Raw genomic sequence first — 56911 nt, forward strand, 5'->3', positions numbered from 1 at the left:
GTCTCGATGATGTCGCCGATCGTCTGGGTCTTCTCCGACAGGCTGACGATGTTGCCGGCCACCGCCTCGGCCTGCTCGCGGATCGCGTCCATGGCCTTGGCGGTGTCGGAGACCGCACGCAGGCCCTGGCGGGAGGTCTGGGCGGTGGCCTGGGCGGTGGCGATGACCTCGGTGGCGCGCTTGCCGATCTGGGCGCCGGAATGGGTGATCTCGTCCACCGTGGCGGCGGTCTCCTGGACGGCGGCGAATTGCTCCTCGACGGAAGCCGCCTGCTGCTGGGCGGAGGCGCGGATCTCGGCGGCGGCGGCGTTGAGGTCGGCCGTGGCCGCCCGGTTGGTCCGGGCGAGGTCGGAGAGATTGTCGACCATGGCGTTGAGCGTCCGCCCGAGCCGGGCGATCTCGTCGCCGCCCTGCATGTCGAGTTTCCCCGAAAGGTCGCCGTCGCCGACCCGCTCGACGAAACCCATCACGGTCTCCAGCGGGCGCACCACCGCGCGGCGGATCATCCAGGTGACCAGCATCGCCAGCAGCACCGCGGCGGCGAGCGTCAGGTAGATCGACAGGCGCGAGCGCTCGTAGACCTCGTGGGCGGCGCGCTGCCCCAGGGCCATACTGCCGTCGAGCAGGGTGCGCAGATTGGTGATGCCGCCCAGGAACGGCGCCTGCAGGCGGCTGATCTCGTCGTTGCGTGCCTCGACGGCGGGAAGATCCTGCTTGGCGATGGCGGCAAACTGCGCCTCGCTCACGCTCCGGACCTCACGGAAGGAGCGCTGCACCTCGGCGGTCGCAGCAGCGATCCGGTCCCAGGCGGCGTTGCGCTCGGGGGTGATCGACTGCGTCCGGTATTGGCCGGCGAGCTGAGCCGTGGCGGCGAGGCCGCTCTCGACCTCGGCGGCGGTCCGGCGCCAGGCCGCGATATTGTCGTCGCTCCGCGCCGGCCGGCCTTGGGCCTGCGACAGCATCGCGATCACGGCGTTGCGGCGCAGGAGCCCGAGGTCGCGGGCTTGGTTCCCGAGGTCGTCGAGCTGGCGCAGCACCGCCATGTCGCGCCGGACGATGGCGTCGGTGGTGTCGCGCACCGATCCGATCTGCTCCAGCGCGTAGAAGCCCAGCGCCACGATCACCACCGTGATGGCGCCGAAGCCGAGGAGGATGCGTCTGCCGATCGAGAACGTCACGGTCGGGGCTGGCTCCGGTGGGGGGGCGCGTCGGAGGAGAGAGTTAGGGCAGGACGCGGCGCAGGAGGCGGGGAAGGTCGACGACGACGAAATCCGGCCGGCCGTCGCGGGCCGAAGCGGGGGCATAACCCGAAGCCGCGGCGTTGCCCAACCCGGCGGGGTCGGCCTCCGCATTCGTCCCTGCGGCGGAGGGTCCCGGGGCGGCGGCGATCCCCAGCACCCGGTCGACGGCGAGCGCCACCGGCTGCGGCTGGGCGGCGCGCAGCACGACGAGGTGGCCGGCGCCCGTCTCGGAGTCCGACGCCTCCGGCCGGCCCAGCGCCCGGGCCAGCCCGAGGATCCCGACGATCCGGCCCGAGAGGGCGATCAGGCCGAGCAGGGCCGGCACCGCTCCGGGCATCGGCGTGAACGGGCGCATCGGCAGCACCTGCGCCACCGCGGCGAGCGGGATCCCGTAGCGCTCGCTCCCGCAGGCGCAGACGAGATGGTCGACGCCCTCCGCCGTCTCCACGGCGGCCTGACGCCGGGCGAGGGCCGCGGCGCGCTCGGCCTTGAGATCCCGCGCGGACTTGAGATCCCGCGCAATCTTGGGGCGCGCGTCCATCTAGAAACTCCCGCTGCCTGGGCCGCGATACGGGCCGAGCCCGGCCCGGGCCGCCTCCGCCCCGGCGGCGACCTCGCCGGCCACCGCGCCGTCGCCCTCGCGCAGAGACGTCTCCGGCGGGAGGGCCCGGCTCAGCGCGACGGCGTTGTCGAGGGCGCGGGCCGCCTCCTCGCCCCGGCCCAGCGCCATCAGCAGCAGGCCGAGATGGTAATGGGCCATGACGAAGCCCCGGTCGAGATAGAGCGCCGCCCGGAAGGCCCGCTCGGCCTCGACGTCCCGACCGAGGGTGCGGGCGAGCAGCCCCTCGTAGAAGCGCAGCGCCGGATCGGTCGGGTCCCGCTCCAGGGCGCCGAGGAGCAGCCGCCAGGCGGCGCCGGTCTCGCCGGCATCGGCCAGGGCGCGGATCTGCGCGAGGTCGGCATGCGCCTCGTCCTCCTTCCAGTCGCGGCCTGCCGCGACGGGCGGCACGGGCGGGGGGAGGGTCGCGACGGCGGAGTCATCGGCAGCCCGCAACTCCTCCGGCTGCGGGACGTGCGGCGCCGGACAAGGCGGTTCGACCGCCAGGGGCACCGGCCACGGCAGGGGCGGCAGGACCACGTCGGCGAGCCGCCGGTAGGCCACGGTGCCGGGCAGGCTGACCGGATCGAGGAAGCCGGAAAAGGTCGGGTTCGGCTCGGCATGGCCGAGCAGCAGCCATCCGTCCGGCCGGAGGCGGCGGCCGAGGCCGCGCACCACCGCGGCCACCGTCTCGGCCTCGAAATAGATCAGCACGTTGCGGCATAGGATCAGGTCGAACCCCTCGCCGGGAGGCAGCTTCGGCTCGATCAGGCTCAGGAGGTTGCCACGCTCGAACCGCACCAGGGTGCGGAATTCCGGCCGCAGGGCGTAGCCGCCCTCCCGGCGGATGCCGGGGGCGGGGGGCAGGCGCGTGAAGTAGCGCCGCCGCTCCTCCGGCGGCATGGTCCTGAGCGCCCAGCGGCCGTACTCGGCGGCCCGGGCGGTGGCCAGGGCGTCCCCGCTGATATCGGTGCCGAGGATCGCGACCCGCCAGTCGGGCAGGGCATCGCCCAGGGCCTCGCGGACCAGGATCGCCAGGGAATAGGGCTCGGCCCCGGTGGAGCAGCCGGCACTCCAGATCCGCAGGGTCCGGTCGAGGCTGCGCGCCGCGATCAGCGCCGGCAGGATCGTCGTGCGCAGGGCCTGGAACTGCTCCGCGTAGCGAAAGAAGAAGGTCTCGCCGACGGTGATCTCGGCCTCGAGCTGGGCCCATTCCGCCTCGCCCTTGGACCGATCGGCCAGGAGGGCGGCGTAGGCGGCGCAATCGGCGACCGCATTGGCCCGGAAGCGCCGGCGCAGGCGCTCGATCAGCAACTCGTCCTTGTCGCTGTAATAGTGGTGACCGGTGCGCGCGATGATCCGCGCCTTCAGCGCGGCATAGGCCGGGTCGTCACCCGGATCGGGGCGGGACGGGACGAAGCGCGGCATCGCCGGATCACGCGGAGGCGGGCAGGGCGGCCAGGCGCTCGGCCGCGGCTTGAGTCAGCGCCGCGACCCGGGCCCGCTCCTGGGCGGTCAGCAGGCTCTCGGGGGCGAGCGCATGGACGAGCCGGTCGCCGATCACGAGCTCGGCGGCGACGCAGCCGTTGAGCGTGCCGTCCTGCTCGGCCGGCCGGATCGCGGAATCGGGCACTGTGACGAGGTCGGCGGCGCGATCGACCAGATAGGCGACCGCATCGTCCCGGGTGAGCACCAGATGCGCGTAGACGCCCGGTGCGGTGGCGGCCGGGCGCAGGCCGAGCAGCGGCGCCAGATCGATCACCGGGATCGGCGCGCCGCCGAGATTGAGGAAGCCGGCGAGCCAGCCGCCGGTGGCCGGGGGCGTGTGCAGGTCCGGCAGCGGCAGGATCTCGGAGATGGAGGCGCGGGGCAGGGCGCAGGGCGTGCCGGCGATGTCGAGGAGCAGATAGGCCGATCCGCTGCTGGCCAAAGCCGCCCCCTCCTGTACGCATCGCGGTCCAGCCGGGACAGGCCGCGCAATAGGCTGTCGGACCCCGGCACGCAATCATCCACCTCCGGATCGCGGGATCGGGGAACCAAGTCTCCTCTCAGCCGCTTATTTTCCGACGCAGCGGCCCTGCCCTAGACGACGGGCGACGCCTCGCCTGCGCCTGTCTTACGCCAGGAATCGATCATGAAGAAACTCCTGTTGGCCGCCGCGTCGCTGACGTTGCTCGCGGGCTCCGCCCTTGCCCAGGGCAACGCGCCCTACAACAATTCCGGCGCCCAGGCCGGCGGCCCCCGCGGCGGCATGGAGCGCGCCGGCGAAGCCGCCGCCATGGAGCGCGGCGCCGCAGCCCCGACCGAGCGTCCGATGATGCGCAAGCGCATGAAGCACAAGCGGATGATGAAGCACCACCGCCGGATGCGCCACCACCAGATGTGATCGGCCCGGGATCGCCGCACGCGGCCTCACCCGGACGATCAGGCCTGTCGCACCCGCGGCAGGCCTTTTTTATGGGGTTTTTCGGTCTCGGTTCGGATCCGGTCGCGGCGGCCCATGATGGTTGCACAACGCATTGTTCAGGGCGCGACGCGCTCTCCTCCCCCTTGCGGGGAGGAGTTGGAGGTGGGGGTGGTGCAGAAGGCACCGTGACCTTCGATCCTGCACCACCCCCACCCCTGCCCCCTCCCCGCAAGGGGAAGGGGAAAAGCGCGGTGCTTCAAACGCTTGCTACCGGAACGATGTGTGAATCCGCTAGCCCGCACGGGAGAGGGGACCTGCGCCACGTCGGCATTCTGTGAGTTGGGCAGCCAGCGCGGGTAAAGCCGCCTACCACCTCTCGCACGTCTAAGAATCCTGTCCTCAGCGCGAACCATCCGGTTGCCCGACCGCCCCGGCCGGTTCACTCTCTCGCGAAAGCCGCCACACCCGCAGGATGTTCGCAAACGAACATCCTCGTCCGTAAGGTGGCCCGAAAAAATGCCAGGAGGCTCGATGTCACGCCCGCTCGATCGGAGATCCGAGGACAGGGTCGAGGCCACCGGGGTCGAGGGGCGGCGCAGCGCCATCGTGGCGGCGGTGCGCCAGCGGGGCTTCGTCACCATCGAGGCCATGGCCGCGCAGTTCGGCGTCACCGTGCAGACGATCCGGCGGGACCTCAACGAGCTGAGCGCCGAGGGAAAGCTGGAGCGCTACCGGGGCGGCGGCGGTTTGCCGTCGAGCGTCGAGAACATCGATTATGCCGACCGCCGGGTGACCCTGCTGCCCGAAAAGACCCGGATCGCCCGGTTGGCGGCCAGCCGGATCCCGTCGCATTGCTCGGTCTTCGTCAATATCGGCACGACCCCCGAGGCGGTGGCCCGGGAATTGACCCGGCACGACGACCTCAGCGTCATCACCAACAACCTCAACGTGGCTTTGTCCCTCGCCGAGGCCACGGAATTCCACATCGTCGTGGCCGGCGGCACCGTGCGCAACCGCGACGGCGCGGTGCTCGGCCAGCTCACCTGCGACACGCTCAGCCAGTTCCGGGTGGACGTGGCGGTGATCGGCATCAGCGGCATCGATGCCGACGGCGCGCTGCTCGACTACGATTACGAGGAGGTGCGAGCGACGCAGACTATCCTGGCCCATGCCCGCAAGACCTTTCTGGTGGCCGACCACACCAAGTTCACCCGCCGCCCGATGGTGCAGGTCGGACGCCTGGACCAGATCGACACGTTTTTCACCGACCGGATGCCGCCGCCGGACTTCGTCGCCCTGATCGAGCGCCAGGGCGTCACCCTGGCGGTGGCCGACGACGAACCGTAACGAACATGCGTTTTTTCGCTTGCGAAAATCAGCGGGCGGCTCAATATGTCCTGAACCTGCCATCGAGGGTGGGAGAGGAGGAACAATGCCGGCTGCAACGCGCCAGCGCGAGCCGTCCGACGCCTACGATCTTCTGGTCATCGGCGGCGGCATCAACGGCACCGGAATCGCGCGCGACGCATCGGGCCGCGGCCTGTCGGTCCTGCTGGCCGAGCGCGGGGACCTGGCCGGCTTCACCTCCTCGTCCTCGACGAAGCTGATCCACGGCGGTCTGCGCTACCTCGAATATTACGAGTTCCGCCTGGTCCGGGAGGCCCTGGCCGAGCGCGAGCGGCTGCTGCGCCAGGCGCCCCACGTGATCTGGCCCCTGCGCTTCGTGCTGCCCCACGACGAGGGCCTGCGCCCGGCCTGGATGCTACGGCTCGGCCTGTTCCTGTACGACCACCTCGCCCGGCTGCGGACCCTGCCAGGCTCGAAGTCCGTGGATCTGCGCACCTCGCCCTACGGCACGCCCCTGCAGAAGCGGCTGACCAAGGGCTTCGTCTATTCGGACTGCTGGGTCGAGGACAGCCGCCTGGTGGTGCTCAACGCCATGGATGCCCGCGAGCGCGGCGCCACGGTGCTGACCCGCACCGGCGTGGTCTCGGCGCGGCGTGAAGGCGACGGCTGGGTCGCGACCCTGCGCGACGAGCGCACCGGGACCGAGCGGACGGTCCGGGCCAAGGCCGTGGTCAACGCTGCCGGCCCCTGGGTGAGCGCGACGCTGGGCGGCACGCTCGGCATCAACAGCCGCGCGGCGGTGCGCCTGATCAAGGGCAGCCACATCGTAGTCAAGCGCCTGTTCCCGGGGGACCAGGCCTACATCCTGCAGCAGCCCGACAAGCGGATCATCTTCGCGATCCCCTACGAGCGCGACTTCACGCTGATCGGCACCACCGACGTGCCCTATGACGGCGAGCCCGGGCCGGTCTCGATCTCCCCCGAGGAAACCGATTACCTCTGCGGCTGCATCAACCGCTCCTTCGACACCCGCATCACCCCGGCCGACGTGGTCTGGAGCTACTCCGGCGTGCGCCCGCTCTACGACGACGCGGCCGAGAACGCCTCCGCGGTGACCCGCGACTACGTCCTCGACGTGGAGGACCAGGGCGGCAAGGCGGCGGTGCTGTCGGTGTTCGGCGGCAAGATCACCACCTACCGGCGCTTAGCCGAGCACGCGATCGAGAAGCTCAAGCCGTTCTTCCCCGGCCTCAAGCCGGCCTGGACCGGCGAGGCGGTGCTGCCCGGCGGCGCCATGAAGGACGCCGATTTCGACTCTTTCCTCGCCAAGCTCCAGGCCGAGAAACCGTTTTTACCCGCCGAGACCGCCCGGCGCCTCGCCCGTGCCTATGGGACCAAGGCCCGCGAGATCGTCGGGACCGCGCGCTCCATGGCCGATCTCGGCGACATGTTCGACGGCGGCCTGACCGCGGCCGAGGTCGATTACCTGCGGGTCGAAGAATGGGCGGTCACCGCCGAGGACATCCTCTGGCGCCGCTCCAAGCTCGGCCTGCGCACCAGCCCCGAGAGCGCTTCGCGGCTTACCGCCTACCTCGACCGCAAGGCCGAGGCCGCATGATCCTGTCGAACCCGAGCCGGCGCGAGACCGGTCGGGTCTAACCAAGGGAGGGAACGATGAGCCGTTACGTCGGGGCCATCGACCAGGGCACCACGAGCAGCCGCTTCATGGTGTTCGATCGCGAGGGCAGCGTCATCGCGCTGGCCCAGGCCGAGCATGCGCAGATCTATCCGGCCCCCGGCCATGTCGAGCACGACGCCGCCGAGATCTGGACCAAGACGCAAAACGTGATGCGCGAGGCCCTCGACAAGGCGGGCCTCCAGCCCTCCGACCTTGCGGCCATCGGCATCACCAACCAGCGCGAGACCACGCTGATCTGGGACCGGCGCACCGGCAAGCCGCTGCACAACGCCCTGGTCTGGCAGGATACCCGCAACGACCGGCTGGTGTCCGAATTCGCCCGGGACGGCGGCCGCGACCGGTTCCGCGACCTCACCGGCCTGCCCCTAGCGAGCTACTTTTCCGGACTTAAGCTGCGCTGGCTGCTCGACCATGTCGAGGGCGCCCGCGAGCGGGTCGAGGCCGGCGACGTCCTATTCGGCAACATCGACACCTGGCTGGTCTGGAACCTCACCGGCGGCACCGAGGGCGGTCTCCACGTCACCGACGTGACCAATGCCAGCCGCACGCAGCTGATGTCGCTCAAGTCCCTCGAATGGGACGACGGCATGCTCACGACCTTCGGCATCCCGAAGGCGATGCTGCCGAAGATCGTCTCGTCGAGCGAGGTCTACGGCGAGACCAAGGCGCCGTTCGCCGGCGTGCCGATCGCCGGCATCCTGGGCGACCAGCAGGCGGCCTTGTTCGGGCAGACCTGCTTCAGTCCGGGCGAGGCCAAGAACACCTACGGCACCGGCTGCTTCGCGCTGATGAACACCGGCACCGAGCCGGTCCCGTCCAAGGCCGGCCTGGTCACGACCCTGGCCTACCGGCTCGACGGCGAGAAGCCGGCCTACGCCCTGGAGGGCTCCATCGCCATCACCGGCGCCCTGGTGCAGTGGCTGCGCGACAACCTCCACATGATCAAGGATTCGGCCGAGGTCGAGACGCTGGCCACCACCGTCGAGGACAATGGCGGCGTCTACTTCGTGCCGGCCTTCTCGGGCCTCTACGCGCCGCACTGGAACGAGGGCGCCCGCGGGCTGATCATCGGGCTCACCCGCTACGTCAACCGCGGCCACATCGCCCGCTCGGTGCTGGAGGCGACCGCCTTCCAGACCCACGAGGTGCTGGACGCGATGGCCAAGGATTCCGGGATTCCCGTCAAGGAGCTGCGCGCCGACGGCGGCATGGTCGCCAACAACACGCTGATGCAGTTCCAGGCCGACATGCTCGACGTGCCGGTGGTGCGCCCAAAAGTCTCCGAGACCACGGCGCTCGGAGCCGCCTACGCGGCCGGCCTCGCGGTGGGCTACTGGAAGGGCCTCGACGACCTCAAGCGCAACTGGGGCGTCGACAAGCGCTGGACCCCGAAGATGGATGCCGGCCAGCGCGAAAAGATCGCCGCCGCCTGGGGCCGCGCGGTGCAGCGCTCCTTCGACTGGAAGCTCGACGAGGATTGAGCAACCCGGTCGCGGGTTTCCAAAGGGCTCCAGCCCTTTGGCAGGGGTTCGGGGCAAGATTTCAAGGCTTGGCCCCTGAAAAGAGCAGGGCTCTGCCCTGCACCCGCAAAAGGTCCCGGACCTTTTGAAACCAAGATGTTCCGACCCTCGACCGGACCCTGAGGTCGAGGACGGCAAAACCTCAAAAAAGAACACGTTCGTAACAAACGAGACTTGGGGGAGCTACACCATGACATCGCCATTCCTGGGCGAATTCCTCGGCACGATGACGTTGATCGTGCTGGGAGACGGCGTCGTCGCCGGCGCCCTGCTCAAGCAATCCAAGGGCGAGAACGCCGGCTGGATCGCCATCACCGCCGGCTGGGCCTTCGCGGTGCTCGCCGGGATCTTCGTCGCCACCGCCACCGGCAGCCCGGACGCGCATCTCAACCCGGCCGTGACCGTGGCGGGCGCCGTCAGCGCCGGGGATTTTTCCAAGCTCGTGGTCTACATCCCGGCGCAGATGCTCGGCGCCTTCGTGGGCGCGGCGATCGTCTGGTTGCACTACCTGCCGCACTGGGCGGCCACCCCCGAGCAGGACCTGAAGCTCGCCTGCTTCTGCACCGGTCCGGCAATCCGCGACGCCAAGGCCAACTGGACCTCGGAGATCATCGCGACCTTCTTCCTGATCCTGACCATCTCGGCGCTGGTGACCAACACGCTCGGCGCCTCCGGGGCGATCCCGCGCGGGGTCGCGCCCTACATGGTCGGCATGCTGGTCTGGGGCATCGGCCTCTCGCTCGGCGGCACCACCGGTTACGCCATCAACCCCGCCCGCGACCTCGGGCCACGCCTCGCCCACGCCGTCCTGCCGATCGCCGGCAAGGGCTCCTCCGACTGGGGCTACGCGCTGATCCCGGTGGCCGGGCCCGTGATCGGGGCCGTGCTGGCGGGGCTGCTGGTGCGGGCGCTCGGGATCTGACGGAAACGCCGCATCCTCAACCGCCGCATGGCGTCCCGGCGTCGCGGCGGTTTGCGGCGCGACGCCGGGCGCCTTAAGTCAGTGCTGACTGACCGACCGCGCCCCTAGGCGCTTCCCCGCGGTGTGGCATGGCCATCGTCCTCGACATCCTGAAGAACGATCCGCGCTCCGCGCGCCTGCGCCACCCCGAGAAGGCGCACCGGCCGGACCAGCCGGTCCAGGCCAAGAAGCCGGACTGGATCCGGGTCAAGGCGCCGGGCTCCAAGGCCTGGACCGAGACCCAGAAGATCGTCCGCGAGCACGGCCTCGTCACGGTCTGCGAAGAGGCCGGCTGCCCCAATATCGGCGAGTGCTGGGAGAAGCGGCACGCCACCTTCATGATCATGGGCGACACCTGCACGCGGGCCTGCGCCTTCTGCAACGTCCGCACCGGCCTGCCGGACGCCCTGGATCAGCACGAGCCCGAGAAGATCGGCGACTCGGTGGCCAAGCTCGGCCTGCACCACGTCGTGATCACCTCGGTGGACCGGGACGACCTGAAGGATGGCGGCGCCCAGCATTTCGCCCGGACCATCGCGGCGATCCGCAAGGCGAGCCCCGGCACCACGGTGGAGATCCTCACCCCCGACTTCCTGCGCAAGGACGGCGCCCTGGAGGTCGTGGTCGCGGCCAAGCCCGACGTGTTCAACCACAATCTGGAGACGGTGCCGGCGAAGTACCTGACGGTGCGGCCCGGCGCCCGCTACTTCCATTCGGTGCGCCTGCTCCAGCGGGTGAAGGAGCTCGACCCGACGATCTTCACCAAATCCGGCATCATGGTCGGGCTCGGCGAGGAGCGGAACGAAGTGCTCCAGCTCATGGACGACCTGCGCTCCGCCGAGGTCGACTTCCTGACCATCGGCCAGTACCTGCAGCCGTCGAAGAAGCACCACGAGGTCGTGCGCTTCGTGCCCCCCGACGAGTTCAAGACCTACGAGACCACCGCCTACGCCAAGGGGTTCCTGCTGGTCTCGGCCACGCCGCTCACCCGCTCGTCGCACCATGCCGGCGAGGATTTTGCCAAGCTTCAGGCGGCCCGGCTCGCCAAGCACGCTGTCTCGCACGCCCCCGCCCTCTCGGCCTGAGTCCGTCGGAAAAGAAATGCCGTCCTTCCGGGTTACCCGCACGGTGCGGCATTCGCCGCAGCAGATGTACGATCTCGTGGCCGACGTGGAGCGCTATCCCGAGTTTCTGCCGCTCTGCGAATCCCTGCGGGTGATCCGTCGGCAGGAGATGCCGGAGGGCGGGCAGGTGCTGATCGCCGAGATGGGCGTCGGCTACAAGGCGATCCGCGAGCGCTTCACCACCCGGGTCAGCCTGGATCCGGCCAACCATAAGATCGTGGCCGAGTATATCGACGGCCCGTTCCGCCACCTCGAGAACCGGTGGTCGTTCAAGGAGGCACCGAACGGCGGCTGCAGCGTCGACTTCTTCATCACCTACGAGTTCAAGAGCCGGACGCTGGGCCTCCTGATGGGCACGATGTTCGACCGCGCCTTCCGCAAGTTCACCGACGCCTTCGAGGGCCGGGCGGACCGGATGTACGGCACCGCCTGAGCGGATCAGGACCTAGCCGGCGCAGCGACATGCTCCGGCCGCACACCCATCCCGATCATCCGGGCGGGCAGGGCCTGGAGCGACGGCAGCCGGTCGAGGAGCCGTAGGGCCAGCGGCGCCCGGAACGGCGCGTCGGCCTTGAGGGACGGGGCGATCACCCGGGCCTGGATCACCCGCTGCAGAATCTGGATCGCTCGGACCGGGAAGAGCCGCCGGGCCTGGACGCGGGCGAGATCGGCCTCGGTCACGCGCCCCGCCCGCAGGGGCTCGGCCAGGATGTTGGCCGCCGCCACCGCGTCCTGGATCGCCAGGTTGATGCCGACCCCGCCCACCGGCGACATGGCGTGGGCGGCATCGCCGATGCAGAGCAGGCCGGGGCGGTGCCAGCGCGCCAGCCGGTCCACGGTCACGGTCAGGAGCTTGACCGAATCCCAGTCGGCGATGGCCTCAGTGCGGTCGGCCAGGAAGGGCGCGATCTCGGCGACCGCCGCCCGGAAGGCCGGCAGCCCCTTGGCGCGCAGGGCCGCGTCGCCGCCCTTCGGGACCACGTAGGCGCATTGCCAGGTGTCGCCCCGGTCCAGGGTGATCAGGATGCGCCCGGGCCCGAACCGGCCGGCCGCCGCCTCCGGGTCGCCGTCGCGGCGCGGCAGGCGGAACCACAGCACGTCGATCGGCGCCCCGAAGGCCCGCGGCGCGAAGCCGGCACGCGCGCGCATCAGCGAATGGCGCCCGTCCGCGCAGAGCACGAGGTCGGCCCGGATCTCCACCGGCCCGTCCGGCCCCTCGGCCCGCACGCCCGTGACCCGGCCTTCGGCCTCGATGAGATCGCGGGCCTCGGTGCGGCGGATCAGCCGGAACCCCGGATAGCGCACGGCCTCACCGGCCAAAAAGTCCAGAAAATCCCATTGCGGCATGAAGGACAGGAAGCGGTTGCGGGTCGGCAGCCGGCTGAAATCGGCGACCCGGTAGCTCCGGCCGTTCACGACCCCCGAAAAGGTCTCGACGCGCCGCTGGGGCAGGGCGCGGAAGCGCTCGGCGAGGCCGAGCTCATCCATCAGGTCGAGGGTGGAGGGGTGGATCGTGTCACCGCGGAAGTCCCGCAGGAAATCCGCGTGCTTCTCCAGCACCGTGACGGCGATCCCGGCCCGGGCGAAGAGCAGGCCGGCCATCATCCCGGCGGGGCCGCCGCCGACGATGCAGAGCTGGGTCTTCAGAGCGTCCATCGAGCCCTCCCTAGCTGATCAGTCGGCGAGCGCCCCTTCGAGCAGGCCGAGCGCGTCCGCCACGGCGGCACGGCGGATCGCGCCGCGGCCGAGATCGCCATAGCGCCGCTCCAGGTGGCGGCGTCCGCCCTCGCGCTGGGCCAGCCCGAAATGCACCAGCCCGACCGGCTTGTCGGCGCTGCCGCCGCCGGGGCCGGCGATGCCGGTGATCGCCACCGCGACCGCGGCGCGCGAGGCCGCCAGCGCCCCGGAGGCCATGGCCCGGGCCACGTCCTCGCTGACGGCGCCGTGCCGGCGGATCAGGTCCATCGGCACCCCGATCGCCTCCACCTTGGCCTCGTTCGAGTAGGTGACGTAACCGCGCTCGACCACCGCTGAAGAGCCCGGCACGGCGGTGAGCAGCCCCGCCACCAGGCCGCCGGTACAGGATTCGGCCGTGACGAGCGTGCGCCCGGCCTTGGCATAGGCCGCGACCAGCGCCTCGGCGCGTTCGAGAAGCTCCGTGTCGTCGATCATCGCGCGAGGCTCGCCCTGGGCCGGAGCGCCCTATCTCGTGTTGTGACCCAAGCCCGGCCCCGGCTCAAGGACCGGCCGCCCCTATAGGAGACCCCGACCCGATGATCTTCCCCGCGACCACGGCCTTCTTCGCCGCGCTGCTCGCCCTCGTATATCTCGGCCTGTCCGGCTGGGTGATGGGATCCCGCGTCTCCAGCAACGTCCTGTTCGGCGACGGCGGGGACAAATCCATGCTCAAGCGGGTCCGCTCGCACGCCAACTTTTCGGAATACGTGCCGCTGGCGTTGATCCTGATCGGCCTGCTGGAAGCCGGCGGCGGCAGCCACGGCCTCGTCCAGGGGCTTCTGATCGCCCTGCTGGTCGGCCGCATCCTCCACCCGATCGGCATGTTCGCCGCGCCCAACTCCCCCCGCCAATTCGCCTGCCGGGGCGGCGGCATCCTGCTGACGCTGGCCGTGCTCGCCATCGCGGCGATCGCGCTGCTGCTGCGGACGGCGTGATTCTTTTTGGTATTCGCCGTCACCCGTAATTGACGGATAAGCGCAGAGGCCGGCCCCAAACGCCTCTCCCTCCCCCCTCTGCGGGGGAGGGTGGCCCCTGCGTCAGCAGGGGTCAGGAGAGGGGAACCCGGCTTCAGGAAAAGGCGGGCCCTGTGTGAAGGCCATTCCCTCATTCTGCACCGTCGCTCCCCTCTCCCGACCCCCTTCGGGGGCCACCCTCCCCCGCAGAGGGGGGAGGGAGAGCCGCGGCGTCTCCCGCGTATTCTGCCGACCCCGATGTGTGACTCGGCAAGCCTATGCGGGGAAGAAGGCGTCGGCGCTCCTCACCCCTGCCGCATCGCGGCCTCGGCGTCGAGCACGGGGCCGTCCTCTTCGGGGAGGCGGATCGTGGCGGCGGCCTGGGCGGCGAGGCCTTCGGCGCGGCCGACGAAGCCGAGCTTCTCCGTGGTGGTCGCCTTGATCGAGACGGCGGTCAGCGGCACGCCGGCGATGGCGGCGATGCGGGCGCGGATCGCCTCCCGGTGCTGGCCGATCCGCGGCGCCTCGGCGAGCACGGTGATGTCGAGATGGTCGATCCGGCCGCCCCGGGCGCGGACCAGCTCGCAGGCATGGGCCAGGAACTGGTCGGAGGAGGCGCCGCGCCAGCGCTCGTCGGAGGGCGGGAAGTGGGTGCCGATATCGCCGTCCGCGATGGCGCCGAGCAGGGCGTCGGTGAGCGCGTGCAGCGCCACGTCGCCGTCGGAATGCGCGAGCACGCCGCGATCGGCCGGGATTTTTACGCCGCCGAGCCAGACATGGTCGCCGGTGGTGAAGGCGTGGACGTCGAAGCCGGTGCCGAGGCGGGTGACGTAGGCGGTCATGGCGCGGGCTCCGGGCGCGGGTAATTCGGATGGGTCGGAGGCGAAGGCCCGGTCCGCCTCGATGAGGTCGGCGGGCTGGGTGATCTTGCGGTTGGCGATGTCGCCGACGAACACCACCACCGGCAAGCCCGCCCATTCGGCGAGCGCCCCGTCATCGGTGAAGCCGTCGAGGCCTTGCGCGGCAGCGTCGCGATGGGCGCCGAGCAGCGGCGCGAAGGCGAAGGCCTGGGGGGTCTGGACCGCGCGGAGATGCTCCCGGGGCGGGGTCTCGTGCACGCGGCCGATACCGGGGGCGATCTCGGCGACGCGCTTGACCGTGTCGGTCACCGGCACGCCCGGCACCGCGGCACCGTGGTCGCGGCCGGCCGCGATCGCCCGGGCGATCAGGGCGGCGTCGACATAGGGGCGGGCGGCGTCGTGCACCAGCACGATCTCCGGCGCCGCGCCGGCCGCCAGGGCCTCGAGCCCGGCCCGCACCGAGAGCTGGCGGGTGGTCCCGCCTTCGACCGGCGCGCCGATTTTTTCGCGGAGCTCAGGCGCGAGCTCGTCCAGGCAGCTGAGAAAAAACGCGGCCGCGTCGGCGGCGATCACCGGCTGGATCCGGGCGATGGCGTCCTGGGCGGCCAGCGCCGCGAGCGTCCGGGTCAGGACCGCTTGGCCGCCGACCCGGCGATACTGCTTGGGGGTGCCGCCGCCGATGCGGATGCCGCGGCCGGCCGCGACCACCACGGCGGCGACGCCGGACCCCATCTCCACGGGTCCGGTGGCAGGCGTGCCGGTGGCGGGCATGGGCGGGGAACTCGTGGAATCGGGGAAATGGCGGCAGTGGGCGCGCGGGCCAGCCGTGCTGCCGGACCTCTGCCGGTGAGGATGCCTGTCGTTTAAGCGGGGGAGGGCGTGAAATCAACGCGCGGCCCCCGCTTGCCAGCGGACCGCCCTTGCCTCATTGTTGTGCAGAATGGCGACTGATCATTATTTAAGCGCGCTGCGCGACGGACGACCGGCCGGTGGGGGCGATTCGCCCGCGCCGCTGTGCTTGCTCGCGCCCCTGTCCGGGGTCACTGACCTGCACATGCGCCGGATCGCCCGGCGCTGCGGCGCCGACGCGGTGGTGTCCGAGATGGTGGCGGCGCGCGAATTCGCCCGCGGCGCCGACGAGGCGACCCTGCGGGCGGCGGGCTCCGGGGTCGATCTGCACGTGGTCCAGCTCGCGGGCTGCGAGACCGAGCCCATGGCCGAGGCCGCGCGACTCGCCGAGGCGGGCGGCGCCGACGTGATCGACGTGAACATGGGCTGCCCGGCTAAGATCGTCACCGGGATCGCCTCGGGCTCGGCCCTGATGCGCGACCTTGACCATGCCGAGCGCCTGCTCGCCGCCGTGCGCGGGGCGGTGTCGGTGCCGGTGACCGTCAAGATGCGGCTCGGCTGGGACGACGCCACCCGCAACGCCGTCGATCTCGCCACCCGGGCCGAGCGGCTCGGGCTCAACGCCGTCACGGTCCACGGGCGAACCCGGCAGCAATTCTACACGGGGGTGGCCGATTGGGCCGCGATCCGCCCCGTGGTCGAGGCGGTGTCGATCCCGGTGATCGCCAACGGCGACGTGGGCGATCTCGCCAGCGCCCGGGCGTGCCTAGCCGCCTCCGGCGCCGCCGGGGTGATGATCGGGCGCGCCGCCACCGGCCGGCCCTGGCTGGTCGGGCAGGTGGCCGCGGCGCTCGCCGGACGGCCGGCGAAGGGGCCGTCGCGGGCCGAGCAGGCCGACATGGCGGCCGCGCATTATGCCGGGCTGCTGTCGCTCTACGGCCGCCGCATGGGCGTGCGCCACGCCCGCAAGCATCTGGCCGCCTATGCCGCGACCGGCGGGGCACTGGAGCCGGCCGAGCGGGCCGCGCTCCTCACCACCATCGATCCGGAGGTGGCGCTGACCCTGCTGGCCCGCGCCTTCGGGGCGGCCGAACCGGTCCGGGAGGCCGCGTGAGCGAGGACGCCTTCCAGCCCGAATCCCCGCCCGGCGGCCGGCGCGACCCGGCCGGGGAGGCCGTGCTCAACGCCCTGCCGCTGCCGGTCCTGACGATCGGCGGCGACGAGCGTATCCTCCACTGCAACCACGCCGCGGAGGCGTTCTTCGACTATTCCGCGCGGCTGATGCAGCGGCGGCGCCTGCGCGACATCATCCCGTTCGCCTCGCCGATCATCGCGCTCGTGGCCGAGGTCCGGCGCCGCCGGGCCAGCGTCAGCGAGTACCGGGTCGAGCTGACCCAGCCCCGCCTCGGGCTGGAGCGCAGCGTCGACGTGTTCGCGACGCCGCTGGGCGACGACGACGACGCCGTGGTGATGATGCTCCAGGAGCGCACCATCGCGGACAAGATGAACCGCCAGCTCACCCATCGCGGCGCCGCGCGCTCGATGGTGGCGCTCGGCGCGATGCTGGCCCACGAGATCAAGAACCCGCTCGCCGGCATCCGCGGCGCCGCGCAGCTCCTGGAGAGCACCGGCGCCGAGGAGGACCGGGTGCTGACCCGGCTGATCTGCGACGAATCCGACCGGATCGTGCGGATCGTCGAGCGGATGGAGCTGTTCGGCGACGAGCGGCCGGCCGATCGCGGCGCCGTCAACGTCCACGGTGTGCTCGACCAGGTGAAGCGCTCGGCGCAGTCGGGGTTCGCGCGCCATATCCGCTTCGTCGAGACCTACGATCCGTCGCTGCCGCCGGTGCTCGGCAGCCGCGACCAGTTGATCCAGGTGATCCTGAACCTCGTGAAGAACGCCGCCGAGGCGATCGGCCCCGACGCGGTCGAGGGCGAGATCACCCTGTCCACCGCGTTCCGCACCGGCCTGCGCCTGCAGGTGCCGGGCTCGCGCGAGCGGGTGAGCCTGCCGATCGAGGTCGCCATCCGCGACAACGGGCCCGGCATCTCGGCCGAGCTGCTGCCCGACCTGTTCGACCCGTTCGTGACCACCAAGGCGCAGGGCTCCGGCCTCGGACTTGCATTGGTGGCCAAGATCGTCGGCGACCACGGAGGCATCGTCGAGTGCGATCCCGCCCCCCGCCGCACGACGTTCCGCATCCTCCTGCCGATGTCGAGTGCCCGCGACGGGCGCGAATCGGCTGTCGATCCGTAATGTCGCCTTGTGTCTCGGCCGCCCGGCCGGAGGTCTGAGTAGAGAGTCATGCCGAACGGCCACATCATCGTCGCCGACGACGACGCCGCCATCCGCACGGTGCTGAACCAGGCACTGTCCCGGGCGGGCTACGAAGTCCGCTCGACGGGCAATTGCGCCACCCTGTGGCGCTGGGTCGCGCAAGGGGAGGGCGACCTGGTCATCACCGACGTGGTGATGCCCGACGAGAACGTGTTCGACCTGCTGCCGCGCATCAAGCGGGTGCGGCCGGAGCTGCCGATCATCGTCATGAGCGCGCAGAACACCTTCATGACGGCGATCCGCGCCTCCGAGCGCGGCGCCTACGAGTACCTGCCGAAACCCTTCGACCTCAAGGAGCTGATCGCCATCGTCGGCCGCGCCCTTTCGCGTCCTCGCGGGACCGCGCCGGCCGGGGCGCCGCCGGAGAACGAGGACATCCCGCTGGTCGGGCGCTCGCCCGCCATGCAGGAGATCTACCGGGCGCTCGCCCGGCTGATGCCCACCGACCTGACCGTGATGATCACCGGCGAGTCCGGGACCGGCAAGGAGCTGGTCGCCCGGGCGCTGCACGATTACGGCCGCCGCCGCACCGGCCCGTTCGTGCCGGTCAACATGGCCGCGATCCCGCGCGACCTGATCGAATCCGAGCTGTTCGGCCACGAGAAGGGCGCCTTCACCGGCGCGCTCCAGCGCTCGGCCGGCCGGTTCGAGCAGGCCGAGGGCGGCACCCTGTTCCTCGACGAGATCGGCGACATGCCGATGGAGGCCCAGACCCGGCTGCTGCGCGTGCTTCAGCAGGGCGAGTACACCACGGTCGGCGGCCGGGTTCCGATCAAGACCAACGTCCGGATCATCGCGGCGACCAACAAGGACCTGCGGATCTCGATCCAGCAGGGCATCTTCCGCGAGGACCTGTTCTTCCGGCTGAACGTCGTGCCGCTGCGGCTGCCGGCCCTGCGCGAGCGGTCCGAGGACGTGCCGGACCTGATCCGCCACTTCTTCGTGCTGGTCGAGCGCGAGGGCCTGACCCGCAAGACGCTGGACGGCGACGCCATGGAGCGGCTCAAGCGCTACCGCTGGCCGGGCAACGTCCGCGAGCTGGAGAACCTCGTCCGGCGGCTGGCCGCGCTCTATCCGCAGGAGACGATCACCGGCCCGGTGATCGAGGCCGAGCTCGACACCCTGCCGCTCGCCGCCCCGTCCTCCACCAACGGCAGCGGCGGCACCCGCAAGGCCAACGGCGAATCCGAGAGCCTGTCGAGCGCGGTGGAGCGCCACCTGTCGGACTATTTCTCCGGCTACCGCGACACGCTGCCCCCGCCCGGTCTCTATCACCGGATCCTGCGGGAGATCGAAGGCCCGCTGATCGGCGCGGCGCTCGCCGCCACACGGGGCAACCAGATCCGCGCCGCGGAACTGCTGGGGGTCAACCGCAACACCCTGCGCAAGAAGGTCCGCGACCTCGACCTGCAGGTGTTCCGCACCGCCCGGTAACGGGTTCCCAAAGGGCGAGTCCTTTGGCGGGGTCCGGGGCAGAGCCCCGGGCTTCCCGCCCGCTCAGCGCCCCGGCAGGATCGGATCGCCGCGCATGAGGGCGTGCAGCCGCTCGGTGTCGAACCCGTTCGGGATGCCGGGCGCGGCCGGCTTCGCCGCGGGCGCGGCCTTCACCGGCGCCGGCAGCGAGCCGGTGGCGGAGGGCTCGGCCTGTGCGGCGCGCACGGGCGCGGCCGGCGCCAGATGGGCCAGCCGGTCGGCGCTGACGAAGGCGACGACCGCCGTCGAGACCAGCACGAGGACGCCGCCGAGGAGAGAACGCAGGATACGCACGCAGACGACCCGGAACGCGACTTGAGACGGCAACAGATTACCCGCCGGCCCGTTAACGAAGCCCACCCAAATCTCCGGGATGGGAGCCAATGTTCGGGAGGCGATATTGACGAACGTCCAGGCCACCGCGAGCGACAGCCCGTTCATCCAGGGCCGCAACGCGCGCCTCTACGGTAAGCCCGCGAGCGAATGCCCCTATCCGGAAGGCTCCGAAGAGCATGCCGGCTGGATGCAAGCTTACGAGGAGGCCGCGGTCTCCGATCCGGCGGAGAAGCCGTGAGCGGTGGGGGCAGACCGGCGGAAGCCGGTCATGCCTCCTCAGTAACGGCCGCCATGCGTTCTGAGCCCGCGCGACGCAGGACATCCTCAGCCCACTGGTTGAGGCTTGTCCCGGCGAGTTCTGCCGCAAGAGCAGCCTGCGCATGGATATCTGGGTCGATCCGGAGCATCAGCTTGCCGGAATAGGCCTTCTCCGGCTCTTTGCCGATCGCTCGGCAAGCCGCAATGTAGTCGTCCACGGCCTCATGAAACGCAGCCTTCAGCTCGGGTACGGTCTCACCGTGAAAGCTGATCACGTCGTTGATACCGGCAATTTGGCCAACGAACAGATCATCCACTTCGTCAAACGCCACGCGGGCACGGAAGCCCTGATAGGTCATCGTGTTCACGCTGCCTCTCCCGGTCTGACCCCGATTTTGGTGAGAAACTCGCGCGCGGCGCGCACCTGATAGCGCGCAGCCTCCTTGGCTGGATGCGGCCGATGGAAAGCGGCTACGACGCCTCTGTACTCGAAACGCACCCGTGACCCGGTCCCTTCGATAAGCCGACATCCGACTGCGAGCAGCAAGCTTTCAATCGCCTGCCACTCTATCGAGGCCGGCACAGGATCCTTGTAGATGGCGCGCAAAGTTCGCGTATGCCGGCTGTTCACGCGTCACTCGGTATCGCGTATCCCAATATCACATTTTGATATCAACCCCGCTCTCGACGGTCAATCTGCAGAACGTGCAGCCGTCGCGCCGATCAGCGCAGGCTTGACCTCGCCCCAGCCCACGGGCTTCGTGTTTCGCAGCGCAACGCGATCGTCGAGCCACAATGTCCCTGACGCCCAAGCCCGAGTCGAAAGAAAAGTTCGGGGCGGCGACGCGCCTCGTCCATGCCGGCCGGGATCCGGGCGCGCAGCACGGCTTCGTCAACACGCCGATCTATCGCGGCTCGACCGTGCTCTACCCGACCTACGACGCGATCAAGCATCGGCGCGGGCGCTACAATTACGGCACCTCGGCGACGCCCACGATGGATTCGCTGACCGAGGCCTGGACGGAGCTCGCCGGCGCCGCCGGCACGATCGTGACGCCCTCGGGCCTGTCGGCGCTGACCGTCGCCCTGATGGCGGCGGTCTCGGCGGGCGACCATCTGCTCGTGACCGATTCCGCCTACCGCCCGACCCGGCAGTTCTGCGACGGGGTCCTGGCCCGGTTCGGGGTCGCGGTCACCTATTACGATCCGACCGTGGGGGCCGGCATCGCCGAGTTGATGCGCCCGAACACCAAGGCGGTGCTGGTCGAGGCGCCGGGCTCGCAGAGCTTCGAGATGCAGGACGTCCCGGCGATCGCCGCGGTCGCGCATGCCCAGGGCGCCTGCGTGATCATGGACAACACCTGGGCGACGCCGCTGCTGTTCCCGCCCCACGAGCGCGGGGTCGATATCGCGGTCGAAGCCGGGACCAAGTACCTGAGCGGCGGCTCGGATCTGCTGATCGGCCTGGCCTCCGCCAACGCCGCCTATTACCCGCCCCTGCGGCGCACCTTCGACCATCTGGCGCCCTGTGCTGGCGCGGAGGACATCTTCCTGGCGCTCCGGGGCATGCGGACCATGGCGCTGCGTCTGCGCGAGCACGGCCGCGTCGGGCTCGAGATGGCCCGCTGGTTCCAGGCTCGGCCGGAGGTGCTGCGGGTGCTGCATCCCGGCCTGCCGGAGGATCCCGGCCATGACATCTGGAAGCGCGACTTTGCCGGCGCCTCCGGATTGTTCGGGGTGATCCTCAAGCCCGTGCCCGAGGCGGCGGTCGCCGCGATGCTGGACGGGCTGGAGCTGTTCGGGATGGGTTTTTCCTGGGGCGGCTTCGAGAGCCTGGTGATCCCGTTCGACTGCACGCCCTACAGGACCGCCACCCGATGGGCGCCGGGGGGCCCGGCCCTGCGCTTCCATATCGGGCTGGAGGACGTCGCCGACCTCCAGGCCGATCTCGATGCCGGCTTCGCCCGGCTGCGGGCGGCGTCCTGACGGCGCGTCCCGTCATCGCGCGGACGATCACGGGAATCGTGTCGCAGCGCCTGAAGCACGCTGATCGAATGCCCGCTGCGCCTCTGCGACATCTGACATGCGCGTCTCGGCCCAATCGATCATCAGTTGCAAGGCAGCGATAAGTTCTCGACCGAGCGGTGCAATGCGGTAGCTGACCGTCACCGGCACCGTCGCGACCGCATGACGAGTGACCAATCCGTCGCGCTCCAGCGACCGGAGCGTCTGGCTCAGCATCTTTTGCGATATGCCCTCGATCCGCTGCTTCAACCGGCTGAAGCGTGTCTCCTCCCGACCGAGCAGCAACAGGATCAGGACACTCCATTTGTCCCCGATGAGATCTAGCAACTGGCGGGTGGGGCAATCGCGTACATTGGCGTTGCCTGTGCAGGTTTCCTGAAGGTGACCAGGAGATAAAAAAGTGCCGTCTTGCATGGTTGGTTCCTATAGACCACGTTGGTCCTAAGGGAAACCGAAAGGAAGACTGTGATGAACGTTGCGGTTCTGGGTGCGAGCGGTCGTGCCGGCTCGGAAATCGTCAAGGAGCTTGCAGCGCGCGGCCATCACGTCCGCGCGATCGCCCGCAAGCCCGACGCCATCCCGAAGGCGGATTCCATCCAGCCCATCGGCGGCGATGCCTCCGATCCTGAAGCATTGGCAGCGTTGATCCGGGGCAGCGATGCGGTCATCAGCGCGCTTCACTTTGATGTTCCTGCCGAGACCCTGTTGACCGCACTGAAAGAAAGCGGCGTCAATCGCCTGCTGGTGACGGGCGGGGCGGCAAGCCTTGAGGTCGCGCCGGGCAAACGGCTGTTCGACTCCCCTGATTTTCCTGCGGCGTGGCGGGAACCCGCAGCCGGCGGCATCGCCTTCCTCGAGGTCCTGCGCGGGGAGAGCCTGATCGATTGGACGTTTTTCTCGCCGGCCGCGCTTATCTTCGAAGGCCCCCGCACCGGCACGTTCCGGATCGGCGGTGACCAGCTCGTCGTCGATGAAGCAGGCGACAGCAAGATCAGTTTCGCGGACTACGCCATTGCAATGGCCGACGAGCTTGAACAGCACCGCCACAGCCGCAGCCGGTTCACCGCAGCCTATTGACGTCCGACGTGGCCGCCTCCTGCTCTGCCGGAGGCAATTGACGCACGTCGCCATCACGCATCGTCCCTGATGTCGCGACCGGAACGATGCAGCCTCGACTCTTCGCCTGCCGGGAGCCGTTGCCGCGCGCGCCGCATATTTGACCTTCCCGTCCGATCCTGATTGACCGGCCGGGCATGACCACGAGCCTTTCCGCCGGCGGCGTCCCGCGCCTCGCTTCTGTCGACCGGATCGGCCGCGGGCTCGACGCGCTGAGCCTCACCCATGCCCGGGCCGCGGCGGCCCTGCTGGCTTTGTGCCTGCTGCTGTTCCTGCCCGGCCAGATCTCGCTCCAGCCGATGGACCGGGACGAGCCGCGCTTCGCCCAGGCCTCCAAGCAGATGCTGGAGAGCGGCGACCTCGTCGACATCCGCTTCCAGGGGGAGGCCCGGCACAAGAAGCCGGTGGGGATCTACTGGGCGCAGGCGGCCGCCGTGGCGGCAGGCGAAGCGCTCGGCGTCCCCGACGCGCGCCGGCAGATCGCCCTGTACCGCATCCCGTCGCTGATCGGCGCCACCGCCTCGGTGCTGCTCGCCTACTGGGCCGCCCTGGCGTTCCTGCCCCGCCGGCTCGCCCTGCTGGCTGCCGCCCTGTACGCCGCCGGGCTGATGCTCTCGGCCGAGGCGCATCTCGCCAAGACCGACGCCCTGCTCGCCGCCTGCGCTACCGCGAGCCTCGGGGCGCTCGCCCGGGTGTGGCTGGCATCCCGGGCCGGCGGAACCGTGAGCCGCGCGGTCTTCCCGGCCTTCTGGCTCGGGATGGCGCTCGGCATCCTGATCAAGGGGCCGATGGTGCCGCTGTTCGTGGTGCTGCCGGCGCTGATCCTGTCGGTGGTGGCGCGGTCCGGCCGCTGGCTGCTCGCCCTGAGGCCCGGGGCTGGCTTGGCGCTGACGCTCCTGCTGGTGGCGCCGTGGTTCGCGGCCATCGCCTGGAAGAGCGGCGGCGCCTTCTACGCGGAGGCGGTGGGTCACGACATGCTGGCCAAGGTCGGCGGTGCGGCCGAGCGGCATTGGGCGCCCCCCGGGGCCTACGCGCTTTCCTTCTTCGCGACGTTCTGGCCGGGGGCGGCCTTCGCGGCGATGAGTTTGCCGCTCACCTGGCGCGCCCGGCGCGAGCCGGCCTTCGCCTTCCTGATCGCGTCCGTTCTGCCGGCCTGGCTGATCTTCGAGGCGGTGCCGACCAAGCTGCCCCATTACGTCCTGCCGCTGATGCCGTGGCTCGCCATCCTCACCGCCCTGGCCCTGGCGCGCGGCGCGCTCGACCCGCGGCTGCGGGGGGCGCGGGCGACGGCCCTGCTGGTGCCGGCGATCCCCATCGGGCTGACGCTCGGCCTGTGCCTCGCCGGCTGGCGCCTCGACAGCCACACGCTCCCCTGGGCGGCGCTACCGCTGCTCGCCGCCGCCTGCGCGGTGGCGGTTCTGGCCTGGATGGCCTTCGCGGGCGGCAGGCCCGAGCGCGCCCTGATCCTCGGCATCCTCGCCTCCTGCCTGCTCGGGCCGGCGGTGCTGGGGGTGGCGCAGCGTTCGCTGCCGGCCCTCAAGGTCTCGCCGCGGCTGGCCGCCCTGCGCGACCGGATGACCTGCCCGAACCCGCAGGTCGCGAGCCTCGGCTACCGGGAGCCGAGCCTGGTCTTCCTCACCGGCACCGATCTCGCCCTGCCGCCGGACGGGGCCGCGGCCAGGCAGTTCCTGGAGGCGGGCGGCTGCCGGCTGCTGTTCGTGGAGGCCCGGGACCGCGACGATTTCAACGCCGCCTGGCCGGTGGCGCGGGGTGCGCCGGCGCCGCTGGCCGAGGTCGAGGGTTTCAACCTCAACACCGGCCGGCGGGTGTTCGTGACCGCCTACGCGGTGGCCCCGTGAGCGCCCCGAACCTCAGCGTCGTCGTGCCGGTGAAGAACGAGGCCGGCAACATCGCCCCCCTGGTCGCCGAGATCGAGGCCGCCTGCGCGCCCCTCGGCTTCGAGCTGATCTACGTCGATGACGGCTCCACGGACGGCACGCCGGACGCCCTGGCGGCGGCGCGCGCTGGCCGGCCGTGGATGCGGGTGGTGCGGCACGCACGCGGCGGCGGCCAGTCGGCGGCGGTGCGCAGCGGCGTCCTGGCGGCCCGGGCGCCGGTCATCGCGACCCTCGACGGCGACGGCCAGAACGACCCAGCCTTCATCCCGGCCCTGCTCGCCGCCCTGGAGGCGGGAGGCGAACGGGCCGGCCTCGCCCAGGGGCAGCGGCGCGGGCGCAAGGACGGGCGCTTCAAGATGCTGCAATCGCGCATCGCCAACGGCGTGCGCGGGCGCATCCTGAAGGACGCCACCCGCGACACCGGCTGCGGCCTAAAGGTGTTTCGCCGCGCCGTGTATCTCCGGCTGCCCTATTTCGATGCCCTGCACCGGTTCATGCCGGCCCTGGTGGTGCGCGAGGGGTTTTTGGTGGTCCACCACGACGTGATCGACCGGCCCCGGCTCACCGGCGTCTCGAATTACGGCCTGTTCGACCGGCTCTGGGTCGGGCTCCTCGACCTCGCCGGGGTCTGGTGGCTGATCCGGCGCAAGCGCGCCGACCCACAGCCGCAGGAACTGCCCGCCCCGGCCGCCGCGCCCGCAGACCAGGATGTCGGATGCTGATCCAGCTCGCCCACGATCTGCCCGACTATTTCTACGACGTGTTCGTCACCCGGCTCGATTTCTGGGTGGTGTTCGGCATCGTCGCCCAGATGGTGTTCGGCTCGCGCTTCATCCTGCAATGGATTGCCAGTGAGCGGGCTGGCCGGAGCGTGATGCCGCTCTCGTTCTGGTTCCTGTCGATCCTGGGCGGGCTGATGACCCTGGTCTACGGGTTCGTCCGCCGGGAGCCGGTGATCATCATCGGCCAGGGCCTGTCCACCGGCATCTACCTGCGCAACCTCGCGCTGATCTTTCGCGAGCGCCAGCGACGCCAGCGGGATCCCGCATGACCCGCGCCCCCCTGCCGGATTTCTACGACGATCTCGACGCCACCTTCGCCGCGTTGTGGCGGCTCCTGGGCGACGGCGCCGCGCAGGGCCGCAGCGGCTTCCACCTGGCGGCCCTGGCGACCCTCTCGCCCGACGGCCCGCGGCTGCGCACGGTCGTGCTGCGCGAAGCCGACGCCGAATCCGGCACCCTGCGCTTCCATTGCGACCGCCGCTCCGACAAGGCCGCCGAGATCCTGGAGAACCCGGCCTGCGCGCTCGCCGCCTACGACGAGGCCAGCAAGATCCAGATCCGGATCGAGGGTCGGGCCACGCTCCACGCGGACGATTCCGTCGCCGAGGCCGCCTGGGCCGGCTCCCGGGCCATGAGCCGGGTCTGCTACGGCGCCGACCCCGCCCCCGGCACGGCGCTTCCTACGGGGGACGCCTACACGCTGCCGGACGAGGAAACGGCGGCCACGCTCGGCCGTCCGCATTTCGCCGCGGTCATGGTGCGGGCCGAGCGCCTGGATTTCCTCTATCTCGACCGCCGCGGCCATCGCCGGGCGGCCTGGAAACGGAGCCCGACCGGCTGGAGCGGCGGCTGGATCGCGCCCTGATCGGGCCCTCCCGCAGGGCAAATCGATAGCCGACTCCTATAAATAGCATTAAAATATTGTTTCTCCTTTACTTAAAAGCAACCCAGGCTGCGACAGCGTATTACCGAAATATTTCTCAGCCAAAGGATATTAAATTCGCCGTTTGACCGGCACATCACCTTCCACAGCCTCGAAAATCTCTCTTGCCGCCGCGGAAAGAACTCAACATAGCTCATCCCGGCTCGATCATCATCGCGCCAAGGGGGCTCCAATGGAATTGATCTCGAAAATAAACATTCCGACAAAACTTTTTGCAGTCATCGCGTTGATGAGCGCGTTGTTCTTCGGATGCGCCGTGTACACATCGCAGAACATCGTCGCGATCGATGCGGCCTACACGGTCCTGCTCGACAAGGAATCCAAGGCGCTGGTGAAGATGGCGCGCCTGAACCGCGTCGTCGCGCAGCTCGGCTACGTCGCCTTCCGCACCGTGGCCGAGGCCGGCACGCCGGACGGAGCCCGCGTCGGCGCCACCCTGGACGAACTGCTGCCCGAGGCGACCAAGCTCCTCGACGGCGCGCGCCGGGACGCCCCCACCTTCCGGGACCGTGCCGACCGGATCGCCGTGCAACTCGAGACCTATGTCAGGACCGTGCGCGAGATGCGCGACCTGGCCGGCAAGGGCCAGAGCGCCGAGGCGCTGTCGCTGGCACACCAGACGGCGGACGTGATCCGGCGGGAGCTGACCGATAACGTCCGCGGACTCGTGGACGACATGGATGTCTCGGTCCAGAAGCGCTCCGACGACCTGACCGCCGAGACCTATGCGACGCGCACCCTGCTGCTGACCCTGTCGATCCTCGGCATCGTCATGGGCATCGTCGGCGGCGCCCTGGTCGTGGTGGTCGGCGTGACGCGCCCGATCCGCCGGCTGACGGCGGTTCTGCGGCGCATGGCGGACGGAGAGATCGACGCCGAGATCGCCGAGGCACGGCGCGGCGACGAGATCGGCCTGATCGGCCGGGCCGTGGAGGGCATCAAGGCCCTGGTCGCCCAGAAGGCCGCCGAGCAGGCCGAGATCCGGCGGGTGGCCGACGAGGCCGCCGCGGAGGCGCGCCGCCAGACCATGCTGGAACTCGCCGAGGGCTTCCAGGGCACGGTCGGCCGGATCATCGGCCAGGTCTCGTCCTCGGCGACCGAATTGCAGGCCACCGCCCAGAGCATGACCGCCACCGCCACGCAGACCGCCAGCCAATCCACCACGGTGGCGGCCGCGGCCGAGGAGGCCGCCTCGAACGTCAACACCGTGGCGAGCGCCGCCGAAGAACTCGGCTCGTCGGTCCAGGAGATCGGCCGGCAGGTGGACGGCTCGGCCAAGCTCGCCCAGGGCGCCGTGTCCGAGGCGGACCAGACCGCGACCCTGGTGCAGGAGCTGAGCGCGGCGGCCGCCAAGGTCGGCGACGTGGTGCGGCTGATCACCGATATCGCGGCCCAGACCAATCTGCTGGCCTTGAATGCCACCATCGAGGCGGCCCGCGCCGGCGAGGCCGGGCGCGGCTTCGCGGTGGTGGCCGCCGAGGTGAAGGAGCTGGCCAACCAGACCGCCCGGGCGACCGAGGAAGTCGCGGGGCAGATCGGCCAGATCCAGAAATCCACCGGCGCCGCCGTCTCGGTGATCGGCGGGATCACCGCCCGGATCAAGGAGATCGAGTCCGTGGCGACGAGCATCGCGGCGGCGGTGGAGGAGCAGGGCGCGGCGACCCAAGAAATCGTGCGCAATGTCGGACAGGCGGCGCAGGGCACCAGCGAGGTGACCAGCAACATCGCCGGCGTGGCCTCGGCCGCGGAGGAGACCGGCAAGGCGGCGGGCCAGGTGCTCGATGCCGCCTCCGAGCTGTCGCGCCAGTCCGAGCATCTCAGCGGCGAGGTCCATCGCTTCCTGGCGACCATCCGGGCGGCCTGAACCGGGCGCGAGACGCGGCGGTGCAGGATGTCAGCCCTGCACCGCCGACCCTGTCCCGCGCGCGCCTCTGGGCGTAAAGCCCCGGCTCGGTCCGCCGGTTCGGGTCGATCGGGAGGACTGACGTGGGCCTCGTCTACGCGCTCGCCGCCTATCTCAGCTGGGGCCTGCTGGTCCCGGTGCATTTCCGCATGCTCGGGGCCTTCAGCCCGAACCACATCCTGGCCGAGCGCATCGTCTGGTCGAGCCTGTTCGCGGGCGGGCTGGCCCTGGCGCTCGCCGCGCGCAAGCGCCTGAACCTGCCGCTTCCCCTGCGCCGCCGCCACGCCCTGCTGGCGGTCTCGGCTGCGATGATCGGGGTGAACTGGCTGCTCTACCTCTACGCCATCGACCGCGGGCACCTGCTCGACGCGAGCCTCGGCTACTACATCAACCCGCTGGTCAGCGTGGCGTTCGGGCGCATCGTGCTCGGCGAGCGGCTGCGGCCGTTGCAGGCCGTGGCGGTGGGGATCGCGGCCTCTGGCGTCGCCGTCGCGGTGCTCTGGGCCGGGGAATTGCCGGCGCTGTCGCTGTCCCTGGCCGTGAGCTTCGCGCTCTACGGGCTCGTGCGAAAGATCGTCGGGGTCGATGCCCTGGTCGGCTTCCTGGCCGAGACCCTGCTGCTCCTGCCCCTCGCAATCCTTTGGCTCGTCCTCTCGCCCGAGCCGTTCCTGCCGGCCGAGTCCAAAAGCCTCGCGCTGCTGATGCTGACGGGGGTGACCACCGCGCTGCCGCTGATCTGGTTCGCCGCCGCGGCGGTTCGCCTCCGGCTGACCACGCTGGGTCTGCTGCAATACGTCGCCCCGACCTGCCTGCTGGGCTTGAGCGTCCTGGCCTATGGCGAGCACGTGGAGCCGCCCCGGGCGGCGATGTTCGCCCTGATCTGGGTGGCGCTCGCCCTCTACAGCGTCGATGCCCTGCGCGGCCGGCGGCCCGCGGAACCTGTGGTCGAGGTCCGGTCGGATCCCGACCCGATGCGTGTATAAGGAATCCCGGCGCCCCGCGGGGCGGGTGACGGGATACCGGCGGGCCGATGAAAGAATCCGAGGGCGGCCGAGGCGTCGTCACCGATGCCGATTACAAGAATCTCGCCGAGACGCTGCCGCAGCTCGCCTGGATCGCCGAGGCCGACGGGACCATCGTCTGGTACAACCAGCGCTGGTACGACTACACGGGCAGCACCCTGGAGGAGATGCGCGGCTGGGGCTGGCGCGCCGTCCACCATCCCGACCACGTCGAGGCCGTGACCGAGCGCTTCCGGGCGGCGGTCATGCTCGGCCAGTCCTGGGAGGACACGTTCCCCCTGCGCGGGAAGGACGGGATCTATCGCTGGTTCCTGTCCAAGGCGCTGCCGCACCGGGACGCGGCGGGCAATATCCTGCGCTGGTACGGCACCAACACCGACATCTCCCGCCGACGGGCCGTCGAGGAGCGCCTGCGCGATTCCGAGCAGCGCTTCCGGGCCCTGGTGGACGCCTCCGCGGCGGTAATTTGGAACACCAACGCGGTGGGCGAGCTGATGCCGCCGCAGGTCCGCTGGAGCACCTATACCGGGCAGAGCGAGGAGGCCTATCAGGGCTGGGGCTGGGTCGACGCGGTCCATCCGGAGGACCGCGCCCACGCGGCCGATGCCTGGGCCGCCTGCGTCGAGGAGCGCAAGCCCTACGAGGTCGAGTACCGCCTGCGTCGGCATGACGGCGTCTGGCGCGCCATGGAGGTGCGCGGCGTGCCGGTCCTCGCCGAGGACGGCACCCTGCGCGAATGGGTCGGCACCTGCGTCGACGTCACCGACCGCAAGGAGGCCGAGGAGGCCGTCGAGCGCGCCCGCCAGGCCGCGGAGGCCGCCAACCGGGCCAAAAGCCAGTTCATCGCCAATATGAGCCACGAGCTGCGCACCCCGCTCTCGGCGGTGATCGGCTATTCCGAGATGCTCGGCGAGGAGCTGGAGGATATCGGCCAGGCCGCCCTCCTGCCGGACCTGCGCAAGATCGAGGCGGCGGCCCGGCACCTGCTGTCGCTGATCAACGACGTGCTCGACATCTCCAAGATCGAGGCCGGGCGCATGACCGCCTCGGCCGAGACCTTTGAGGTCGCGGACCTGATCCAGGATGTCGGCGATTCCACCGGGTCCCTGGTGGAGAAGAAGGGCAACCGTTTCGTGGTCGACGCGGATGCCGAAGCCCTCGGCGCGATGCACCAGGACCAAACCAAGATCCGCCAGTGCCTGGTCAACCTGATCGGCAACGCCGCCAAGTTCACCGAGAACGGCACCATCACGCTCGCGGTGCGCCGCCATCACGACGCGGGGGCGGACTGGCTGTCCTTCGCGGTGACCGATACCGGCATCGGGTTGAGCGAGGAGCAGATCGGCCGCCTGTTCGAGCGCTTCGTCCAGGCCGACGACTCGACCACGCGCCAATTCGGCGGCACCGGCCTCGGCCTCGCGATCACTCGGGCCTTCTGCCAGACCATGGGCGGCGACATCGCCGTCACCAGCACGGAAGGGCAGGGCGCGACCTTCACGATCCGCCTGCCGGCGGTGCTCAAGCCCGAGGACGAGCAGCCGCCGGAAGTGGCCGAGATCGCCGCCGCGGTCGAGCCGCACGAGCAGCACGAGACGGTGCTGCTGGTGGACGACGACCCGGCCGCCCGGGAGCTGCTCCAGCGCTTCCTCGAGCGCGAGGGCTTTCACGTCCGCACCGCCAATGACGGCCGGGCCGGGCTGACCCTCGCCCGGGCCCTGCGGCCGCGGGCGATCCTGCTCGATGTCGAGATGCCGCGCATGGACGGCTGGGCGGTGCTGCACGCCGTGCGCAACGATCCCGATCTCGCCGGCACGCCGGTGATCATGACCTCGGTGGTGGCCGAGCAGGGGCTCGGCCAGGCGCTCGGCGCCACCGACTACTTCGTCAAGCCGATCGACTGGGACCGGCTGAAGGGCATGATGGAGCGCTACCGCCCGGACGCCCCCGGGGTGGCGCGCGTCCTGGTGGTCGACGACGACCCGGATGCCCGGGAGCGCCTGCGCCGGTCGCTCGGCCGCGAGGGCTGGACCGTGGACGAGGCCGAGAACGGCCGGATCGCCCTGGAGCGGGTCAGCCAGACGCGGCCGAGCCTGATCCTGCTCGACCTGATGATGCCCGAGATGGACGGGTTCAGCTTCCTGCGGGCGCTGCGCGCCCGTCCGGACGGCGACGTGCCGGTGGTGGTGCTCACCGCCAAGGAGATCACCAGCGCCGAGAAGGCGAGCCTCGGCGCCCAGGCCGACCGGGTGATCGCCAAGGGCTCCATGAGCCTGGCCGAGATCGGTCGGCAGCTGCGGGTGCTCTACGCGCGCTCCGCCGCGGAGCCGGTGCCGGGCCGGCTCCAGGGCCTGATCCAGCGGCTCGCCGAGAACGATGTGGGAGATAAGCCATGAGCGACGACGGGATTGATCCGAACAAGGCGGCGGCGATCCGCCTGCGGGCGCGGCTGGCGGTGGTGGAGCGGGCGGCCTGGTTCGGCCTCGTCCACGCGATGAAGACGCGGCCCGCCGAGACCGAGGCCTACATCGCCTCCGAGCGGGCGCGCTGCGCGGAAGGCTTTGGCGGCACCACCTGGGCCAAGGACCTCACGGATGCCGAGCGCAAGATGCTCGCCGAGGAGGTCGATGCCGGGCTGGCGCAGCTGATCGAAGATGCCAGGCAGGAAATATAGGTCGGGCTATCGGAGCACATGAACGCTCACAGATAGACGCATCGGCATTCAAGCGAAAATCACAACTCAACGGAACATCTCGTCACAAGAAACGAAATCGGATAGTTCTCTTTCAGCCTGTTTGACTGCCTAATCTCAGCCGCGTGACGGTTCCGACCAACAAATATCCCAATCGTTCCCCTCATCCTGAGGAGCTGCGTAGCAGCCTCGAAGGAGCCCTCCAGGGATCGCGCGGCCGGCTGGAGGGCTCCTTCGAGGCCTCCGCTTCGCTTCGTCGCCTCAGGATGAGGGCGGGGGTGGGAAAGACCGGTCCAACGGGCTTTTATGCTTCGTGCGTTCCTATCCTCTACAGCCTGACGAAAATGTCTAGCCGACTGCTCTGGTGTAGATGCTGTAGGGCACGCCATGGATATCGGGTGCGTCGCTGTGCTTGATGAACCCCATGCGGAGATACATCGGCAGTGCCACGGCCATGATCGGCGACGTATGAAACGCGATGATCGGCGCCCGATCGCGTGAGGCACGATCGATGCAGGCCTGGGTCAGTTGCCGACCGAGGCCCCGCCCTCGGGCTTCGGGTGCCACGACGAGCATTCTTATGATCGGCCAAGATGGATCGAAGTACGATGCCTTGGGCTTGTGGGGCCCAACATAAACGACGCCGCCGACAATTCGTCCTGCGTCCTCCGCAACGATGATTTCACCGTCTTCGGCAAGATCCCCCATACGAGACACACCAGCAACCATGGCTGGCCAATCCGTATAATCGGACTTGAATTGCTCAAAGGCCGCGAGAGCGATGCCACCGAGTTGAGTCTTGTCCAGTGAAAGGTAGTTCCGTAGAGTCATCATTGTGTCAGACAAGACATCATGGGGCACAGCACCGAAATTATAGCCGCTGTTCTGGCGTATGCCTACCAAATCAGATATGCACACAAACATCTCGACAATAATTTGATGGAATTATTCTGGAATTATTACGATTTCAACAAATTATCGTCATGGTGAATATTTACATAATAGAAAATACATAGTTGTCGTCAATCATGGAATGCTGCTGAACGACAATTCTAAAGGTCAGCGGGCCATGCAAACAGAACCGTATCTCCCGATCAATTTCACGATTTCCTCGGAGGCGTCGGAGGAAATCGAGCGCATACGGCAGTTCTGGGACAGCAAATTTGACGATAAAGCTGATGTTCTCGTGATCGGCTGGGGAAAGACTATACTGAACGACGGCAGATCTTGGAGTCACGTCGTCGTGAGCTTTTATAGAGTTTCAGAACGACACAAAATCAAACACGGTATTCAGATAATTTCTGGGCATGAGGTTGTGTTTTTTACGACACCGGAATTCTACGATCAATTCGAGGGCAAGGTTATCAGATTCCCGCAGGACAAATGGTTTTTCTGGCGCCGAATTGAAGACACCCGCGATCACGTGCTTCATGGCCAGTCCCGAAATCTAAGACTCCCGGAACACCTCGCACCAAGCCGGCGGCAGGCCCGTGACCGACAGCGGCTCCGCGACAGCGTGGCCCGGCAGGGTCGTCGCGCAATAGACGCCCCGCGCCACGCTCCGAGCCAGCACCCGCGCGGCGGCGTCGCCCAGGCGGGCGAGGTCGGCCACCGGGTCCGTGAGCGGTACAGCGCCGGTCGCCACCGCGAAGACGAGGTCGCCGTCGAGTGGCGTATGGGCCGGCACCAGGGCGCGGGCGAGGCCGTCCTGCGCGGCCACCGCGAGGCGCCGGCACTGGGCCTTGGTCAGGGCCGCGTCGGTGGCGACCACCGCGAGCGTCGTGGCCGCGCCGGGCAGCGTCCGGGCCGGGAAGGCGAGGGCGTCCGCCGGCACCCGGGCCGGGGAGCCCAGCTCGCCGAACTCGTCGCCGAGCTCGAACGGCGCGGCCCAGAAATGCGGCCCGTCGCCGATCGTGGCGCTGCCGAAGGCGTTGACCGCCGCCAGCCCACCGACCGAGAAACCGGTGCCCGGCACGGCGGCTGAGGCCGAGCCGATCCCGCCCTTCAGGCGCCCGGTCCGCGCCCCCGTGCCGGCCCCCACGGAGCCGAGTGCGAACTCTTCCGACGCGGCAGCGGCCGCCAGGAAACCGAGCTCGCGATAGGGCGGATAGCGGCCCCAATCCTTGTCGCCGCCGTTGAGCAGGTCGAACAGGATCGCGCCCGGCACGATCGGCACCCGCATCGGGCCGACCGGAAAGCCGCGCCCGGCCTCGGCGAGCCAGGCGGTCACCCCCGCGGCGGCATCGAGCCCGAAGACCGAGCCGCCCGAGAGCACCAGGGCGTCGATCCGCTCCACCGTGCGCTCGGGATCGAGCAGGTCGGTCTCGCGGGTGCCCGGACCGCCGCCGCGCACGTCGACCGAGGCGGTGACAGGCGCGTCGAACAGGATCGCCGTGACCCCGCTGGCGATTCGCAGGTCGCTGGCGTGGCCGACCCGCAGGCCGGGAATGTCTGCAATGCAATTGCTCGCCATCGGTCCAGCTTGCCACGCCCGGCGTTCCGAGCAAATCCCCGCTCGCGCCGTCGCAGCTCGACTCGGGTCGGCACGGCGGCAGAGCGCGTCGAGGAGCACGGCATGGACGTCGGATTCATCGGATTGGGGCGGATGGGCCGCGGCATGGCCGCTAGCCTCGCGCGGGCGGGCCACACGGTCCGGGCCTGGAACCGCTCGCCCGAGGCCACGCGGGGTATCGAGGGCGTGACCCCGGTGGCGAGCGCCGCGGAAGCCTTCGCCGGGGACGCGGTCATCACCATGCTGGCCGACGACGCGGCACTTGAGGCGGTGATCGTGTCGGGCGGCCTGCTCGACCAGCCGGCGCGCCCCGGCCTGCATATCGGCATGAGCACGATCTCGGTGGCGCTGGCCAAGCAACTCGCCGCCATCCACGAGCGGGCCGGCGTCCCCTACATCTCCGCCCCGGTCTTCGGGCGGCCGGATGTGGCCGAAGCCGGCAAGCTCAACATCGTGGCGGCCGGCGCGGCGGCCCAGATCGACCGCGCGGCGCCGCTCCTCGACGCCATGGGCGCCAAGACCTGGCGCTTCGGCGAGGAACCGACCCGGGCCAACGCGGTCAAGCTCGCCGGCAACTTCATGCTGATCTCGGCCATTGAGGCCATGGGCGAGGCCTGCGCGCTGACCGAGGGCCACGGGGTCGCGGGCGCCGACTTCCTCGACCTGATGACCAACACGCTGTTCGCCTCGCCGGTCTACAAGGGCTACGGCGCCTCGATCGCCCAGAACCGCTACGAGCCGCCGGGCTTCGGCCTGAAGCTCGGCGCCAAGGACGTGCGGCTCGCCCTTCAGGCGGCCGAAGGTGCGGGGGTGCCGATGCCGTTCGCCAGCGTCCTGCGCGACGGCCTGATCGAGGCGATCAGCCACGGCGACGGCGAGAAGGACCTCGCCGCCCTGGCCCGGGTCTCGGCCCGGCGGGCGGGGCGCGGCTGAAGCGCTGCGAATGCCGCGACGCGTCTGAAAGACACGTTCGAAAGAACCTGGATTTCGCGCGTCGCCTCGGAAGGCGATCGCCGACATTCGGAACGCGACGCTCCCGAACCAGAGCCTCAGCGCATCGTCCGGGATCCGATGTTCGGGACGATGCGCTGACGACAGGTCGACCGACGATCGCGGCACCGGAGCGTCTATCGAAGAACGTCTCACGAAACGCCCTCTCTGCCGCCGAGTCCTGCGAAAGACATCCGGCGGCGGGGCGTTCCGTGAGGTGCTCTCGATCGGATCACGCCTATGCTTCACCGTCCTCTGTCGCTGCGTGCGATGACGCTGTCCACGAAGGTGACTCTGCTCGCGATGCTCGCGGTCGCGCTGACCGTGGCCGCGCTCTGGATCACCGTCTCCCGCCAGACCTGGTCGCAGATGCAGCAGCAGCAGCGCACCAACGGCGAGCACAACCTGCGCACGCTGGCGCTCCTGATGGCCGGGCGCGTGCCCGGCGCGAAGGTCGATCTGGCCGGCTCGCGGGTCGCCAGGATGGTGACGCCGAGCCTTTCGGACTTCGCGGACGCCAGCATCCCGGACGACGCGGTGGCCTATTCCGGCGGCTTCGCCACGGTCTTCAGCTACGAGCCCGCCTCCAACAGCTTCGTGCGGCGCCAGACCACCGTGCGCCGGGAAGACGGCACCCGCGCCGTCGGCACCACCCTCGCGGCGGATCACCCGGCCCAGGCCGCGATGCAGGCCGGCCAGACCTATGAGGGCCCGGCGACGCTGTTCGGGCGCCGCTTCTACACGGTGTATCAGCCGACCGTGAACGCGGCCGGGACGGTCAACGGCATCCTGTTCATCGGCCTGCCGATCGAGATGTATTTCGACGCCTATACGCAGACGATGACCACCGTCAGCATCGCCGCCCTGGTCATCGCGGTCCTCGCCTGCGCACTGATCGCGCTGATCGCGCCGCGCCTGTTCCGGCCCTTCACCGCGATCGCCGCCCGGATCGAGGCGCTGGCGACGGGCGATCTGGAGACTGCGATCCCACATGCCCAGCGCGGCGACGAGATCGGCACCGTGGCCCGGTCGCTCGAAGTGCTGCGCAGTGCCGGCCTGCGGACCCGGGAACTCGAGCAGTTGCAGAGGGCGAGGGCGGCGGACGAGGCCCGGCGCCGGGCGGATCTCGATCGCGCCATCGAGGCGTTCCGGGGACAGGTCGTCGTGCTCAAGGACGCGCTCACCACGAGCACCGGCGAGATGCACGCGCGGGCCGACGAGATGGCGGCCAGCTCCGCCGAGGCCGAGACGGCCGTGGCGACGACCGCGCGGAGTTCGCACGAGACCTCGGCGCGGATCCAGACGGTGGCGAGCGCGGCCGAGGAATTGTCCGCCTCGATCGGCGAGATCGGCACCCAGCTCGACAAGGCCGAGTCGCTCGTGGCGAACGCGTCAGCGGAAGCGGAGGCGATGAACACGAAGATCGGCGCCCTGTCCGTCGCCGTGAGCCGCATCGGCGACGTCGTCGGGCTGATCCGCCAGATCGCCGGGCAGACCAACCTGCTGGCGCTGAACGCCACGATCGAAGCCTCCCGGGCCGGCGCGGCCGGAAAAGGCTTCGCGGTGGTGGCGGCCGAAGTGAAGGCGCTGGCGGACCAGACCGCGCGGGCCACGGAGGAGATCGGCGGCCAGATCGCGGAGGTGGAAGCCTCGACGGCGGCGACCGTGGCGGCGATCGGCCAGATGGGCGCGCGCATGCGGGCGGTCAGCGAGACCACGGGCGGGATCGCCACTTCGGTCGCGGCCCAGAGCGCGGCGACGGCGGAGATCTCGCGCAACGTCGCCGATACGGCCGGCGCCACCGGGGTGATCGCCGCCGGGCTGAGCACCGTGGCCGATGCCGCGCAGCGCTCCGCCCGGATGGCGGCCACGGTGACCGTGGCGGCCCGAAGCGTCGACACGGTCGCGGCCGACCTCGAAGGGGAGATCGAACGGTTTCTCGCGCAGGTGGCCGCGTAGCGCGCGGAATGAACCGGTTACCCATCGTCGTGCCTGTCCGGGCAGCAGGCGGATGAAGGCGATTCCCTGCATGGCTGCGAGAGCGCTCGCCGCCGACACGGAGACCGGTTCGGCGTCAGCGCGCGCGGACTTGCCGATACGGCCTCCGCTTCGATCGAGCGGCGGCCGTCTCATTCCGGACCGATCCCCCCTCACGTCGCCCCGCCTTCGGGATCGCGGTGAACGCTCCGGACGCGACGCAGGGCGCGGCAAGATCGAGGATCTCAGCGATCCAGCGCCCGCAGCAGGCCGATATTCTGCTTGATCTTGTCCGTCAGCTCCCGCTGCTGCTTGATGGCGCCGCTGAGGCCGCCGAGGGACCGTTCGATCACGTCCGAATGGACGAAAATGTTCTCCACCTCGCCGATCGTCGCCTTGTAGCGCTGGACCTCGGAGGCGAAGGCCTGCCGCGTGTCGGCGATGATGCCGCCGAGCTTCGAGAGGGAGGCCTCCATGTCGCTGATCGAGCCCTCGGATCGCTTGAGGATCGTCCTGGTATCGCCGGCGAGCTTCTTGACCTCCCCGGCGACCACGCCGAATCCCTGCCCGGCCGATCCGGCGCGGGCAGCCTCAATGGTCGCGTTGAGAGCCAGGAGGTTGGTCTGGCCGGTGATCCCGCCGATCACGCCGAGCACCGCGCGCAGTCCGGTCATGGCGTCGTTGAGGGCGCGAAACTCGTCCGCAAGCAGGGTGGCGTTGTCGCCGTTCATACTCCCCTGCGCCCCGTGGGCCAGGATCGTGCGGCGGATGCCGTCCATCAGCGCGGTGATGCCGGTCACCTCGTGCAGCGAACTCTCGATGGTGCCGATGAAATCGAGATAGCTCGTGATGTTGCCGATGATGTCCGAGCGGAGCCGATTGAGGATCTGCAGCCGGTTGAGGCGGCAGAGCGCGAAATAGTTTTGGTACCGCCCGTAATGCACGGGAAAGATGTCCATCATCGGATCGTGGAACGGGGCCTCGCCGGGATCGAAGAACACGATCGCCGAGAGCGTCTGATTGATGTTGATCCCGTACAACTCGCCGAAGGTCGAGAAGCCCGCAGCCGGCATGTCCCACAGGCCGGCCATGTCGGCCAGCTGCTCCGGATTGTTGAGCCGGCGCAGCATGCAATCGTTGAGGATCGCGCCAACCGGATTCGGCTTGTCGCGCAGGAAGGTCGCGATCGCCTTCTGCGTCTCGCCCACGAAGTCGTTCGCATCGAGCAGGAACAGCTCGTCGCCGATGTTGATGTCGCAATAGAACGAGACGGAGCCGGCTTCCACGTCGATCACGCCCGCCGAACGCACGAACAGCTCGCCTTCGATATCGATCCCGAAGGTTCGCTTGCCCAAGCGTGCCAGCAGGTCCGTCGGCTTCGCCGCGAGCGCCTTGCTCAACGCCTCGACGAACGGCACGACGTCGCCCGTTTTCGGATCGATGATGGCCCGGACGGTCCGCGTCTCGGCGACGGCATCGACCACCGTGAAGGACAGATCCGACTTGCGGAAGTTTTGGGTCTTGAAGATGCTGTAGCGCTTGCCGGGCTGCATCTTGAGGAAACAGAAGACGGCGTGGTTCTCCAGGACGTTCCGTCCATCGAAGATCAGGGTCTGGACCAGGTCGAACTTTCCGGCAGCGGAACCGCCGACGAACGGGCAGGGAAAGCGTCCGACCTGGTAGATCGCCTCCATCACGTATTCCTCGCTCGCGGCGAGACCGTCGATGAAGGTGAGGGCCAATGTGTCGGCGTAGTTGACCGGGAAGGGAAGGTCGATCGCCTTCAGGGCCGCCGAGATTCGCCCGACCCGCTCGTCGCGGGTGAGGGCGACGCGCCCGGAACGGATGTCCTCGCTGCTGAGGGGGACGCTGTGGATGCTCACCCCGCCGACGAGCCCGGCGGAGAGCACTTGGACGACCACGGTCCCCCAGGTGTCGGGCGCGGGATGGTACAAGCGCGAGCCGCCGGCATTGGACAATTCGCCCGCCGTCGTCACGGCGACGACCGGCGTGGTCCCCGCCTTGGCGGCGAGCTGCGTGACGATTCTCCGGAAATCGACATGCGGGGAGAGATAGGCGAGCACGAGGGCGGCTGCGGTATCCCCGAATCGGAACGCGGCCTCGTCGATACCGTACAAGCCGGCATCTGTATCGAAAACACGCATGTATTCGGCCGCATCATCCGAACCATGATTTTCTATGGGCGCATAAATAGCATCCTGCGGCGTAGCCGTTTCGATGCACTTCTGCTGCTTGCGCCAATTGAACAATTTAGTCTCCGAAGTAAAATCGTCCTCCGTTCGATATCATACAGATCGAAAAAGTTGAATCAAGACGATGCCTGCAGAGAATCAAGACAATTTCTGCTCATTTTTGAATAAGTATTGGAATAAATCGCGCGTTTTTGCCAGACCTATGCTCATTCAAGCATGGATTATGCAAATTAACTCTATGAATTTGCGCCACGATACCATCATAGAGAGCCTAATATTTGACCCTCCATAGGCCGCGGATCGTCTGGGCAAGCGACCCCTCATCCGGCGCTTGTCGAAGGATCGACGCCGCGGCGGCGCGGCATCCGCTGCTAAAAAGCCGCCGCCGACAGCGGGTCGTGCGGCTCGAGCGGTTTCAGGACGACTGGGCGAGTCCGGAGCGTCAGAGCCCGAAGCGGGCGAAGGCGGCGCGCTCCTCCAGCGCCGCCAGGGCGTCCTCGGCGATTCCGCCCGGCGCGCCACCCCGGCGCAGCAGGCGGGACAGGAGGCCGCCCCGGGCCTCGGCCACGAGCCGCAGGTCCACCGTGTCGCCGAAGCGCGCCCGCATGGTCGCGCGCACGTCGCCGAGGGCGTCGACCAGCCCGACGGCCAACGCCTGGCGGCCGGTCCAGATCGCGCCGGTGAACAGGTTTTCGGATTGCGACAGGGTCGGGCGCCGGGACGTGACGAGGCCGGTGAACAGGTCCTGGATGTCGGCTTGGAGGCGCTTCAGGCGCTCCACGTCGGCCGGGTCCTCCGGGCGGAACGGGTCGAGCATCGACTTCGCCTCGCCCTGCGTGTGCACCCGGCGCTCGACGCCGATTTTTTCCAAGAGACGGTGGAAGCCGAAGCCGGCCGAGACAACGCCGATCGAGCCGACGATCGAGGTCGGGTCGGCGACGATCTCGTCGGCCGCGCAGGCGATCATGTAGCCGCCGGACGCCGCGACATCCTCCACGAAGGCCACGACCGGCAGTTTCTTCTCCTCGGCCAAGGCCCGGATACGCCGGTGGATCAGGTGCGACTGCGCCGGCGAGCCGCCCGGCGAATTGATCACGATCGCCACCGCCTTGATCCCGGGCATGGTGAAGGCCCGCTCCAGGCTGCCGGCCACGCCGCCGATCGAGAGCCCCGGACGGATCGGCGAGACCGCCCCGATCGTGCCGGAGAGCCGGACCACGGCGACCCGCGGGCGGCGATCGCGAAAGCGGCGCGGCAGGAAGGCCCGGAGGGCGTCGGGAATCGCGAACGGCATGGAGGCTCTTTTGGGGAGGCGGGAAGCGCAGGTGCTGCGGCCCGAGTTGGGCGTTTTGGCGCCCCGCGCAAGGGAACCGGGACAGCACGTCCCGGCAACCATGTCCGTCTGCGCAGTCAGCGCGGATCGAACCGTTTGCCGACCTTGGCGGTTCCTGGCGACGGCGCGCGGATCGTGCCGGCCCGGATCGGCGGGACGCCGCCGGGTTCTCACACGGGAGAGAGAGACGATGCGACCCTGGCCTATCCTGGTCCTGCTCGCCGCGCTGATCGGGGGCTTCGCCAGCGCCCCGTCGCGGGCGGCGCCCCTGCCGGTCCCGGCCGCCGCCGAGGCTGCGGCGCCCGCCCCGGCGGTGCAGCTCGCGCGCTGGCACTATCGGCGGCACTGGCACCGGCGCCACCATTATCGCCGGCACTGGCATCACCGGCGCCATCACTGGCACCGCCGCCACCATGTCCACCGTCACCACTGGCACCGGCGGCCCGCCGTCTACCGCCGGCATTTCGGCCACCGGCACCCGACCTTCTACTGAGGCGTGCAGCCCGCGCCCCGGCCGGATCGGGCCGGGGCGCGGCCTTGTGCGGGCGCGCGGAAAAGCTTATTTAACCACCTGATATCACTGCTGTTCCGCAAGGCCGTCCGGGCGCCCCGCGCGTCACCGGGACGGTCGCCAGCACCGCCCGTCCGGGCCTGATAACAGGTACTTCCTTGGCCGAGACCGATCCGACGGGCACCGCCCCGCCCGCCAGCGACATTCGCCCCGTCTCCATCACCGACGAGATGCGCCGCTCCTACCTCGATTACGCCATGAGCGTGATCGTGAGTCGCGCGCTTCCCGACGCGCGCGACGGCCTGAAGCCGGTCCACCGCCGCATCCTGTATTCCGCCTTCGAATCCGGGCATTTGCCGGAGCGGAAATACGTCAAGTCGGCCCGCATCGTCGGCGACGTGATCGGTCTCTACCACCCGCACGGCGACCAATCGATCTACGACGCCTTGGTGCGGATGGCGCAGGACTTCTCCATGCGCCTGATGCTCATCGACGGGCAGGGCAATTTCGGCTCGGTCGACGGCGATCCGCCGGCGGCCATGCGCTACACCGAATCGCGCCTGGCCAAGCCGGCGACCGCGCTCCTCGCCGACATCGACAAGAACACCGTCGACTTCCAGCCGAACTACGACGAATCGCGAGAGGAGCCCAAGGTCCTCCCAGCCCGGTTCCCGAACCTCCTGGCCAACGGCGCCGGCGGCATCGCGGTCGGCATGGCGACCAACATCCCGCCGCACAATCTCGGCGAGCTGATCGACGCCTGCGTGGCGCTGATGGCCGAGCCCGGGATGACCATCGAGCAGCTCACCGAGATCGTTCCCGGGCCGGACTTCCCCACGGGCGGCATGATCCTCGGCCGGGCCGGCACCCGGCAGGCCTACGCCACCGGCCGCGGGTCGGTGATCATGCGCGCCAAGTCGCATGTCGAGGAGCTGCGCAAGGAGCGCGAGGCACTGATCTTCACCGAGATCCCGTATCAGGTGAACAAGGCGACGCTGGTCGAGAAGATCGCCGAGCTCGTGAAGGAAAAGCGGGTCGAGGGCATCTCGGACCTTCGCGACGAATCCGACCGCAGCGGCATGCGGATCGTGGTCGAGATCAAGCGCGACGCCATGGCCGAGGTGGTGCTGAATCAGCTCTACCGGTTCACGCCGCTGCAATCCTCCTTCGGCTGCAACATGGTCGCCCTCAACGGCGGCCGGCCGGAGCTGATGAACCTGAAGGACCTGCTCCAGGCCTTCGTCGACTTCCGCGAGGAGGTCGTCTCCCGGCGCACCAAGTTCCTGCTGGGCAAGGCCCGCGAGCGCGCCCACGTCTTGTGCGGGCTGGCCATCGCGGTCGCCAATATCGACGAGGTGATCCGGCTGATCCGGACCTCGCCGGACCCGAACTCCGCCCGCGAGGCCCTGATGGGTCGCGACTGGCCGGCCCACGACATCGCGCCGCTGATCGCGCTGGTGGACGACCCGCGCCACCGGGTCGCCGAGGACGGCACCTACCGCCTGTCCGAGACTCAGGCCCGCGCCATCCTCGACCTGCGCCTGCAGCGCCTCACTGCCCTGGGCCGCGACGAGGTCGGCGACGAGCTGAAGTCCCTGGCCGACGAGATCGCCGACTATCTCGACATCCTGCGCTCCCGCGCCCGGATCCAGGCGATCGTGAAGGACGAGCTGATCGAGGTGCGCGAGCAGTTCGCCACCCCGCGCCGGACCGAGATCGTCGACTACGATTCGAGCGTCGACGACGAGGATCTGATCGCCCGCGAGGACATGGTCGTGACCGTGTCTCATGCCGGCTACGTCAAACGCGTGCCGCTCTCGACCTACCGGGCCCAGCGCCGGGGCGGGAAGGGCCGCTCCGGCATGGCCACCCGCGACGAGGATTTCGTCACCCGCCTGTTCGTGGCCAACACCCACACGCCGGTGCTGTTCTTCTCCAGCCAGGGCCAAGCCTACAAGGAGAAGGTCTGGCGCCTGCCGATGGCCGCCCCGAACGCCCGCGGCAAGGCGTTGGTGAACATCCTACAGCTGCAGGACACCTCCGAGCGCATCACCACGATCATGCCGCTGCCCGAGGACGAGGCTTCCTGGGAGACGCTCGACGTGATGTTCGCCACCGCCAGCGGCAATGTCCGGCGCAACAAGCTGTCGGACTTCGTCCAGGTGAACCGCAACGGCAAGATCGCCATGAAGCTCGATCCGGGCGACCACATCGTACATGTCGAGATCTGCCGGCCGGACCAGAACGTGCTGCTGACCACCGCCAAGGGCCAGTGCATCCGCTTCCCCGTGGAGGACGTGCGCGTGTTCAAGGGCCGGGATTCCACCGGCGTGCGTGGCATCCAGCTCGGCACGGACGACCGGGTGATCTCGATGACCATCCTCAACGCCTTCGACGCCAGCGCCGAGGAGCGGACGGGCTACCTGAAGATGCGCCGCGCCGTCACCGGCGAGGCGGAGGAAGGCGCCGAGGTCGAGGCCGAGGAGGGCAGCACCGAGGCGGCCGCGATCTCGCCGGAGCGCTACGCCGAGATGGGCGCGGCCGAGCAATACGTGCTCACCCTGTCCGAGCGGGGCTACGGCAAGCGCTCGTCGTCCTTCGAGTACCGGACCTCGGGCCGGGGCGGTAAGGGCATCACGGCCATGCGGGTCAACGACCGCAACGGCAGCCTCGTGGGCTCCTTCCCGGTGGAGGCCACGGACCAGATCATGCTGGTCACCGACCGCGGCCAGCTGATCCGGGTGCCGGTGGACGATATCCGCATCGTCGGCCGGGCCTCGCAGGGCGTGACCGTGTTCAACACCGCCAAGGACGAGAAGGTCGTGTCGGTGGAGCATATCGAGGGCGAGGACGAGACCGAAGCGGGCGCGGAGGGCGGCCTCGAGGCCGGGCCGGAGGGGGGCACCGAGGAGGCGTGACGGCCCGCGCCGTCCGCCCCGAGGTTCCGTCCGGCGCAAAAATGCTCTAGGTGGGGCTTCGATGACCCGCACCGCCCTCTATGCCGGATCGTTCGATCCGGTCACGAACGGCCATCTCGACGTGGTCCGCCAAGCCTGCCGGCTGGTGGACCGCCTCGTGATCGCCATCGGCGTCCATCCCGGCAAGGCGCCGCTCTTCTCCGCCGAGGAGCGCGCCGCGTTGCTCACCGAGACCTGCGGGCCGGTGGCCGCGGCCGAGGGCGCATCGCTGGAGATCGCGACCTTCGCGGATTTGGCGGTCTCGGCCGCCCGGCGCTGCGGTGCGTCAATCTTCATCCGCGGGCTGCGCGACGGCACGGATCTCGACTACGAGATGCAGCTCGCCGGCATGAACGGCGCCATGGCGCCCGAGGTGCAGACGGTGTTCCTGCCCGCCTCGACCCAGGCGCGCCCGATCACCGCGACTTTGGTGCGCCAGATCGCCGGCATGGGCGGGGACGTCTCGCCCTTCGTGCCCGCCGCCGTCGCGGACCGCCTGCGGCAGCGCTTCGCAGCCACCGCCTGATCCTCTGACGTTTCTGGAAGGAACCCGATGAACCGCCGCCACGCCCTCCTCGCGCTCGCCCTCACGCTCGGCTCCGTCCCGGCCGCCCGGGCCGCGGACGCCAACACGGTCTATCTCGAGACCAAGGACGGGCGCATCACCATCATGCTGCGGCCGGACCTCGCCCCCAAGCACGTCAAGCAGATCAAGACGCTGATCTCCCAGGGCTTCTACGACGGCCTGAAGTTTCACCGGGTGATCGACGGCTTCATGGCCCAGACCGGCGACCCGAAGGGCAACGGCACCGGCGGCTCCAGCCTGCCGAACATCCCGGCCGAGTTCTCCCAGACTGCCGAGTTCCGCCGCGGTACCGTCGGCATGGCCCGCTCGTCGGATCCGAACTCGGCCAATTCGCAGTTCTTCATCTGCCTCGGCGACGCGCCGTTCCTGAACAAGCAGTACACCGTCGTGGGCAACGTCACGGACGGGCTCGACGTGCTCGACAAGATCAAGAAGGCCGCCCCCGGCGCGCCGGGCGGGGCCGTGCAGGATCCGGACAAGATCGTCCGCATGACGCTCGCCGAGAAGGCGAAGTAGCGCCGGCCGATGTGGCGCCGGCTCGCCGTCCTCGGCGCGCTCGCCCTCGCTCCGGCGATGGCGTGGGCCTATGACGGCTTCTATGCCTATGGCGGCTACGCCTACGAGGCCGGCGGCGGCTATCGCCTGAGCCTGCCGCAGACCCTGCGGGGCACCGTCGCCGTCCCGCTGGCAAGGCCGCCGGGCAGAGCCGCCGACACCCTGGCCGAGCTCTACCCGGTTCTGGCGGCCTGCTGGCACCCGCCCGCGGGCCTCGGGCGACCGGCCGCCGGCTCCGACGATGTCGAGATCACCGCACGGCTGTCGCTCCGGCGGGACGGCAGCCTGATCGGCACCCCGCGCATCACCTACGCGGCGGGGTTCGCGGAAGGCCAGCGCCGGGACCTGGTGCGGGCGACCCTCGATGCGCTCGCCGGCTGCATGCCGGCGCGGATCACCCCGGGCCTCGGTCGGGCGATCGCCGGGCGGCCGGTGGCCCTGCGCCTCGTCTACCGCCCGCCGGCCTGACCGTTTCGCCGCGCTCGCCGGAACCGGCTGGCGCCGCTACATTCCCACCAACAGGAAGGACCTACCCATGGCCGATACCGATACCCTCATCCTCGAGACCACCAAGGGCCGCGTCGTGATCGCGCTGCGCCCCGACCTCGCCCCGGGCCATGTCGAGCGGATCAAGACGCTGGCCGCCCAGGGCTTCTACGACGGCGTGCCGTTCCACCGGGTGATCGAGAACTTCATGGCCCAGACCGGCGACCCGACCGGCACCGGCTCGGGCGGCTCCGAGCTGCCGGACCTGAAGGCCGAGTTCAACGCCGAGCCCCACGTGCGCGGCACCTGCTCGATGGCCCGCACCAACTTCCCGCACTCGGCGAACTCGCAGTTCTTCATCTGCTTCGACGACGCCCGCTTCCTGGACAAGCAGTACACGGTCTGGGGCAAGGTCGTGGAGGGCATGGACGTGGTCGACACGATCAACAAGGGCGAGCCGCCGCGCTCCCCGGACAAGATCGTGAAGGCAAGCGTGGGCGAAGCAGCCTGATTCGAACGTTGACCGCCCGTGTTCGCGACCGGTGCGAGCACGGGCGGCCGATCAGAGGGTTCCAACCGCCTTCGCCGTCATTGCGAGCGCAGCGAAGCAACCCAGAGCAGCGCGCGCTCCCCGAACGTAGCGTTTCCCTGGGTTGCTTCGCTGCGCTCGCAATGACGGTGGGGGACGAGGAATCCACCCGGACACCATCGGGGCGCTCAAGCGCTCGGCAGTCCTTCGGCATCACGGCCTGTTTGGACTAGTCCGCGGTCGAATTCCGCGGCCGCGGCCAGATCCTCCGGCGTGTTGACGTTCAGGAACGGATCGACCCGCTCCACCAGCCATTCCACGACAGTGGCACCATGGCGCGCGATGAACGCGCCGACCCGCCGCTCGTCCCGCTCCACCAGGGAGCGGCGCAGATCCCCCCGCAGTTCCACCGGCCAGAGCGCTACGGTGTAGTGCTCGCGCCCGCCCGAGGCGGCGAGCGCGATCGGGGAGCCCTCCAGGGCTGATCCGAGCCGCGCGGCGAGATCGCCCGGCAGGAACGGGGCGTCCCCGGGCACGCTCAGGACATGGGTCACACCCGGATGATGGGCGGCGTGCTCCAGCCCCGCCAGTAGGCCGGCGAGCGGTCCGAGTTGGCCCGGCACCGTGTCGGGCAGCACAGGCCCCGGAAACCCGGCGAACCGCACCGGATCGCCGTTGGCGCTGAGTGCGAGCCCCGCCCCGCATTGCGGCCCGAGCCGCTCGACCACGCGGTCCAGCAGCGTCCGCCCGCCCAGCCGCAGCAGCGGCTTGTCGACGCCGCCCATGCGCCGGCCGAGTCCGCCAGCGAGGATCAGGCCCAGGATCTGCGGGCGGTCGACCACGAAAACGTCACTCGATCACGATCCTCGGGGCGGTGCGCCCGGCGGGGGCGCCCGAGAGGTTCGCCCACAGGGACGCGGCGATGTCGCGGTAGATCTTGGCGTGCGGCCCGTCCGGATCGGTCGCCACCACCGGCCTTCCGGAATCCGAGGTCTCCCGGATGGTCATGTCGAGGGGCACCTCGCCGAGGAACGGCACGCCGAGGCGCTGCGCCTCGATACGGGCGCCGCCATGCCCGAAGATGTGGGAGGCGTGGCCGCAATTCGGGCAGATGAAGGTCGCCATGTTCTCGATCACCCCGAGGATCGGGACCGCGACCTTCTTGAACATGGTCACGCCGCGCCGCGCATCGATCAGCGCGAGGTCCTGGGGCGTCGAGACGATGACGGCGCCCGAGAGCGGCGTCGCCTGCGCCATGGTGAGTTGGGCGTCGCCGGTGCCCGGCGGCATGTCGACGATGAGCACGTCGAGCTCGCCCCAGAGCACGTCGCGCAGCATCTGGGTGATGGCCGATTGCACCATCGGACCGCGCCAGATCATCGCCGTCTCGGGCTCGATCAGGAAACCGATCGACATCACCTTCAGGCCGTAGCCGACCATCGGCTCCATGGCCTTGTTGTCGACCACGGTCGGCTTGCCCGACAGGCCGAACAGCTTCGGCACGGACGGCCCGTAGATGTCGGCATCGAGCAGGCCGACCTTCAGCCCCTGGGCCTGGAGGGCCAGCGCGAGGTTGCAGGCGGTGGTGGACTTGCCGACGCCGCCCTTGCCGGAGGCGACCGCCACGATGTGGCGCACGCCGGCGATCTGCGGACCCTGGTTCGGAGGCGCCCCAGGCCGCGGCGGCGCGACCGGCGGCGGCGTCACCGGCCGCGGCGCGGCGTCGCTCTGGGCCGGCATGCCCGGGCCGCGCTCCGAGGTCAGGCTCGCGAACACCCCCGACACGCCCGGCATCTGTAGGACGCGCCCCTCCGCCTGCCGCCGCACCGGCTCGAACCGCTCGGCCTCGCTCGGATCGACCAGGATCGAGAACATCACCCGGTTGGTGGGATCAACCACGACTTGGGAAAGCCGGCCGGAGCCGGGCAGGGTGGTGCCGGCGGCGTCGACGGTGACGGATTGGAGCGCGCGCAGCACGTCGTCGCGAGTGATGGCCACGATTCTCGACTCCTGATGGGGCGACTCGGGACGGGCGTATCCAGCCGTATTCGCCGACCGTCGCAGACCCGGAATTTGGTCCCTTGTAGCCCTGCGGGCGGCAAACGCCAGCCTTGCCGGCGGGAGTCCGTATCGAGGCCTGAACCAACGTGGCCCTCGCCCGTTGTGTCGAGACTCTTTCGGGATCGGCACACCGTGCTGGTACGCCGCCCGCAGACCATCTCCAGGAGACTTTTCCCGATGCATCAGGGCAACCACCGCGACCACGAGGGCGCGAAGAAGCTGTTCGAGCTGGTCAAGGACGTGAAGATCGCCATGATGACCACCGTCGATGCCGAGGGGACGCTCAACAGCCGCCCGATGTGGAACAACGACGCCGACGAGAACGGTGATCTGTGGTTCTTCACCAAGCTGCACTCGCCCAAGACGACCGAGATCAGCAAGGACAACCAGGTGAACCTGGCCTATTCCGACCCGTCGAGCCAGACCTACGTCTCGGTGGCCGGCAGGGCCGAGATCGTGCGCGATCAGGCCAAGATCGACGAGAAGTGGAATGAGAGCCTAAAGACCTGGTTCCCCAACGGCAAGAACGACCCCGAGGTCGCGCTGATCCGCGTCCACCCAGAGAAGGGCGAGTACTGGGACAGCCCCAACAGCACGATGCTGCACCTCTACGGCTACGTGAAGGCCTCGCTCACCGGCGAGAGCCCCAAGACCGACACCAAGAAGGTCGACCTCGCCTGATTCCTTTGTGACTCGGCGACCAGGATGATGGGGCGGCGCGCCGGATCGGCGAGCCGCCCTTCTTCTTGACGCGACGGCCGGCGGCATGCGCTCTGCGCCCTAAGACGTGCGGAAGAGTCCGAAAAGCATGATTGATCTGGCGAAGCGGGTCTACGATCACAGCTTCCGCATCGACCCGATCGTGCGGTCGCTGCTCGACACGGATTTCTACAAACTGCTGATGGCGCAGACGATCCTGCGCCGCCACCCGCAGATCGACACCACCTTCGGGATCACCAACCGCACGAAGCGCATCCGCATCGCCGACGAGGTCGATGCCGGGCTGCTGCGCGAGCAGCTCGACCATGCCCGCAGCCTCCGGCTCAGCAAGGGCGAGGTCACCTGGCTGCGCGGAAACGTCTTCCGCGGCCAGGGGCGGATCCTCGGCCCCGAATTCGTGGCATGGTTCGAGGGGTTTCAGCTGCCCGATTACGAGCTGGCGGTCCATGACGGCCAGTACGAGCTGACCTTCCACGGGCCCTGGATCGAGACCACGATGTGGGAGGTCCCGGCGCTGGCGATCCTGAACGAGCTGCGGGCACGCGCCGTGCTTAAGGGCCTCGGCAAGCTCGACCTGCAGGTGCTCTACGCCCGGGCGATGACCCGGGTCTGGGAGAAGATCCAGCGGCTGCAGAAGCTGCCCGACCTCTCGGTGGCGGATTTCGGCACGCGGCGCCGCCATGGCTTCCTCTGGCAGGATTGGTGCGTGCAGGCCATGGCCGAGGGGCTGGGCGGCGCGTTCCTCGGCACCTCGAACTGCCTGATCGCCGCCCGCCAGGAGGTCGAGCCGGTGGGCACCAACGCCCACGAACTGCCGATGGTCTACGCGGCGCTGGCCAAGAACGACGCGGCGCTCGCCGCAGCGCCCTACGCGGTGCTGGCCGACTGGCAGGAGGATTACGACGGCAACCTGCGGGTCATCCTGCCCGACACCTACGGCACCACTGGCTTCCTGGCCAACGCCCCGGACTGGGTGAGCGACTGGACCGGGATCCGCATCGATTCGAAGGATCCGATCGCGGGCGGCGAGGAAGTGATCCGCTTCTGGCGGGAGCGCGGCTACGATCCCGGAGACAAACTCGCGATTTTCTCGGACGGGCTCGACATAGACGCCATCGAGCACATCCACGCCCATTTCCACGGGCGCATGCGGATCGGCTACGGCTGGGGCACCCTGCTCACCAACGATTTTCGCGGCCTCCTGCCGGACGGCAAGCTCGATCCGGTCTCGGTGGTCTGCAAGGTCATGGCGGCGAACGGCCGCCCGACCGTCAAGCTCTCCGACAACCCGACCAAGGCGCAAGGGCCGGACGACGAGATCGCCCGCTACCGCCGGGTTTTCGAGGTCGGCGCGCAGGAGGCTTTGCCGGTTCTGGTGTGAGGTGCACGGCCTTTTCCCGGACACCTGGAACGTCAGTGGAAGGTGATCCGGGACCTAGCGGGGAATGCGCCGCGCAGCGGCACCCTTTCAAAACAACACGGACGCTGCGCGTCGTTGTGCGCTGGATCCCGGGTCGCATTCCGCTGGCGCTGCATGCGCCCGGGAAAGGGCAGTGCTTGACCGGACGCGCCCGCCGTATCGGCTTGCGGCGAAAGTAAGCCATCGCTGGAGCGCAGATAGGAGATACGCCCCCTGACGGCAGGCCGCATCAACAGGTATCGTGTCGACCAACAGGGTGCGCCGCGCGCGGCCGGCCCGACGGGAGAACGCCATGACCATGAATCGCCGCTCGCTCATCGGCGCCGCAGGCCTCGCGCTGGCCGCACCGGGCCTTGAAAGCCCACAAGCCGCCGAGTCCGCGAAGCCGGCCACCAAGGCGCCGCCCGTCACAAAGATCCTGGCGCAGTGGATCCTGGCCTCGTCCTACGACACCCTGCCCGAAAACGTCCGCCGCGAGGGCGTGCGCAGCTTCCTCAACTGGGTCGGCGTGGCGATCGGCGGCTCGCATCACGAGACCGTGGACGTGGCGGTCGCGGCGCTGCAGCCGTTCTCGGGGCCGCCGCAGGCCGGCCTGTTCGGCCGGGCGGAGCGGTTCGACATCATGAACGCTGCCTTCCTGAGCGGCGTGGCGAGCCACATCTTCGATTTCGACGACACCCACCTCAAGACGATCATCCACCCGGCCGGCCCGGTCGCCTCGGCGATCCTGGCCTATGCCCAGATGAAGCCGGTCTCGGGGAAGGACTTCCTCGACGCGCTGGTGGTGGGGATCGAGACCGAGTGCCGGATCGGCAACGCCGTCTACCCGAACCACTACGATGCCGGCTGGCACATCACCGGCACCTGCGGGCCGTTCGGCGCGGCGGCGGCGGTCGGCAAGCTGATGGGGCTCACCGAGCCGCAGATGGTCTACGCGCTGGGGCTCGCGGCCTCGCAGCCCGTGGGACTGCGCGAATCATTCGGCTCGATGAACAAAAGCTTCAATCCGGGCCGGGCGGCCTCGAACGGCCTGTTCGCGGCGATCCTGGCAGCCAAGGGTTTCACCTCGTCGGACGGCATGATCGAGGCCAAGCGCGGCTGGGCCAATACCATCTCGACCAAGCAGGACTGGTCCGAGATCACCGACGGCCTCGGCACGCGCTACGAGGCCCTGCTCAACACCTACAAGCCGTTCGCCTGCGGCATCGTCATGCACCCGACGATCGATGCGGGCGTGCAGATCCGCGACCAGGACCATGTCCGGCCGGAGGACATCGCCCGGGTCGACCTCAAGGTCCACCCGCTGGTGCTGGAGCTCACCGGCAAGACTGCGCCGAAGACCGGCCTGGAGGGCAAGTTCAGCATCTACCACGCCGCCGCGATCGCCCTCGTGGAGGGGGCGGGCGGCGAGAAGCAGTTCAGCGATCGGGCGGTGAACGACCCGCGCGTCGTGGCCCTGCGCCAGAAGGTCGTGCCGGTGATCACCCCGGGCATCGACGCCGCGCAGGTCGACATGACCGTGACGCTGACCGACGGGCGGAGCTTCCACCGCCGGATCGAGCACGCGATCGGCAGCGTCGAGAAGCCGATGTCGGACGCGCAGCTCGAAGCCAAGTTCACCGACCTCGCCGCTGGCGTTCTGCCGGAGACTCAGGCCAAGCGGGTGATGCAGATGTGCTGGTCGCTGCCCGAATTGACGGATGTGGGCGAGGTGGCCCGGGCTGGGGTGCAGGGGGCGTAACCGGGGGCGCCGGCCCCCTCACGGATCCGCGAGCCCGGCGGGATCGTTTTCCGGCCCCGTGCCGTTCCCCTGCCGCGAGGCCCCGCGACCCCGGCGGGGGCCCGCCTGTGGCGTTCGGGGTGTGGATCGCAGCATGGGCACGAGAACCCCGGTCGGGGCGCAGCCAGGACAGGCGCTGGTTCCGCCGCGGCCGACCCGCGTCACCGCGGCCGAGACGCCGCGGGCTGCCATGGCCTCGCCGATCCTGGTCGGGGCCACCATCGTGGCGATCCTGTATTTCGGCCGCGAGATCTTCATCCCGATCGCGATCGCGCTGCTCCTGTCCTTCGTGCTGACGCCGCTGGTGAGCCGCCTGCGGCGCCTGCGCCTGCCGCGATTGGTGGCGGTCGGGGTGAGCGTCCTGCTGACGCTCGGGATCGTGGGCGCCATGGCGACCCTGATCGGCATCCAGGCGGCCGATCTCGTGGGCGACATCCCGCGCTACCGCGCCACCATCGAGCGCAAGATCGAGGGCCTGCGCACCTCGCCGGTGGGGCACATCACCGACTACGTCGCCAATATCGGCCGGGCGCTCCATACCGGTGGCCAGGACCAGGCCAAAGAGCCGGCTAAAGAACTACCGCAAGCCGCCCCGCAGCCGCCCGAGCCCGCCCCCGGGATGGACCAGGCCAAGCCCGGCCAAAAGGCTGTCCTGGTCGAGGTCGCCTCGACCCAGCCGGGACCGCTGGAGATGCTCGGCACCCTGCTGTCGCCGGTGCTGCAGCCGCTGGCCACCGTGGGCATCGTCTTCGTGGTGCTGCTGTTCGTCCTCATGCAGCGCGAGGACCTGCGCGACCGGATGATCCGGCTCGCGGGCTCCAGCGACCTGCACCGCACCACCGGGGCGATCGACGACGCGGCCGGGCGCCTCAGCCGCTACTTCGTGGTGCAGCTCGCCCTCAACACCGCCTTCGGCGTCGTGATCGGCATCGGCCTTTATTTTATCGGCGTGCCGAACCCGGTGCTCTGGGCGATTTTCTCCGGCCTGATGCGGTTCGTGCCGTATATCGGCGCGTTCCTGTCGGCGATCCTGCCGATCACGCTGGCCGCCGCGGTCGATCCCGGCTGGAACATGATGATCGCGGTGACGATCCTGTTCCTGATCCTCGAGCCGCTCACCGGCCAGGTGTTCGAGCCGATCGTCTACGGCCAGTCCACTGGGCTCTCGCCGCTCGCGGTGCTGGTCTCGGCCCTGTTCTGGACCTGGCTCTGGGGGCCCGTGGGCCTGCTGCTGTCGACGCCCCTCACCGTCTGCCTGGTGGTGCTCGGGCGCCATGTCGAGCACCTCGAATTCCTCGACGTGCTGTTCGGCGACCGGCCGGCGCTGACGCCCGTGCAGAATTTCTACCAGCGCATCCTGGCCGGCGATTCCGAGGAGGTGCTGGGCCATGCCGAGCTGATCCTCCAGCAATGCTCGCTCTCGTCCTATTACGACGAGGTCGTCCTCAAGGCGCTGGAACTCGCCGCCCGGGATGCCGCGCGCGGCGTGCTGACCACCCAGCAGAAGGGCGCGATGCGCACCGCTCTCGGCGAGCTGATCGCCGACCTGTCCGACCGCAGCGACGCCGCCACCGAGGCGGCGGGGGAGGGCGGCGAGAACGCCTGCAGCCCGATGCCGATCGGCCCGGCGCCGGACGCGCTGCCCCAGGCCTGGACCCGCCAGGGCGCGGTGCTGTGCGTCTCCGGGCGCGGCTTCCTCGACGAGGCCGCCGCCGCGATCCTGGCCCAGATCCTGGAGAAGCGCGGCATCGGCATCCGCACGGTGCCATTCTCGGAGGCGTCCTCGGCGCGGATCGGCCGGTTCGAGCCGGGCCCGGCCCGGATGGCCTGCGTCGTCTCCCTGGCGCTGAGCGGCGAGCCGACGCATCTGCGCCGGCTGGTCGAGCGCCTGCAGCAGCGGATGCCGGGCGTGCCGGTCCTGCTCGGCCTGTGGCTGTCCGAGAACGGCCCGTCGGAGAGGGCAGCGCGCGCCAAGGACGGCGCCGCCGACGCGACCCGGCAGGTCGCGTCCCTGCGCGAGGCGATCGAGGCGGTTCTGGCCGCGGTCCAGGCCGACATCGCCGCCGCCCCGGAGGCCGGCGCTCCGGCCCGCGCGCCGGAACCGGCGGAGGCATGAACCGCGACGACCTGAGCCCCGGGGGCTTGACGGCCGGGGGCCAGCCCCGGTTTCGTCGCGCACAGTCCGGGCGGCCGGACGGGTCGCGGGCAGATCAGGGGGCAGGGCCGATGAGCATCGTCGAACTCGGGCGGTTCATGGACGATCTCGCGGACGCGTCCGGCAAGGCGATCCTGCCGTTCTTCCGCGCCCAGTTCGGCCTCGACGACAAGGCCCGCGGCGGCGCACCGTTCGATCCGGTCACGGAGGCCGACCGCGCCGCCGAGGTGGTGCTCCGGGCGATGATCGGCCAGACCTTTCCCGGCTACGGCATCCTGGGCGAGGAATTCGGCGCCGAGCGGCTGGACGCTGAATATGTCTGGGTGCTCGACCCGATCGACGGCACCCGCGCCTTCATCGCCGGCCTGCCGACCTGGGGCACGCTGATTGGCCTGACCCGCAACGGCGTGCCGGTGCGCGGGCTGATGCACCAGCCCTATCTCGGCGAGCGCTTCACCGGCGACGGCCGCCACGCCCGCCTGCGCGGCCCGGCGGGGGAGCGCACCCTGCGCACCCGCCGCTGCGCCGATCTGGGTCAGGCGATCCTGGCCACCACCGATCCGCGGCTGTTCGCGGAGGGCGAGGAGGCCGAGCGTTTCCGCGCCCTGGAGGGCCAGGTGCGGATGTCCCGCTACGGCGCCGATTGCTACGCCTATTGCATGCTGGCGGCCGGGCAGATCGACCTCGTGGTCGAGGCCGGCCTGAAGCCCTACGACATCGTCGCGCTGATCCCGATCGTCGAGGGTGCCGGCGGCCGGGTCACGGCTTGGGACGGCGGCTCGGCCGCCAACGGCGGACGGATCGTGGCGGCCGGCGACCCGCGCCTGCACGAGGCCGCCCTGAAGGTGCTGAACCCGTGAGCACGCGCGGGCTCACGGACCATCGAGACGGCCGGAGCCCGCCCGCGTGCTGCTGAACGCCCTCGTCCTGCTGGCGAGCCTGACGCCCGCCCTGGAAAACCGCGCCGCCGCGCTCCTGGCCGCGCCACCGGTGGCGACGGCCCCGGCCGAGGCTGCGCCGCCGCGCTTCGATCCCGCCACCCGGTCGGTCTCCAACTGGCACGAACAGGCCGGCGCATTCTTGCTGCCACGGGCCCTGGCGCTGACCGCCCGGCTCGCCGAGGACCCGCCCTACGTCGCCCGCTGCGTCCGGCTGAACAACGGCTGGTGCATCAAGTCGGCCCACTGGCCCGGGGAGATCGGCGCCGATGCCGAGGGCCACACCGCCTTCGCCACCCTGGCCGACGGGGCCGACGCGGCGGCGAGCCTGCTGCGCCGCTACGTCCGCGATTACGGCCGGCGCAACGCGCTGGCTATCGTGCGCCGCTGGGCGCCCTCCGAATGCCGGGTCGCGACGCCGGTGCGGGTGGGGAAGGGGGTGGCGACACCCGCCGTCTCGGCGACCCTGGCGCCCCGGGGGCTCGGGCGGACCCTGCGCGCCCGCTTCCTCGCCGCCCACCGGCCGGGGGGCGCGCCCCGGGCCAGGGCCCTGCGGGTGCAGCCCTGGTCGCCGCTGGCCCGGATGGCGGGACGGCCCGGGGCACGTCCGGCCGCCGCCCGCGTGCCGCGGGTGGCGATGCTTCAGCCGGTGCCCGACATCGCCGCCGGGATCTCGGCCGAGCCCGGCCGGGCCGCCACGGCTCGCACCACGGATCCCACGGCGCTCCTCGACCGCAAGCTGCCGAGCCCCGACCGGATGGTCGCGGAATCCGCCCAGCTGCCGGCCATCGCGGCTGGGCTGCCCCTGCTCGACCTGCGCCTGCCGGCCCCGCTCTGCACCGGCGACGAGGTCCGGATCCAGGCCTACGCGGCGCGGATAAGCGGTAGCGTCGGGCTGAAGCCCGGCGACGACCTCGACCTGTTCGGGCCGGACGGCACACCGCGGCCCAACCTGGCGCCGGTTATGCTCGCCATGTCGGCGGTGGAACTCGGCACCCTCCGGGCCGGCCCGGACCTCGTCGCCGAGGCCATCGCCCGCCTGAAGCCGACGACACCCGCGCCGTAAAGTCCCGGTTTCAAAAGGTCTTCGACCTTTTGCGGGTGCAG

Annotated in this window: 53 protein-coding genes; 36 read left to right on the forward strand and 17 right to left on the reverse strand. The window is 69.8% G+C overall.

The window, feature by feature from the left end; all coding sequences use genetic code 11:
- The 4 genes from BM228_RS18655 to BM228_RS18670 all read right to left on the reverse strand — a co-directional run.
- Positions 1 to 1178 (reverse strand): methyl-accepting chemotaxis protein (locus BM228_RS18655; protein WP_139234121.1); only part of this gene is annotated, 1178 nt, incomplete at its 3' end.
- 43 nt (positions 1179 to 1221) lie between these two features.
- A complete protein-coding gene (locus tag BM228_RS18660; protein ID WP_092042975.1) occupies positions 1222 to 1782 on the reverse strand; it encodes a chemotaxis protein CheW in 561 nt (186 codons plus the stop codon).
- A complete protein-coding gene (locus tag BM228_RS18665; RefSeq protein WP_092042980.1) occupies positions 1783 to 3267 on the reverse strand; it encodes a CheR family methyltransferase in 1485 nt (494 codons plus the stop codon).
- Between the two features lie 7 nt (positions 3268 to 3274).
- A complete protein-coding gene (locus BM228_RS18670) occupies positions 3275 to 3769 on the reverse strand; it encodes a chemotaxis protein CheW (RefSeq protein ID WP_092042981.1) in 495 nt (164 codons plus the stop codon).
- A gap of 204 nt (positions 3770 to 3973) precedes the next feature.
- Here BM228_RS18670 and BM228_RS18675 point away from each other — a divergent pair, with 204 nt between their 5' ends.
- The 7 genes from BM228_RS18675 to BM228_RS18705 all read left to right on the forward strand — a co-directional run bounded on the left by BM228_RS18675 (position 3974) and on the right by BM228_RS18705 (position 11330).
- Positions 3974 to 4225: a hypothetical protein gene (locus BM228_RS18675; RefSeq protein WP_092042983.1), complete on the forward strand. Its 252-nt coding sequence runs from the start codon at positions 3974 to 3976 to the stop codon at positions 4223 to 4225.
- Positions 4226 to 4777: 552 nt separating this feature from the next.
- Complete coding sequence (locus BM228_RS18680; RefSeq protein ID WP_092042985.1) at positions 4778 to 5593, forward strand: DeoR/GlpR family DNA-binding transcription regulator; 816 nt, start codon at positions 4778 to 4780, stop codon at positions 5591 to 5593.
- Between the two features lie 85 nt (positions 5594 to 5678).
- Positions 5679 to 7211 carry a glycerol-3-phosphate dehydrogenase gene (gene glpD, locus BM228_RS18685; protein ID WP_092042986.1) on the forward strand — a complete coding sequence of 511 codons (1533 nt, stop codon included), beginning with the start codon at positions 5679 to 5681 and terminating at the stop codon, positions 7209 to 7211.
- A gap of 56 nt (positions 7212 to 7267) precedes the next feature.
- Positions 7268 to 8773 (forward strand): glycerol kinase GlpK, encoded by a 1506-nt coding sequence (glpK, locus tag BM228_RS18690; RefSeq protein WP_092042988.1) that lies wholly within the window; start codon positions 7268 to 7270, stop codon positions 8771 to 8773.
- A 229-nt stretch (positions 8774 to 9002) separates the two neighbouring features.
- On the forward strand, positions 9003 to 9734 hold the full coding sequence (locus tag BM228_RS18695) for an MIP/aquaporin family protein (protein WP_092042989.1): 732 nt from the start codon (positions 9003 to 9005) through the stop codon (positions 9732 to 9734).
- Positions 9735 to 9862: 128 nt separating this feature from the next.
- The gene (lipA, locus tag BM228_RS18700; RefSeq protein ID WP_092042991.1) at positions 9863 to 10858 is read left to right on the forward strand and encodes a lipoyl synthase; all 996 of its coding nucleotides are present in this window, start codon (positions 9863 to 9865) and stop codon (positions 10856 to 10858) included.
- Positions 10859 to 10874: 16 nt separating this feature from the next.
- On the forward strand, positions 10875 to 11330 hold the full coding sequence (locus tag BM228_RS18705) for a type II toxin-antitoxin system RatA family toxin (protein WP_092042993.1): 456 nt from the start codon (positions 10875 to 10877) through the stop codon (positions 11328 to 11330).
- A 5-nt stretch (positions 11331 to 11335) separates the two neighbouring features.
- Here the strand turns inward: BM228_RS18705 and BM228_RS18710 are convergent, their stop codons facing one another.
- Together BM228_RS18710 and BM228_RS18715 are read right to left on the reverse strand one after the other, a co-directional pair.
- Entirely contained in the window at positions 11336 to 12553 is a 1218-nt protein-coding gene (locus tag BM228_RS18710; RefSeq protein ID WP_092042994.1) for an FAD-dependent oxidoreductase, read from the reverse strand.
- A gap of 18 nt (positions 12554 to 12571) precedes the next feature.
- Positions 12572 to 13069: a CinA family protein gene (locus BM228_RS18715; RefSeq protein ID WP_092042996.1), complete on the reverse strand. Its 498-nt coding sequence runs from the start codon at positions 13067 to 13069 to the stop codon at positions 12572 to 12574.
- A gap of 101 nt (positions 13070 to 13170) precedes the next feature.
- On the opposite strand from BM228_RS18715, the gene BM228_RS18720 reads away from it, so the two are divergent.
- On the forward strand, positions 13171 to 13569 hold the full coding sequence (locus BM228_RS18720) for an MAPEG family protein (RefSeq protein ID WP_092042997.1): 399 nt from the start codon (positions 13171 to 13173) through the stop codon (positions 13567 to 13569).
- A gap of 323 nt (positions 13570 to 13892) precedes the next feature.
- Here the strand turns inward: BM228_RS18720 and BM228_RS18725 are convergent, their stop codons facing one another.
- Positions 13893 to 15218, reverse strand: coding sequence for a bifunctional 2-C-methyl-D-erythritol 4-phosphate cytidylyltransferase/2-C-methyl-D-erythritol 2,4-cyclodiphosphate synthase (locus tag BM228_RS18725; protein ID WP_092042999.1), 1326 nt, complete (start codon positions 15216 to 15218; stop codon positions 13893 to 13895).
- Between the two features lie 169 nt (positions 15219 to 15387).
- Here BM228_RS18725 and dusB point away from each other — a divergent pair, with 169 nt between their 5' ends.
- Genes dusB through ntrC form a run of 3 tightly spaced genes read left to right on the forward strand, consistent with a single transcriptional unit; the run spans position 15388 to position 19070 of the window.
- Positions 15388 to 16410 (forward strand): tRNA dihydrouridine synthase DusB, encoded by a 1023-nt coding sequence (gene dusB, locus BM228_RS18730; RefSeq protein ID WP_092043001.1) that lies wholly within the window; start codon positions 15388 to 15390, stop codon positions 16408 to 16410.
- Positions 16407 to 17555, forward strand: a complete 1149-nt coding sequence (locus BM228_RS18735; RefSeq protein WP_092043003.1) for a two-component system sensor histidine kinase NtrB — start codon at positions 16407 to 16409, stop codon at positions 17553 to 17555. The genes dusB and BM228_RS18735 overlap by 4 nt, the downstream gene beginning before the upstream one ends.
- Positions 17556 to 17603: 48 nt before the next feature.
- Complete coding sequence (gene ntrC / locus BM228_RS18740; protein WP_092043005.1) at positions 17604 to 19070, forward strand: nitrogen regulation protein NR(I); 1467 nt, start codon at positions 17604 to 17606, stop codon at positions 19068 to 19070.
- A 63-nt stretch (positions 19071 to 19133) separates the two neighbouring features.
- Here the strand turns inward: ntrC and BM228_RS18745 are convergent, their stop codons facing one another.
- Entirely contained in the window at positions 19134 to 19436 is a 303-nt protein-coding gene (locus BM228_RS18745) for a hypothetical protein (RefSeq protein ID WP_244537207.1), read from the reverse strand.
- A 73-nt stretch (positions 19437 to 19509) separates the two neighbouring features.
- Between BM228_RS18745 and BM228_RS18750 the strand changes: the two genes are divergently transcribed.
- Positions 19510 to 19683: a ribosome modulation factor gene (locus BM228_RS18750; RefSeq protein ID WP_243946381.1), complete on the forward strand. Its 174-nt coding sequence runs from the start codon at positions 19510 to 19512 to the stop codon at positions 19681 to 19683.
- 28 nt (positions 19684 to 19711) lie between these two features.
- Here the strand turns inward: BM228_RS18750 and BM228_RS18755 are convergent, their stop codons facing one another.
- A complete protein-coding gene (locus BM228_RS18755; protein ID WP_092043009.1) occupies positions 19712 to 20071 on the reverse strand; it encodes a type II toxin-antitoxin system HicB family antitoxin in 360 nt (119 codons plus the stop codon).
- Positions 20068 to 20334: a type II toxin-antitoxin system HicA family toxin gene (locus BM228_RS18760; RefSeq protein WP_092043010.1), complete on the reverse strand. Its 267-nt coding sequence runs from the start codon at positions 20332 to 20334 to the stop codon at positions 20068 to 20070. The genes BM228_RS18755 and BM228_RS18760 overlap by 4 nt, the downstream gene beginning before the upstream one ends.
- A gap of 164 nt (positions 20335 to 20498) precedes the next feature.
- Between BM228_RS18760 and metC the strand changes: the two genes are divergently transcribed.
- A complete protein-coding gene (metC, locus tag BM228_RS18765) occupies positions 20499 to 21689 on the forward strand; it encodes a cystathionine beta-lyase (protein ID WP_092043012.1) in 1191 nt (396 codons plus the stop codon).
- Positions 21690 to 21716: 27 nt separating this feature from the next.
- Here the strand turns inward: metC and BM228_RS18770 are convergent, their stop codons facing one another.
- Positions 21717 to 22142, reverse strand: coding sequence for a winged helix-turn-helix transcriptional regulator (locus BM228_RS18770; protein WP_092043013.1), 426 nt, complete (start codon positions 22140 to 22142; stop codon positions 21717 to 21719).
- 54 nt (positions 22143 to 22196) lie between these two features.
- Between BM228_RS18770 and BM228_RS18775 the strand changes: the two genes are divergently transcribed.
- The 9 genes from BM228_RS18775 (at position 22197) to BM228_RS18815 (ending at position 32063) form a co-directional block, all read left to right on the forward strand.
- Positions 22197 to 22805: an NAD(P)-dependent oxidoreductase gene (locus tag BM228_RS18775; protein WP_092043015.1), complete on the forward strand. Its 609-nt coding sequence runs from the start codon at positions 22197 to 22199 to the stop codon at positions 22803 to 22805.
- A 176-nt stretch (positions 22806 to 22981) separates the two neighbouring features.
- Positions 22982 to 24703, forward strand: a complete 1722-nt coding sequence (locus tag BM228_RS18780; RefSeq protein WP_092043017.1) for an ArnT family glycosyltransferase — start codon at positions 22982 to 22984, stop codon at positions 24701 to 24703.
- Positions 24700 to 25464 carry a glycosyltransferase family 2 protein gene (locus tag BM228_RS18785; protein WP_092043019.1) on the forward strand — a complete coding sequence of 255 codons (765 nt, stop codon included), beginning with the start codon at positions 24700 to 24702 and terminating at the stop codon, positions 25462 to 25464. The genes BM228_RS18780 and BM228_RS18785 overlap by 4 nt, the downstream gene beginning before the upstream one ends.
- Positions 25458 to 25793, forward strand: a complete 336-nt coding sequence (locus BM228_RS18790; protein ID WP_092043020.1) for a lipid-A-disaccharide synthase N-terminal domain-containing protein — start codon at positions 25458 to 25460, stop codon at positions 25791 to 25793. The genes BM228_RS18785 and BM228_RS18790 overlap by 7 nt, the downstream gene beginning before the upstream one ends.
- The gene (locus BM228_RS18795) at positions 25790 to 26389 is read left to right on the forward strand and encodes a pyridoxamine 5'-phosphate oxidase family protein (RefSeq protein ID WP_092043022.1); all 600 of its coding nucleotides are present in this window, start codon (positions 25790 to 25792) and stop codon (positions 26387 to 26389) included. The genes BM228_RS18790 and BM228_RS18795 overlap by 4 nt, the downstream gene beginning before the upstream one ends.
- Positions 26390 to 26639: 250 nt before the next feature.
- On the forward strand, positions 26640 to 28331 hold the full coding sequence (locus BM228_RS18800; protein WP_092043023.1) for a methyl-accepting chemotaxis protein: 1692 nt from the start codon (positions 26640 to 26642) through the stop codon (positions 28329 to 28331).
- 122 nt (positions 28332 to 28453) lie between these two features.
- Entirely contained in the window at positions 28454 to 29353 is a 900-nt protein-coding gene (rarD, locus tag BM228_RS18805; RefSeq protein ID WP_092043025.1) for an EamA family transporter RarD, read from the forward strand.
- Positions 29354 to 29400: 47 nt separating this feature from the next.
- On the forward strand, positions 29401 to 31785 hold the full coding sequence (locus tag BM228_RS18810; RefSeq protein WP_092043026.1) for a response regulator: 2385 nt from the start codon (positions 29401 to 29403) through the stop codon (positions 31783 to 31785).
- Complete coding sequence (locus tag BM228_RS18815; RefSeq protein WP_007562909.1) at positions 31782 to 32063, forward strand: hypothetical protein; 282 nt, start codon at positions 31782 to 31784, stop codon at positions 32061 to 32063. The genes BM228_RS18810 and BM228_RS18815 overlap by 4 nt, the downstream gene beginning before the upstream one ends.
- Positions 32064 to 32429: 366 nt before the next feature.
- Here BM228_RS18815 and BM228_RS18825 read toward each other — a convergent pair whose 3' ends face one another.
- Both BM228_RS18825 and BM228_RS18830 read right to left on the reverse strand, forming a co-directional pair.
- Positions 32430 to 32984 carry a GNAT family N-acetyltransferase gene (locus tag BM228_RS18825; RefSeq protein WP_244537208.1) on the reverse strand — a complete coding sequence of 185 codons (555 nt, stop codon included), beginning with the start codon at positions 32982 to 32984 and terminating at the stop codon, positions 32430 to 32432.
- A 544-nt stretch (positions 32985 to 33528) separates the two neighbouring features.
- The gene (locus tag BM228_RS18830; protein ID WP_092043029.1) at positions 33529 to 34554 is read right to left on the reverse strand and encodes a P1 family peptidase; all 1026 of its coding nucleotides are present in this window, start codon (positions 34552 to 34554) and stop codon (positions 33529 to 33531) included.
- Positions 34555 to 34656: 102 nt separating this feature from the next.
- Between BM228_RS18830 and BM228_RS18835 the strand changes: the two genes are divergently transcribed.
- Positions 34657 to 35526 (forward strand): NAD(P)-dependent oxidoreductase, encoded by an 870-nt coding sequence (locus tag BM228_RS18835; RefSeq protein WP_092043031.1) that lies wholly within the window; start codon positions 34657 to 34659, stop codon positions 35524 to 35526.
- 297 nt (positions 35527 to 35823) lie between these two features.
- On the forward strand, positions 35824 to 37542 hold the full coding sequence (locus BM228_RS18840) for a methyl-accepting chemotaxis protein (protein ID WP_092043032.1): 1719 nt from the start codon (positions 35824 to 35826) through the stop codon (positions 37540 to 37542).
- A 263-nt stretch (positions 37543 to 37805) separates the two neighbouring features.
- On the opposite strand, the gene BM228_RS35860 is transcribed toward BM228_RS18840, so the two are convergent.
- Both BM228_RS35860 and BM228_RS18850 read right to left on the reverse strand, forming a co-directional pair.
- Complete coding sequence (locus BM228_RS35860) at positions 37806 to 39725, reverse strand: methyl-accepting chemotaxis protein (RefSeq protein WP_092043034.1); 1920 nt, start codon at positions 39723 to 39725, stop codon at positions 37806 to 37808.
- 490 nt (positions 39726 to 40215) lie between these two features.
- A complete protein-coding gene (locus tag BM228_RS18850; protein ID WP_092043035.1) occupies positions 40216 to 41067 on the reverse strand; it encodes a S49 family peptidase in 852 nt (283 codons plus the stop codon).
- Between the two features lie 229 nt (positions 41068 to 41296).
- On the opposite strand from BM228_RS18850, the gene BM228_RS18855 reads away from it, so the two are divergent.
- The 6 genes from BM228_RS18855 (at position 41297) to BM228_RS18880 (ending at position 46712) form a co-directional block, all read left to right on the forward strand.
- On the forward strand, positions 41297 to 41599 hold the full coding sequence (locus BM228_RS18855; protein WP_092043037.1) for a hypothetical protein: 303 nt from the start codon (positions 41297 to 41299) through the stop codon (positions 41597 to 41599).
- A 176-nt stretch (positions 41600 to 41775) separates the two neighbouring features.
- Positions 41776 to 44535 carry a DNA gyrase subunit A gene (gene gyrA / locus BM228_RS18860; RefSeq protein ID WP_092043038.1) on the forward strand — a complete coding sequence of 920 codons (2760 nt, stop codon included), beginning with the start codon at positions 41776 to 41778 and terminating at the stop codon, positions 44533 to 44535.
- A gap of 61 nt (positions 44536 to 44596) precedes the next feature.
- Complete coding sequence (gene coaD, locus BM228_RS18865; RefSeq protein ID WP_092043039.1) at positions 44597 to 45100, forward strand: pantetheine-phosphate adenylyltransferase; 504 nt, start codon at positions 44597 to 44599, stop codon at positions 45098 to 45100.
- 27 nt (positions 45101 to 45127) lie between these two features.
- A complete protein-coding gene (locus BM228_RS18870; RefSeq protein ID WP_092043041.1) occupies positions 45128 to 45676 on the forward strand; it encodes a peptidylprolyl isomerase in 549 nt (182 codons plus the stop codon).
- Between the two features lie 9 nt (positions 45677 to 45685).
- Positions 45686 to 46183 (forward strand): hypothetical protein, encoded by a 498-nt coding sequence (locus tag BM228_RS18875; protein WP_092043042.1) that lies wholly within the window; start codon positions 45686 to 45688, stop codon positions 46181 to 46183.
- Between the two features lie 67 nt (positions 46184 to 46250).
- A complete protein-coding gene (locus BM228_RS18880) occupies positions 46251 to 46712 on the forward strand; it encodes a peptidylprolyl isomerase (protein WP_092043044.1) in 462 nt (153 codons plus the stop codon).
- A gap of 206 nt (positions 46713 to 46918) precedes the next feature.
- On the opposite strand, the gene mobA is transcribed toward BM228_RS18880, so the two are convergent.
- Both mobA and apbC read right to left on the reverse strand, forming a co-directional pair.
- The gene (gene mobA, locus BM228_RS18885) at positions 46919 to 47572 is read right to left on the reverse strand and encodes a molybdenum cofactor guanylyltransferase MobA (protein ID WP_280142337.1); all 654 of its coding nucleotides are present in this window, start codon (positions 47570 to 47572) and stop codon (positions 46919 to 46921) included.
- A 7-nt stretch (positions 47573 to 47579) separates the two neighbouring features.
- Positions 47580 to 48728: an iron-sulfur cluster carrier protein ApbC gene (gene apbC / locus BM228_RS18890; protein ID WP_092043045.1), complete on the reverse strand. Its 1149-nt coding sequence runs from the start codon at positions 48726 to 48728 to the stop codon at positions 47580 to 47582.
- A gap of 240 nt (positions 48729 to 48968) precedes the next feature.
- On the opposite strand from apbC, the gene BM228_RS18895 reads away from it, so the two are divergent.
- From BM228_RS18895 to BM228_RS18920, 6 genes are all read left to right on the forward strand, one after another.
- Complete coding sequence (locus BM228_RS18895) at positions 48969 to 49472, forward strand: pyridoxamine 5'-phosphate oxidase family protein (RefSeq protein ID WP_092043046.1); 504 nt, start codon at positions 48969 to 48971, stop codon at positions 49470 to 49472.
- Between the two features lie 127 nt (positions 49473 to 49599).
- Positions 49600 to 50892, forward strand: coding sequence for a nicotinate phosphoribosyltransferase (locus BM228_RS18900; RefSeq protein WP_092043047.1), 1293 nt, complete (start codon positions 49600 to 49602; stop codon positions 50890 to 50892).
- A 331-nt stretch (positions 50893 to 51223) separates the two neighbouring features.
- Positions 51224 to 52672, forward strand: a complete 1449-nt coding sequence (locus BM228_RS18905) for an MmgE/PrpD family protein (protein ID WP_092043049.1) — start codon at positions 51224 to 51226, stop codon at positions 52670 to 52672.
- Between the two features lie 133 nt (positions 52673 to 52805).
- On the forward strand, positions 52806 to 54827 hold the full coding sequence (locus BM228_RS18910) for an AI-2E family transporter (protein WP_092043051.1): 2022 nt from the start codon (positions 52806 to 52808) through the stop codon (positions 54825 to 54827).
- Between the two features lie 110 nt (positions 54828 to 54937).
- Entirely contained in the window at positions 54938 to 55726 is a 789-nt protein-coding gene (gene hisN / locus BM228_RS18915; RefSeq protein WP_092043052.1) for a histidinol-phosphatase, read from the forward strand.
- Positions 55727 to 55772: 46 nt separating this feature from the next.
- On the forward strand, positions 55773 to 56870 hold the full coding sequence (locus BM228_RS18920; RefSeq protein ID WP_092043054.1) for a hypothetical protein: 1098 nt from the start codon (positions 55773 to 55775) through the stop codon (positions 56868 to 56870).
- Positions 56871 to 56911 lie beyond the last annotated feature (41 nt).

The organism is Methylobacterium pseudosasicola (genome assembly GCF_900114535.1).
GTDB classification, from domain to species: domain Bacteria; phylum Pseudomonadota; class Alphaproteobacteria; order Rhizobiales; family Beijerinckiaceae; genus Methylobacterium; species Methylobacterium pseudosasicola.

Excerpts from the sequence above, each read along its gene's own strand:
- BM228_RS18660 (WP_092042975.1), bottom strand. The coding sequence starts at position 1,782 with ATGGACGCGCGCCCCAAGATTGCGCGGGATCTCAAGTCCGCGCGGGAT.
- BM228_RS18665 (WP_092042980.1), bottom strand. The coding sequence starts at position 3,267 with ATGCCGCGCTTCGTCCCGTCCCGCCCCGATCCGGGTGACGACCCGGCC.
- BM228_RS18675 (WP_092042983.1), top strand. The coding sequence starts at position 3,974 with ATGAAGAAACTCCTGTTGGCCGCCGCGTCGCTGACGTTGCTCGCGGGC.
- BM228_RS18680 (WP_092042985.1), top strand. The coding sequence starts at position 4,778 with ATGTCACGCCCGCTCGATCGGAGATCCGAGGACAGGGTCGAGGCCACC.
- glpD (WP_092042986.1), top strand. The coding sequence starts at position 5,679 with ATGCCGGCTGCAACGCGCCAGCGCGAGCCGTCCGACGCCTACGATCTT.
- glpK (WP_092042988.1), top strand. The coding sequence starts at position 7,268 with ATGAGCCGTTACGTCGGGGCCATCGACCAGGGCACCACGAGCAGCCGC.
- BM228_RS18695 (WP_092042989.1), top strand. The coding sequence starts at position 9,003 with ATGACATCGCCATTCCTGGGCGAATTCCTCGGCACGATGACGTTGATC.
- lipA (WP_092042991.1), top strand. The coding sequence starts at position 9,863 with ATGGCCATCGTCCTCGACATCCTGAAGAACGATCCGCGCTCCGCGCGC.
- BM228_RS18705 (WP_092042993.1), top strand. The coding sequence starts at position 10,875 with ATGCCGTCCTTCCGGGTTACCCGCACGGTGCGGCATTCGCCGCAGCAG.
- BM228_RS18710 (WP_092042994.1), bottom strand. The coding sequence starts at position 12,553 with ATGGACGCTCTGAAGACCCAGCTCTGCATCGTCGGCGGCGGCCCCGCC.
- BM228_RS18715 (WP_092042996.1), bottom strand. The coding sequence starts at position 13,069 with ATGATCGACGACACGGAGCTTCTCGAACGCGCCGAGGCGCTGGTCGCG.
- BM228_RS18720 (WP_092042997.1), top strand. The coding sequence starts at position 13,171 with ATGATCTTCCCCGCGACCACGGCCTTCTTCGCCGCGCTGCTCGCCCTC.
- BM228_RS18725 (WP_092042999.1), bottom strand. The coding sequence starts at position 15,218 with ATGCCCGCCACCGGCACGCCTGCCACCGGACCCGTGGAGATGGGGTCC.
- dusB (WP_092043001.1), top strand. The coding sequence starts at position 15,388 with ATGGCGACTGATCATTATTTAAGCGCGCTGCGCGACGGACGACCGGCC.
- ntrC (WP_092043005.1), top strand. The coding sequence starts at position 17,604 with ATGCCGAACGGCCACATCATCGTCGCCGACGACGACGCCGCCATCCGC.
- metC (WP_092043012.1), top strand. The coding sequence starts at position 20,499 with ATGTCCCTGACGCCCAAGCCCGAGTCGAAAGAAAAGTTCGGGGCGGCG.
- BM228_RS18770 (WP_092043013.1), bottom strand. The coding sequence starts at position 22,142 with ATGCAAGACGGCACTTTTTTATCTCCTGGTCACCTTCAGGAAACCTGC.
- BM228_RS18775 (WP_092043015.1), top strand. The coding sequence starts at position 22,197 with ATGAACGTTGCGGTTCTGGGTGCGAGCGGTCGTGCCGGCTCGGAAATC.
- BM228_RS18780 (WP_092043017.1), top strand. The coding sequence starts at position 22,982 with ATGACCACGAGCCTTTCCGCCGGCGGCGTCCCGCGCCTCGCTTCTGTC.
- BM228_RS18790 (WP_092043020.1), top strand. The coding sequence starts at position 25,458 with ATGCTGATCCAGCTCGCCCACGATCTGCCCGACTATTTCTACGACGTG.
- BM228_RS18795 (WP_092043022.1), top strand. The coding sequence starts at position 25,790 with ATGACCCGCGCCCCCCTGCCGGATTTCTACGACGATCTCGACGCCACC.
- BM228_RS18800 (WP_092043023.1), top strand. The coding sequence starts at position 26,640 with ATGGAATTGATCTCGAAAATAAACATTCCGACAAAACTTTTTGCAGTC.
- BM228_RS18810 (WP_092043026.1), top strand. The coding sequence starts at position 29,401 with ATGAAAGAATCCGAGGGCGGCCGAGGCGTCGTCACCGATGCCGATTAC.
- BM228_RS18815 (WP_007562909.1), top strand. The coding sequence starts at position 31,782 with ATGAGCGACGACGGGATTGATCCGAACAAGGCGGCGGCGATCCGCCTG.
- BM228_RS18830 (WP_092043029.1), bottom strand. The coding sequence starts at position 34,554 with ATGGCGAGCAATTGCATTGCAGACATTCCCGGCCTGCGGGTCGGCCAC.
- BM228_RS18835 (WP_092043031.1), top strand. The coding sequence starts at position 34,657 with ATGGACGTCGGATTCATCGGATTGGGGCGGATGGGCCGCGGCATGGCC.
- BM228_RS18840 (WP_092043032.1), top strand. The coding sequence starts at position 35,824 with ATGCTTCACCGTCCTCTGTCGCTGCGTGCGATGACGCTGTCCACGAAG.
- BM228_RS35860 (WP_092043034.1), bottom strand. The coding sequence starts at position 39,725 with ATGCGTGTTTTCGATACAGATGCCGGCTTGTACGGTATCGACGAGGCC.
- BM228_RS18850 (WP_092043035.1), bottom strand. The coding sequence starts at position 41,067 with ATGCCGTTCGCGATTCCCGACGCCCTCCGGGCCTTCCTGCCGCGCCGC.
- BM228_RS18855 (WP_092043037.1), top strand. The coding sequence starts at position 41,297 with ATGCGACCCTGGCCTATCCTGGTCCTGCTCGCCGCGCTGATCGGGGGC.
- coaD (WP_092043039.1), top strand. The coding sequence starts at position 44,597 with ATGACCCGCACCGCCCTCTATGCCGGATCGTTCGATCCGGTCACGAAC.
- BM228_RS18870 (WP_092043041.1), top strand. The coding sequence starts at position 45,128 with ATGAACCGCCGCCACGCCCTCCTCGCGCTCGCCCTCACGCTCGGCTCC.
- BM228_RS18875 (WP_092043042.1), top strand. The coding sequence starts at position 45,686 with ATGTGGCGCCGGCTCGCCGTCCTCGGCGCGCTCGCCCTCGCTCCGGCG.
- BM228_RS18880 (WP_092043044.1), top strand. The coding sequence starts at position 46,251 with ATGGCCGATACCGATACCCTCATCCTCGAGACCACCAAGGGCCGCGTC.
- BM228_RS18895 (WP_092043046.1), top strand. The coding sequence starts at position 48,969 with ATGCATCAGGGCAACCACCGCGACCACGAGGGCGCGAAGAAGCTGTTC.
- BM228_RS18900 (WP_092043047.1), top strand. The coding sequence starts at position 49,600 with ATGATTGATCTGGCGAAGCGGGTCTACGATCACAGCTTCCGCATCGAC.
- BM228_RS18905 (WP_092043049.1), top strand. The coding sequence starts at position 51,224 with ATGACCATGAATCGCCGCTCGCTCATCGGCGCCGCAGGCCTCGCGCTG.
- BM228_RS18910 (WP_092043051.1), top strand. The coding sequence starts at position 52,806 with ATGGGCACGAGAACCCCGGTCGGGGCGCAGCCAGGACAGGCGCTGGTT.
- hisN (WP_092043052.1), top strand. The coding sequence starts at position 54,938 with ATGAGCATCGTCGAACTCGGGCGGTTCATGGACGATCTCGCGGACGCG.